Below are 56,030 nucleotides of genomic sequence, written 5' to 3'. Positions count from 1 at the left end.
GAAATCAGCCGCATGATGCGGCTCGCGGTTGCGATGGGCGAGGAGGGCCATAGCGCCGAGAGCCTCGCAAGCGCCGACCTGAAGTTCCACCTGGCTGTCGCCGAGGCCTCCGGCAACCCATTCATGCGCACGGTCGGCGGGCTGATCGAAGCGGCGCTGGTCGGTGTCTTCAAGCTGAGCTCTCCGGTCGCCGAAAAGGGCGGCATAGACGAGGTTGCCCGCAACCACATCCGTATCGTTGAGGAGATCGGCAGGCGTGACGAGGTCGGCGCACGGCTTGCCATGGAAAACGTGATCAAGATCGGGCGCGAGCGCGTTCGCAGCGCGCTGCAAAGTCGCAGTTGAGGCTGCCGCCGGTCGAGATTGTTCAACAAAACAGCGCTCGGTCCTTCCAATGTTCAGAAGATTGCAGCGATTTCATTGCTTGTGCTTGCTCGGATCGCGCGCTGGCCTTATTTGGTGAGGGCTCGCTCCTTGCGGAGCGGCTTTCGTCAACGGTGATCTGGAGACCATGTCCGAGTTTTTTGTCATTTTCGTCCTGCTTTTGATCAATGCATTTTTTGCTCTCTCGGAAATGGCAATCGTCTCGGCAAGCAAGCCAATGCTTCGCCAGATGGCAAAACAGGGAAATGCCCGCGCCGAAGTGGCGCTGAGGCTCGCTGAAGACCCCGGCAAGTTTCTTTCCACCGTACAGGTCGGCATCACGCTCGTCGGCACCTTAGCCGGCGCCTACGGTGGCGCGACAATCGCGGCGAAATTTGCGCCGCTGTTCGATGAGGTCGCTTGGATCAATCCTTACGGCAACACGGTTGCCCTCGTACTCGTCGTTACCCTCATCACCTTCCTGTCCGTGGTTATCGGCGAGCTCATTCCGAAGCAGCTGGCGCTGAAAAATTCCGAGGCGCTGGCCATGTTCGTCGCGCGCCCGATGCACTTCTTGTCGCGGATCACCGCGCCGGTCGTCTATCTCTTCGAGACCGCGGCGTCGCTTGCCATGCGTCTCCTCGGCATCCGTCCTGACGATCCTGATCATGTGACGGAAGAGGAAGTCCACGCGATCATGGCCGAAGGCGTCGAAAGCGGCGCCATCGAAAAGTCCGAGCACGAGATGCTTCGGCGAATCATCCGCCTCGGCGACCGCAACGTGAAGTCGATCATGACCCACCGGACCGAGGTGAGCTTCATCGACGTCAACGACAGCCTGGAAACGGTCGGTCGTAAGATCGATCAGTTCGGCCATTCCCGCTATCCGGTGGTCGATGGCCCGAGCAGCGACGTTCTCGGCGCGGTTCTCGCCAAGGAAATCCTGAACGCGCCGACCTCCGGTCCGTTCGACGTGCGTAGATACATCAAGGAAATCCACACCTTGCCGGAGACGGCGTCGTGCCTAAAGGCACTGGAAGCCTTCAAGTCGTCAAGCATCAACATGGCGATGATCGTCGACGAATATGGAAGCACTGAGGGCATCATCACCATCGCCGACATTCTCGAGGCGATCGTCGGCGTGCTGCCGTCGAACTACGACGACATCGAGCATGCGTTGATCCGCCAGCGCGAAGACGGAAGCTATCTTGTCGACGGCCGCACGCCGATCGACGAAATCCACCTGACGATCGGCATCGAGGGAATCGACGCCGACGGCAACTTCGAGACCATCGCCGGCTTCTTGGTGCAGCAGTTGCGCAAGACGCCGGAGGAGGGCGATGTCGCGATTGCCCATGGCTACCGCTTCGAAGTGGTCGACATGGATGCACGTCGCATAGACAAGATCCTGGTCAGCCGCTCGGACGAGACGGGCAACTGATCCATGCGCGGCCGGGGGCACCCCCGGCCTGATGCGGCAAGAGCGGTGACTGCCCCATGCGGCCGCTTACATCGTCACAAAGTGCTTCGTCACAAAACGTGAGGGTCCGTGTCACGGCGCCGAATTGGTGGCACTCTATGACGAGGCCACGTGATCATCGCTGAGGTCGCCCGACTACGGATGATCGAGAGGACCCGCCACGAACGGGAAAAGGTCGGGTTCTGCCCGGTCTTTTGTTTTTGCGCTCCCAGAGGTGGCTCGCGCTTGGTTTGCTCAGCGAAGCCTGAGAATGTCGCAGGTTGTGCCCGCAGGCGCTTCGGAGGCGTGCGGCGGGCGCACGATCAGGCAATCCGATTGCGCGAAAACCTTCATCATCGACGAGTCCTGCCGCGAGAAGGGATGGGCGACCAATGTGCCGTCGCTGTCCCGCGTAAGGCGCGCACGCACATAGTCCTGCCTGACGTCGTTGCCCGGAAGCGGGCCTGCAAGCCGCGCGGTCGTTATGCGGTCGCGCGATGGTAAGCGGGCGAGCTTACGGGTCAGCGGCTCGAGGAAGAGCAGGGCGCAGACGAGGCTGGAGACCGGATTGCCCGGCAGGCCCAGCACCGTGGCCGTTGCGAGCTGGCCCACCATGAGCGGCTTTCCCGGCCGCATGGCGATGCGCCAGAAGTCGAGCGTCATGCCGCAGGCAATGAGCGTCGACTGCACCAGGTCATGGTCACCGACCGAAGCGCCGCCGAGCGTGACGATCACGTCGACATCGGCGCCCTGCGCCCGTCTGACCTCGGCACTGATGGCGTCCCGATCGTCGCGGACGATGCCGAGATCGATGACCTCGGCGCCGTTGTCGCGCGCGATCGCCGCGACGCCGAAGCTGTTCGAGGCGATGATCTGATCGTCGCCCGGCTTGTTGCCCGGAGCCACCAGCTCGTCGCCCGTGGCGAGGATTGCGATCCGCGGGCGCTTGAAGACCGGCAGGCTCGCATGGTTCATCCCCGCAGCGAGCGTCAAACGTCCGGCGTCGAGCACGTCGCCCGCCGAAAGTGCCGCTTCGCCGGCGATAAAATCCTGGCCGGCCGTTCGAATATGCCGCCCCTTGCCGGGCACGAATTTGGTGCGGATCCGGTTGCCCGGCAACCGCTCGGTATCCTCCTGGATGATCACCGTATCGGCGCCCAATGGCACCGGCGCACCGGTGAAGATGCGCACGGCTTCGCCCGCTTTCATCTCCCCCTTGAAGCCGTGGCCCGCAGCCGATTGGCCGATCACGGTCAGTTCGGCGCCGATGGTCTCAATGTCTCGGTGGCGCACGGCGTAGCCATCCATCGCCGAATTGTCGAAGGCCGGATGGGTGACGCGCGCCGGAATATCCTGAGACAGCACGCGGCCGGGCCCGTCATGGAGACCGACGAGCTCTGTCAGTTGCGGTGGCGTGGCGCCGTGTAGGATCCGCTCGAGCGCGTCTTCGACGGACAGCAACGCCATGGCCTCAGTTCCCTTCGCGTCGATAGTCGCCGGATCGCCCGCCGGACTTGCTGACCAGCTGGATGCCGCCGATTTCCATCTCGCGATCGGCCGCCTTCGCCATGTCGTAGATCGTAAGGCAGGCGACGCTCACGGCCGTCAGCGCCTCCATCTCGACGCCGGTGCGTCCTGTCAGCTTGGCAAGCGCCTCGACCCGGAGGCCAGGAAGCGCCGGGTCCGGCGTGATATCGACGGTTACCTTGGTCAGCATCAACGGGTGGCAGAGTGGAATGAGGTTGGCCGTCTGCTTGGCGGCCATGATGCCGGCAAGCCGCGCCGTACCGATGACATCGCCCTTCTTGGCGTCGCCTTCGAGAATGAGTGTCAGCGTTTCAGCCTTCATGCGCACATGGCCCTCGGCGACGGCGATGCGTACCGTCTCGGCCTTGTCGCCGACATCCACCATGTTCGCTTCGCCGCTGCCACCGATATGCGTGAGCGTCGGCTTGCTCATCACTCGGCCGCCAGCGTGGTCGTAGCGCCGGTCAGGAGCGTGCGCGTTGCCGATTCGACGTCGCTCTTGCGCATCAGGCTCTCGCCGACGAGGAAGGTGGTGATGCCGCTCTTTTCCAGCCGCTGGCAATCCGCATGCGTGAAGATGCCGCTTTCGCCGACGAGCAGACGGTCGGCAGGCACCATTCCCGCAAGCTGCTCGGAAACCGCGAGATCAACCTCGAAGGTCCTGAGGTTGCGGTTGTTGATGCCGACGAGCGGCGAGGTGAGCTTCAGTGCCCGTTCCATCTCTTCGGCGTCGTGCACCTCGATCAGCACGTCCATGCCAAGCTCGAGGGATGCGTCTTCGAGGCGGCGGGCGTCGTCGTCGCTGAGCGAAGCCATGATGAGAAGGATGCAGTCGGCGCCCCAGGCGCGCGCCTCGAACACCTGGTAGGTGTCGAACATGAAGTCCTTGCGCAGCGCCGGCAGGGCGCAGGCCGCACGCGCCGCTTCGAGAAAGGCAGGCGCACCCTGAAAGCTCGGGGCGTCCGTCAGCACCGACAGACAGGCCGCTCCACCGGCTTCATAGGCCTTGGCGAGCGCCGGCGGATCGAAATCCGGGCGGATCAGTCCCTTCGACGGGCTTGCCTTCTTGATTTCGGCGATCAGTCCGAACGCGCCGGCGGCCTTGCGTGCGGCGAGCGCCGCATGAAAGCCGCGCGGGGTGGCCTGATCAGCGATACGCGCCTTGAGTTCGTCGAGCGAAACGTTCGACTTGGCAGCCGCGATCTCGTCGCGCTTGTAGGCTTCGATCTTGCGCAGGATATCCGTCATGTGCTGATCCTTCCTCAGGCCGCGTTCGATACGCTGATCAGGCGCTGCAGCGCGGTCTTCGCGCCGCCGCTTGAAAGCGACTGGCGCCCAAGCGCCATGCCTTCGGTGAGGTCCTTTGCCCGTCCGGCTATCATCAGCGATGCGGCCGCATTGGCAAGGGAAATGTCCCGGTAGGGGTTCTCGGCACCATCGAGCACTGCCTGGAGCGCGACCGCATTGTACGCGCCGTCGCCGCCCTTGAGCGCATCGATCGTCACCGTCTGAAGGCCGAAATCGGCGGGCGTCAGGGTGAAGGTGGAAATCTTGCCGTCCTTGAGTGCTGCGACCTCGGTCGTGCCGGTCGTCGTGATCTCGTCGAGGCCATCGCCGTGAACGACCCAGACATTGTCCGAGCCGAGATCACGCAGTACTTCGGCCAGCGGCTGCACCCATTGCGGCGCGTAGACGCCGACGAGCTGGCGCTTGACGCCTGCGGGGTTGGAAAGCGGGCCGAGCAGGTTGAAGATCGTGCGCGTTCCGAGCTCCACCCGCGTCGGGCCGACATGGCGCATGGCGGAATGGTGCTGCTGGGCGAACATGAAGCCGACACCGGCCTCGCGGATGCATTTCGATATGGCGTCCGGACCGATGTCGAGCTTGACGCCGAGGCAGGAGAGCGCGTCGGCCGTGCCTGACTTCGAGCTCAGCGCGCGGTTGCCGTGCTTGGCAACAGGCACGCCCGCGCCGGCGACGATCAGCGAGGCAAGAGTCGAGATGTTGTAGGTGCCGGCGCCGTCGCCACCGGTTCCAACGATATCGACGGCATCCGCTGGCGCATCGACCGGCAGCATGCGGGCACGCATCGCGCCCACCGCGCCGACGATTTCATCGACGGTTTCGCCGCGCACCCGCAATGCCATCAGGAAGCCGCCGATCTGCGACGGCGTTGCGGCACCCGACATGATGATTTCGAAGGCGGCACGTGCGTCTTCGCGGTTCAGCGCCTCGCGGGCGGCGACCTTGGCGACGAATGGCTTCAGATCACTCATCGATGGTTTCCTTGGGCCTATCGTTGCGCAATGGCGGTTTCAGCGAGCGTCTGGTTGATCGAAACGCCGTAGGCGGCCTGCAGCGTGGCGACCATCTGGTCCAGGATGTCCTCGCCGCTGACACGGGCGAGGGCCTCGATCTGGCGGCTGTCGTCCTGCAGCACGTCTGCCGGGCCGGCGGTCTCAACCGAGGTGACCTGCAGAAGGATCTGCCCTTCGCCGCCGATTCCGGGAGCGTTGGTGACGTGGCCGTTCGCGCCGGAGAAGGCGGCAGCGACGGCTGCCGGGCTAAGGGCAGCATCGGCGGTCGCGCGCGTCAGGCCGGCCTTGGTTTCGACGACGAGGCCGAGTTCCGTCGCGACATCGGCGAGCTTTGCGCCCTGCTCGACGCGCTGCTTCAGTTCGCCGGCCTTCGTGGCAAGTGCTGCGCGCTGCTGCTCAGCCATCCAGTCGGCGCCGATTTCGTCGCGGGCTTCGTCCAGCGTGCGATCGCGCGCCGGGATGACTTCATCGAGGTCGAACCAGACATAGCCTTCACGGCCGACATTCACCGGCAGGGTTTCAGCACCGACGTCGGCCTTGAAGACTTCCTGGAGAAGGGCTGCCTGTTCCGGCAGGCCGGCGACGTCATCGCCGTTCTTGTCCTTGCCGGTCGCGTCCACCGCATCGACGGTTACGAGCTTCAGCTTGAGCTGGTCGGCGACTTCCTTGATCGGCGCGCCGGAAGCGCGCTCGTCTTCGATCTTGTCGTGCAGGCGCATGACTTCTTCGCCCGCTGTGGAAAGGGCGATGTCCTTGCGCAGTTCTTCCTTCACTTCGTCGAGGCTGCGGACGGTTTCCGGGCGGATGTTCGTCACGCGCAGAATGACCGGCCCGAAGGCACCGTCGACAACCGGCGTCACGCCGTCGGCCTGAAGTGCGAATGCTGCTTCGCCGATCTTGGCGTCGGGAACGCGATCCCTCGTGAACTCGCCGAGAAGTACGTCGGCGGAGGACTTGCCTTCGGCCTTTACGATATCGTCGAAGCTGGTGCCGGCAGCAAGCTTTGCCGACGCAGCGTCAGCCGCTTCACGCGACGTGAAGGAGAGCTGTTCGATTGTCCGCGCGGCAGCGCTACGGAAGCTTTCCTTGCGGCGTTCGTATTCGGCGCGGATCTCGTCGTCGGTGACAACGGTCGGGTCGGCAACGTCAGTCGGCTCGAGCTTCACATAGGTGATCTTGCGATATTCCGGCGCACGGTAGTTCGCCTTGCGGCTGTCGTACCAGGGAGAAAGCACGTCGTCGCCCGGCACCTTTACCGGATCGATATTGGCGTTCGAGAGCAGCAGGTAATCGATCGTGCGCTTCTCGTGCCGGTAGGCGCCGATCGCGTCGGTGAGAACCTTCGGAGCGACATAGCCATCAGACAGCGCGTCGACGATCTGCGAGCGGATCGCCGTCTGGCTCTGGCTGTTGATGTAATCCTGTTCGCGCAGGCCCGCATTGCGCAGCACGCTCGAGAACGTCAGTCGGTCGAACTGGCCGTTGACACTGTGGAATGCCGGATCGTCGGCGATCAGTTTTGCGAGCCGATCCTGCGACAGGCCGAGATTCATGTCGTTGGCGAGCTGGTCGAGAGCCGCGCCGGCGACGATCTGTGAGTAGACCCGCTGCTCGATGCCGAAGGCGCGCGCCTGCTGCGGCGTCAGCCGCGTGCCGAGCTGGCGGGAAGCCTGTGCCAGCATCGTCTCGTAGGCGAGCCGGAATTCCGGTGGCTTGACCTTGACGTCACCGACGACCACCACCGCATCCGACTGGTTCGTCATCGTCAACGATGAGCCGCCCCACACCATGAACGACAGAACGAGAACGATTAGCAGGCCTTTGACGACCCAGGTCTGGGCGGCGCTTCTCAGAAATTCGAGCATGGGGGCAGAAACCTCGTTGCAATGCGGTGGCCATCGGCCAAACGAATTCGTTCCTTAAAACAAACGAAACAGGAAATGAAGGGTTGTTTGCCGCAAATTGCGCCCATGCAACGGGATCGGCCGCCCGGAGCAACCGTCTGGTTTTCAATGGCTGCCGCGACAGCTGCGCGAGCTGCCCGGATGAGGCGGGCGGCGTCCGTCGATCGGACCGGCGCGGGTGATCAACTCGATGTCGGATTCATTAGCCGGCAACCGAAAATTATCTGTCACATTGGCTCGAACATGCCGCGGTTCTGTGGTTCTGTTGCAGGGGCGGAGCGATTCTTTGGAGCTTCCGCGGGAAAGATTCCATGCAGTCGACAATCGTGATGGTAAACCTGTTTGGAGCAGTGGCACTGCTTCTCTTCGGCCTGTCCCTCGTCAAGGACGGGGTGACCCGTGCCTTCGGGGCTCGGCTGCGCGCCGGCCTTGCCCAGGGAACCGACGGCTCTCTCCGCTCCTTCGTGACCGGACTTGTCGCGACGCTTGCGCTGCAAAGTTCCACGGCCACCGCATTGATGACCGCATCCTTCGTGGAAAAGGGGCTCATCCGCTCGCGCATGGCGCAGATCGTGCTGCTTGGCGCCAATCTCGGCACGGCGATGACGGCCTGGATCGTGGCGACCGGAATAGAATGGCTGTCGCCGCTCGTCATTCTCATCGGCGTGGTCTTGCACCGCGCAAGCCGGTCGAACGCGCGCCAGGGTCTGGGTGCTGCTTTCGTTGGCATCGGCCTCATGCTCCTGTCGTTATATCTTTTGGGCGCGGCGACGGAGCCGATGCGTGACAGTCCGGCCCTTGGGGCCTTCCTCTCGATGCTCGACAGCGCTTGGCCCGTAGCGCTTCTCATTGCCGCGGGACTTGCCTTTGCGTCGTCGTCCAGTCTGGCTGTGGTGATGCTGGTGCTGTCACTCTCGACGACGGGCATCCTCAGCGTCGGGTTGACGGTGGCACTCGTGCTTGGCGCCAATCTCGGTGGGGCCGTTCCGCCTGTCATGGCAACGCTCGGTTCCGCCCCGTCGGCGCGCCGCGTCACCATAGGCAACCTTGTCGTTCGCGCCATTGGCTGCCTGATCGCGCTTCCGCTGACAGGCATGAGCGTGGAGTTTCTGCAGAGCCTGCCGCTGCCGCGCCAGAACCTGCCGGTCGACATTCATCTGGCCTTCAACCTCGCGGTCGCCATTCTTGCCTGGCCCTTTGCCGGTTTGCTGTCGCAGCTCATGGCCCGGTTCATTCCGGATGGAGAGGCCGAGGAGACCGGCCCGCGTTATCTCGATGAGACGACGCTGAATACGCCGGTCATGGCGCTTTCGGGAGCCACCCGGGAGGTCTTGCGCGTCGGCGATCTGGTCGAGGCGATGCTGATGCGTGCCGCGAACGCCTTCAACAACAACGACCTCTCGGATGTTCGCGATATCGGCAAGTTCGAAAAACAGGTCGATCAGCTGCAGCAGGAGGTCAAGATCTTCCTGTCGCGCTTGGGCCGCGATGGCCTGAGCGCCGAAGACGGCCGCCGCTCGATCGTCATCATCGACTACGCCATCAATCTCGAGCATATGGGCGACATCATCGAGAAGGGGCTGTGCGAGCAGATCACCAAGAAGGTCAGTAACGGCCTGAAGTTCTCGGAGGAGGGCTATCAGGAGCTCAAGAGCCTCTTCAACCTGACGATCGACAATCTGCGAGTCGCCCAGACCATCTTCGTCACCCGCAATGCCGATCTCGCCAAGCAGCTCATCGAGGTGAAGGTCAACGTGCGTCACATGGAGAAACGCTCGGCGGAGCGCCATATCGAGCGGCTGCGCGACGGGCTGGTCCAGAGCCTGCAGACGAGCTCCCTGCATCTCGACATGCTCCGGGATCTGAAGCGCGTCAACGCGCATATCGCTTCCGTCGCCTATCCCATCCTTGAGGAAAATGGGCTGTTGAGCGAGAGCCGCTTGCGGCCGGGCGCCTAGCGTCGCGTCGATCAGCCGCCGGTGTTGGCAGCGGGCTTCAGGCTGTTTCGGATAAAGGCGTCGTAGCAGCTTGTCAGCGTGATCCGGCTGTGAGCCGTTTCGAGGCTCGGCAGATAAAGCGACAGCAGCGTCTGGTTGACGTTGGTCACCGGGCAGGTCGGCACCAGCGCGACGTCGACCGCATCGAGGGCGGCGCGAACATTTTCATCCGGCGGCGGAATGGCACGGAAGGGATCTGCTCCGATCGCGACATGCAGCGGGGCACTGCGGTGCATCAGCCACGGAAAGGGGTTGGTGAAGTCGACGTTGAAGATCGTCCGGAAGCGTACGCCGTTCGAAGCCTCGTAGGCCGTCAACGCGTCGACCGCTTCGTCGACATTCATCAGCCATCCCGTCTGAAAATCGAAGTCGCTGTAGAGCAGGAACGACGGCAACTCGCCAGTTTTGGCGAAGGCGTCGAATGCGGGACGCTCGGTCGCGTAGAGGATGCGCAGACGCTCGGCGCGCAGTGCCAGGATGGGCCGTACATTGACGGCGCCCATGGTTTTGAGGTTGCGGCTTTCCAACGGCACGTTGTTGACAGCCCCGATCCATGCGCGGGTGCTTTTTTGCACGACGGCTGTAGCCGGCGGCAGGGCTGCCGCGAGGGCGAGAACAGCGACGGCAACTGCGACAGGCCGTGTTTTGGCGGCTGCGACCTCATCGATCGCGAGCTTGAGGAGCAGCGGCAGCAGGAAGATGAACGCCTGACTGCCGGTGTTCTGGCTCTCAAAGACGATACCGGCAAGAACGAAGGCTGCAAGCCAGAAAAACGGCTGGTCGAAACTTCGGCAGAGAGCCGCCATTGACGGGCCTTTTCCAAGCTGGCGCAGCGACTGGGCGAAGGGCGCAAGCTGCGTGCCGAGGAGCACCAGGCACAGCAATCCCGCCGGGATCAGCAAACCGGCATTGAGGGAGGCGGCCTGCAGCAGCCGCGGCAGCAAGCTGCCGTCATTGACGGAAAGCAGCGCCAGGATATCGGCAAGATAGGCAGAGACGCCGCCGAGGGCGAGTTCGACGCTCGCAAGGATGGCGATGACCACGAGCCCCGCCACGATAGCCGAGCGGAACGGCAGGCGCCCCGCAGCAAAGGCCATGAGGCACATGAGCGTGCCGGCAACCGCGCCGGTGATCTTGACGAAGAACAGTGCCGCCATGGCGCCGGCGACCGTCGCGACGAGCAGCCGACGATCGCGCACGTGGACAAGTGCGGCTGCGAGTACATAGAGAAGCTGGCAGACCTGGCGGTTGTAGATGCCGAAACCGTCGGAGCCGGGGTAGGGGTAGAAGTCGCCGGTGTTGAACGGCAGCACCGAAAACACCAGGAACGGCAGCAGGATCGCATAGGCGACTGCCGTCGAACGCTTCTGGACATCGGTGACCACCAGCGCGATCAGCGGCCCACTGACGAGAAGCAGGCACCAGCTCGCCAGGAGCAGCGGCTGGCCATTCGGAAAGATGCCCTGCAGGGCGGCGAAGAGATAGTAGCCGAGGGCGCCGACGGGGGTGAAGAAATCGACCGACGGGATCTGGCCGTCGCGGATACGATTGGCGGCATCGAGATAGAGATAGTGGTCCCAGAACATCGGACCGATCGGCTGCGGGATCGTGAAGCTGAGCAGAACCGCGAGCACACCGAGCACAAGGGCAAGTAACAGAAGCGGAGATCGAGCGAGAGGAATGACCGCGCCGGTAGACTTTGCCGGTGTGTCGATGTCAGTGCGGCTGTGCATTGCGGCTTGATCCCCCGAAGGAGCGATGCACCCGCACGGCTTTGCTGACACAGGCTCCGCGCCTTCTTATGCCATCATCCGGTTTTAAGCCGGTTAATGCGACGTGATTGTGAGAATTATGCTTCTCGCAATATGTTGCTGCTAGCACCGCGCCGAATCGAAAGGCGATTTTGTACTTGAGCCGATTCCGATCTAAGGAATTGTGCAGTGGGCGTGAGCCTGGAAGAGACCAAGGAGAGATATATGGAACGGACGTGCCTGGCCATCGTTTTGGCTGCGGGTGAAAGCACGCGGATGAAATCGTCCATGTCGAAGGTGCTGCATCCGGTGGCGGGCCGGCCGATGATCGCCCACGTCGTCGAGGCGCTCTCAAACGCTTCCATCTCGGATATCGCTCTCGTCGTCGGCCGCGACGCCGACGCGGTCTCGGCTGCCGCCGACATCGGCGGCGTGTCGGTTTCGTCCTATCTGCAGAAGGAACGGCTCGGCACCGGCCATGCGGTGCTTGCTGCCCGCGACGCCATCGCAAAGGGTTTCGACGACATTCTCGTCGTTTTTGGCGATACGCCGCTGATCCAGCCTGAACCACTTCGGGCCGCTCGCGAGGGACTTGCGGCCGGCAACGATGTGGTGGTGATCGGCTTCGAGGCGGCAGACCCGTCGGGCTACGGCCGCCTGATCGTCAAGGACGGCGCGCTGCTCGCCATTCGCGAGCACAAGGACGCAACGGAAGAAGAGCGCCGCATCACCTATTGCAACGGCGGCCTGATGGCGATCGACGGTCGCAAGGCACTCGATCTTCTCGGCCGCATCGGTAACGCCAACGTCAAGGGCGAGTATTACCTGACCGACCTCGTGGAGATCGTCCGCGAGATCGGTGGGCAGGCGATTGCCGTCGAGGCCCCCGAAGAAGAACTGACTGGCTGCAACACGCGCGCCGAGCTCGCCTTCATCGAGCGGCTTTGGCAGCAGCGCCGCCGCCACGAGCTGATGCTGTCGGGCGTATCGATGATCGCGCCGGAAACCGTGTTTCTCGCCTGGGATACCGCGCTGGAGCAGGATGTCCTGGTCGAGCCGAATGTCGTCTTCGGCCCGGGCGTGCGCGTCGAAAGCGGCGCGATCATTCATGCCTTCTCGCATGTCGAGGGTGCGACGGTGCGCGCCGGCGCGACGGTCGGTCCGTACGCACGCCTGCGCCCGGGTGCCGATCTCGGCGAAAACTCCAAGGTCGGCAATTTCTGCGAGGTCAAGAAGGCTGAGATCGGCGCCGGCGCCAAGGTCAATCACCTGACCTATATCGGCGATGCCTTCGTCGGCGCAGGCACCAACATCGGCGCCGGCACGATCACCTGCAATTACGATGGTGTGAACAAGCACGAGACGCGGATCGGCGCAAATGCCTTTATCGGCTCGAACTCGTCTCTGGTTGCGCCGGTGACGATCGGTGACGGCGCCCTGGTCGCCTCCGGCAGCGCCATCACCGAGGATGTGCCGGCCGACGCCGTCGCCTTTGGCCGCGCGCGCCAGGAGATCAAGCCCGGCCGGGCGCGGCTGCTGCGCGAGCGGTACGAGGCGGTGAAGGCGGCCAAGAAGGCGGCGAAGGCTGCCGGTTAGGCCCGTGGTGCCCGCGTGTCCGCGGGTTCGCCTCGGATTTGCTGCATGTCGCTTGATTCCGCTAGGATTCGCGGGAACATGCGGCGGCGTTAAACATTGAAATCGAAAGTGAAATCGGGGCGGATTGCCTCGACCGGCAAATGCTTTACCAAGACAGCGCGCCGGGCGGCATTTCCGCCCTCGTTGAACAGGGGCGCCCATCGCGGCGCGGGGACGAATTCGGAGACGACTATGTGCGGTATTGTAGGCATCGTTGGCAACCAACCGGTATCGGAACGACTGGTCGATGCGCTGAAGCGCTTGGAATACCGCGGCTATGATTCCGCCGGTGTCGCCACCGTCATTGGCGGCAAGCTGGAGCGCCGGCGCGCCGAGGGCAAGCTCGTCAATCTGGAGATCAGGCTGCGCGAAGAGCCGCTCGCCGGCACGATCGGCATTGCCCACACGCGCTGGGCAACCCATGGCGCGCCGACCGAACGCAACGCCCACCCGCATTTCACCGACGGGGTCGCCGTCGTCCACAACGGCATCATTGAGAACTTCGCCGAGCTGAAGGACGAACTGATCGCCAGTGGCGCAAAGTTCGAGACGGACACGGACACCGAGGTCGTGGCCCATCTGCTCTCCAAGTTCCGCCGCGAGGGCCTCGGCCGGCGCGAAGCCATGCACGCGATGCTGAAGCGCGTCACCGGTGCCTATGCGCTGGCGGTGCTCTTCCAGGACGATCCTTCGACGATCATGGCGGCGCGTAACGGCCCGCCGCTTGCGATCGGTCACGGCCGCGGCGAAATGTTCCTCGGCTCCGACGCGATCGCGCTTGCGCCCTTCACCAACGAGATCACCTATCTGATCGATGGCGACTGGGCGGTGATCGGGGCGAACGGCGTGCATATCTTCGATCTCGACGGCAACGTCGTCGACCGGCCGAAGCAGCTGTCTACGGCCGCCGCCTACATGATCGACAAGGGCAACCACCGGCACTTCATGGAGAAGGAGATCTATGAGCAGCCGGAGGTGATCGCGCACGCGCTCAGCCACTACATCGATTTTGCCGGCAACCGCATCAAGGCGCTCTCAGGCACGATCGATTTCGCCAAGGTTCCGAGCCTTGCGATTTCCGCCTGCGGCACCGCCTATCTCGCTGGCCTCGTCGGCAAGTACTGGTTTGAGCGTTACGGCCGCCTGCCGGTGGAAATCGATGTCGCGTCCGAGTTCCGCTACCGCGAGATCCCGCTGCCTTCCGAGGCGGCCGCGTTGTTCATCTCTCAATCCGGCGAAACCGCTGATACGCTGGCCTCGCTGCGCTACTGCAAGGATCTCGGCCTGAAGATCGGCGCCGTCGTCAACACGCGCGAATCGACCATCGCGCGTGAATCCGACGCGGTCTTCCCGATCCTTGCCGGTCCGGAAATCGGTGTCGCCTCGACCAAGGCCTTCACCTGCCAGCTCGCAGTGCTGGCGTCGCTCGCGATCGGCGCCGGTCGCGCCCGCGGCACGGTGAGTGCTGAGGAAGAGCAGGTCTTGGTTCGCTATCTCGCGGAAATGCCGCGTATCATGGGGCAGGTGCTGAACGCCGTTCAGCCGAAGATCGAGCTTCTTTCGCGCGAGCTGTCGAAGTGCCGCGATGTTCTCTACCTCGGCCGCGGCACCAGCTTCCCGCTGGCGATGGAGGGGGCGCTCAAGCTCAAGGAGATCTCCTATATCCATGCGGAAGGTTATGCCGCCGGCGAACTGAAGCATGGACCGATCGCGCTGATTGACGAGAACATGCCGGTTATCGTCATCGCGCCGCACGACCGCTTCTACGAGAAGACCGTTTCCAACATGCAGGAAGTCGCGGCCCGCGGCGGCCGGATCATTCTCATCACCGACGAGAAGGGCGCCGCCGCCTCGAAGCTCGAGACCATGGCGACGATCGTGCTGCCTGATGTCGATGAGGTCATCGCGCCGATGATCTTCTCGCTGCCGATCCAGCTCCTTGCCTATCACACGGCGGTGTTCATGGGCACCGACGTCGACCAACCCCGCAACCTCGCCAAATCGGTGACCGTCGAATGATCTATGTCCGGCACGAGCGCCCCGGCGACGAAGCGGCGATACATGCCGTGACCGCGGCCGCCTTCGAAGGGCATCCGCACAGCGACCAGAGCGAACCCTTCATCATCGAGCGACTGCGTGAGTCCGGTGCGCTGAGTGTGTCGCTGGTCGCCGAGATGAACGAGGAAATCGTCGGGCACATCGGCTTTTCGCCCGTCACTCTGACGCCGGAAGAGCCCGGCTGGTTCGGGCTCGGGCCGGTCTCGGTCAAGCCGGACGTTCAGGCCCAGGGCATCGGCCGACAGCTGATCCTCGAGGGGCTCGAATGGCTGCGGGCGGAAGGGGCCGCCGGCTGCGTCGTGGTCGGCGATCCGGCCTTGTATCAAAAGTTCGGTTTCCGTAACGAATCGGCTCTTGTATTCCCCGGTTGTGCGCCGCAATATTTCATGGCGCTGGCTCTCTCCGGCGCGATGGCGGCCGGCACGGTCGCCTATCATCCGGCCTTCGGCGTCGAGTGAGGTTGAGACGGAAGAAGCATGACGGAACATTCGAAACGCGGCTATATCGGCACCCGGCTGCGCAACTACTTCCTGACGGGTTTGATCATCTGCGCACCGGTCGCGATCACCGTCTGGCTCGTGCGCACCTTCATCGACTGGGCCGACGGTTGGGTGAAGCCCTACCTGCCGAACTTCTATAATCCGGACACCTATTCGCCCGTGGCCATTCCCGGCTTCGGTCTGCTCGTCGCTATTTTCGTGATCACCTTCGTCGGTTTCATGACCGCAAACCTCGTCGGTCGGTCGATCGTGAATTTCGCCGAGTCGCTCCTCAATCGGACGCCTCTCGTCCGCACGATCTACAAGTCCACCAAGCAGATATTCCAGACGGTGCTGCAGGAACAGTCCTCCTCCTTCAAGAAGGCCGGGCTGATCGAGTATCCGAGCCCGGGCATCTGGTCGCTGGTGTTCATCGCAACGGATGTGAAAGGCGAGATCGCCTCGAAATTCAAGGAACGCGGCATGGACATGGTCGCGGTCTTCCTGCCGCCGACTCCAATCCCGACGGCGGGGTTCCTGCTGTTCATCCCGCGCGACAAGATCATCCCGCTTGACATGAGCGCGGAGGACGCGGCGAAGCTCCTGATCTCGGGGGGCCTTGTGACGCCCGACCAGAAGCCGCTCGCCAATGCACCTTTGAAAATCGGTCAGCAGAAGACTGAGATTCCCGTATCTTGATGCCGGGCCGCCGTGATCGTCGGTTTGGCAGGTTGGTCGGTCAGCCGGCGCGCAGGAAGCGGATCGCCTCATCGCGGCGGTAGAGATAGAGCAGTGTGCGGAGCGCTTCGCCGCGCTCCGAAGTGAGGTCCGGATCGCGCTCGATCACGTAGGCGGCGTCCTTCCGCGCGATTTCGAGCAGATCGCCGTGGGCCTCCAGGCTGGCGATGCGAAAACCGGGCGTGCCTGACTGGCGCGTGCCGAGCAACTCGCCTTCGCCGCGCAGCTTCAGGTCCTCCTCGGCGATCAGGAAGCCGTCCTCGCTGTCGCGCAGGATCGAGAGCCGCGCGCGGCCGGTTTCGCCGAGCGGTCCCTTGTAGAGCAGGATGCACGTCGATGCCTCGTCGCCACGGCCGACGCGGCCGCGCAACTGGTGAAGCTGGGCAAGGCCGAAGCGTTCCGCATGCTCGATCACCATGATCGTTGCGTCGGGCACGTCGACGCCGACTTCCACGACTGTTGTCGCAACCAGCAGGCGGATCTCGCCGTTCTTGAAGGCGAGCATGACGGCGTCCTTCTCCGCCCCGTTCATACGGCCGTGTACCAGGCCGACATTGTTGCCGAAGCGCTTGGCGAGGCCTTCGTATCGTTCTTCGGCCGACATGACGTCGACGGCTTCGGACTCTTCCACGAGCGGGCAGATCCAGTAGGCCTTCTTGCCTTCGCGAAGGGCGGCGTCGAGCCGATCGACGATGTCGCCAACGCGCTCCGTCGGGATCGTCACCGTCTGGATCGGCTTGCGTCCGGCGGGCTTTTCCGTGAGCTTCGAAACGTCCATGTCGCCGAAGGCGGCAAGCACCAGCGTGCGGGGGATCGGCGTTGCCGTCATGACCAGCATATGCGGCGAGATGCCCTTGGCGGTCAGGCGCAGGCGCTGGTGAACGCCGAAGCGATGCTGTTCGTCCACCACCGCCAGTGTCAGCTCCTTGTAGCTCACCGTGTCCTGGAAAAGCGCATGCGTGCCGATCACCATGCGCGTTTCTCCGGACGCGATGCGCTCGAGAATGGCGTCGCGCTCCTTGCCCTTGGTGCGGCCGGTCAAAACGTCGATGGCGATGCCGGCGGGTGCGGCCATCCTTGCAAGCGTCGCATGGTGCTGGCGGGCGAGAATTTCGGTCGGCGCCATCAGCACCGCCTGACCGCCGGATTCGACGGCGGCGAGCATCGCCATCAGCGCCACCATCGTCTTGCCGGAGCCGACATCGCCTTGCAGCAGCCGGAGCATGCGCTCGGTGCCGGCCATGTCCTTCAGGATGTCGGCGATCGCCGTCGACTGACTGGCTGTCAGGGAAAAGGGAAGGGCGTCGATGACCGGACGGGAAAGCACACCGGTCGCGTGAACCGGTACTCCCGCGACCTTGCGCAGGCGCTGGCGAACGAGAGCCAGGGACAATTGCCCGGCGAGAAACTCGTCATAGGCGAGGCGGCGGCGGGCAGGTGCCTGCGGATCAAGGTCGGTCGCGTCGCGGGGATCATGCAGCGCGCGGAAACTTTCGGCTGCGGTGCTGAATCCTTGTCGCGTCTGCAGCGCGTCGTCCATCCATTCGGGCATGTCCGGAACACGGGCGACGGCGGCCTCGATCGATTTCCGCAATATCCGGGGTGAAAGTCCCGCTGTCAGCCCGTAGACCGGCTCGACCAGCGGCAGGTTTTCCGCCTCGCTTGCCCGGACCGCATAGTCAGGGTGAACCATGGACGGGCGGCCGTTGAACCAGTCGACCTTGCCGCTGACGATGACAGTCTCATCGACCGGCAGCGATTTTTCCAGCCAGTTGCCCTTGACGCGGAAGTAGGTGAGCGCCAGCTCCCCGGTCTCGTCATGCAGGAAGACGCGATAGGGCAGGTTGGGCTTGCCGCGCGGGGGCGGCTGGTGGCGATCGACCCGACCGGTGATGGTGACGATAACCCCTTGAGGCGCGTGGGCGATGCCCGGCTGTTGGCGCCGGTCGATCAACGAATGCGGTGCGTGAAAAACGAGATCGACCACGCGGCAGTCTTCGATCGTCTCGCGACCGAGCAAACGGGCATAGAGTTCGCCGATCTTCGGGCCGATGCCTGGAAGCGTGTCGAGCGGGGAGAAGAGCGGATCTAGCAGGGCGGGGCGCATGGCGATGAAATTGCGATGATAATTCGGGCTTTGGCAAGGCTGACAATCGGCTATTCAGAGTTTATAGAGCCGTTGACGACAAACCGTACCCCAAAGGCCTCGCGCGTTCGTCCGAGCGTGCAGGCGTCATCGCGGGCGGCAGGAAGGAATTTCCCATGACCGGTATCTCTCGCACCAGCGCCGATCTCGATCCGCGTCGACGGCGGATCCTGTTCCGTGCCTGGCATCGCGGCATTCGCGAGATGGATTTGATCCTCGGGCAGTTTGCGGAGGCTGAGCTCTCGACGCTTTCTGAAGCACAACTCGATGAACTCGAGACGATCATGGGCGAGGAAGACAACGATCTCGTCAAGTGGATCATCGGCGAACAGCCGGTGCCGGCTTGCTATCAGACGCAGATGTTTCAGCGCATCGCTGCCTATCGTCCGGATTTCGACAAGCTTCCCGAAGGGATGAAATAGACCGATGATGCTGGCTGGCCTTGATCCGAAGAAGATTGTCGAAGCACAGCGAGAGATCACGATCGGGCCGGTGCCCTCCGGGGCCGAGGCGCTGATCCTTGCTGAGCTCGCCCGCGCCGGCCAGCCGGTCGCCTACATTCTCTCGGATGGCCAGCGGATCGCCGATCTTGAGCAGGTCCTCTCATTCGTCGCGCCCGACATTCCGGTGCTGACGCTTCCCGGCTGGGACTGCCTTCCCTATGACCGCGTCTCGCCGAGCGCCGACACATCGGCACGGCGGCTGGCGGCGCTGAGCGCCTTGATTGCGCACAAGAAGAAGCCGCATGCGGCGATCGTGCTGGTGACGGTCAACGCCGCCCTCCAGAAGATCTCGCCGCAGGACGTGATCCAAAGCCTGGCGTTTTCGGCCCGTCCGGGCAATCAGGTGCGTATGGACGACATCGCGATGCGGCTGGAGCGCAACGGCTTCGAGCGTGTCGCGACCGTGCGTGAGGTTGGCGAATACGCAGTGCGCGGCGGCATCCTCGATGTCTTCGTGCCGGGGAGCGGCGAGCCGCTGCGCCTTGATTTCTTCGGCGATACGCTCGAAACAATCCGCTCGTTCGATCCGGCAAGCCAGCGCACCACCGGTCAGGTCCGCTCCCTCGATCTCAATCCGATGAGCGAGGTGTCGCTGACGCCCGAAACGATCAGCCACTTCCGCAAGCACTACCTGTCGCTGTTCGGCGCGACGACCCGCGACGACGCGCTTTACCAGGCTGTCTCCGAAGGCCGGCGCTATGCCGGCATGGAGCATTGGCTGCCGCTGTTCTATGACGGGCTGGAGACAGTCTTCGACTATCTCGACGGCTTCCGTATCGTCACCGATCATCTGGCGCGCGAAGCTGCGGCTGAGCGCTCGAAGCTCATTCTCGACTATTACGACGCCCGTTTGGCCTCGGCGTCTCCGGGCAAGGCGCAGGCCACCCAGGGTACGCCCTACAAGCCGGTTCCGCCGGAGCTGCTATATCTGAGCTCGCAGGGCTTCAACGCCGGCCTGAGCTCACGCGACGCCATTCGCCTGTCGCCCTTCAACGAGCACGAGGGCGAAGCCCGCCAGGTCATCTCGGTCGATGCGCGCCAGGGCATGCGTTGGGCGAAGTCGGCGGGTGAGGGCGAAGCCGAAGACGAACGCGTTAACGTCTTCGATCAGGCGGTCAAGTACATCGCCGAGCGGCGCTCGAAGGGCGCCAAGGTGGTGATTTCAGGCTGGAGCGAAGGATCGCTCGATCGCCTGCTCCAGGTTCTCGCCGAACACGGTCTCGGCAACGTCAAGCCCATCAAGGCACTGGCCGAGATCAAGTCGCTGAAGCCGGGCGAGGCGGCCTCGGCCGTGCTCAGCATCGAAGCCGGTTTCGAGACGGGCGATCTCGTCATCATCGGCGAACAGGATATTCTGGGCGACCGCATGGTCCGCCGCTCGAAGCGGCGCAAGCGCGGCGCCGACTTCATCGCCGAGGTGGCTGGTCTCGACGAGGGCAGCTATGTCGTGCACGCCGAACACGGCATCGGCCGTTTCGTCGGCCTGCGCACCATCGAGGCGGTCGGTGCCCCGCATGATTGCCTCGAGCTCGTCTATGCCGACGATGCCAAGCTGTTCCTGCCGGTCGAAAACATCGAGCTTCTGTCGCGCTACGGTTCAGAAGGCACCGATGCGATCCTCGACAAGCTCGGCGGCGTCGCCTGGCAGGCGCGCAAGGCCAAGCTCAAGAAGCGGCTGCTCGATATGGCGGGCGGCCTCATTCGCATCGCCGCCGAACGCCATACGCGCCGGGCGCCGGTGCTCGCCGCACAGGACGGCGTCTATGATGAGTTTGCCGCTCGCTTCCCCTATGACGAGACCGAAGACCAGCTGAACTCGATCGAGGCGGTGCGGGAAGATCTCGGCAGCGGCCGTCCGATGGACCGCCTCGTCTGCGGCGACGTCGGCTTCGGCAAGACGGAAGTGGCGCTTCGTGCCGCCTTCATCGCTGCCATGAACGGCGTACAGGTCGCGGTCGTCGTGCCGACGACGCTGCTTGCCCGCCAGCACTTCAAGACCTTTTCCGAACGGTTCCGTGGGCTGCCGATCCGCATCCAGCAGGCGTCGCGCCTCGTCGGTTCCAAGGAACTGGCGCTGACGAAGAAGGAAGTGGCCGATGGCAAGACCGATGTCGTCGTCGGTACGCATGCGCTGCTCGGCACGTCGGTCAACTTTGCCAATCTCGGCCTCTTGATCATCGACGAAGAGCAGCACTTCGGCGTCAAGCACAAGGAGCGGCTGAAGGAGCTGAAGTCCGACGTGCACGTGTTGACGCTTTCGGCGACGCCGATCCCGCGCACGCTGCAGCTTGCCCTGACCGGGGTGCGTGAACTGTCGCTGATCACGACGCCGCCGGTCGACCGCATGGCGGTGCGCACCTTCATCTCGCCCTTCGATGCGCTGGTGATCCGGGAAACGCTGATGCGCGAGCACTACCGCGGCGGCCAGAGCTTCTATGTCTGCCCGCGTCTGAGCGACTTGTCGGAGATCCATGATTTCCTGAAATCGGACGTTCCGGAGCTGAAGGTAGCCGTCGCCCACGGCCAGATGCCGGCAACCGAGCTCGAAGACATCATGAACGCCTTCTATGACGGCCGTTACGATGTGCTGCTGTCGACGACGATCGTCGAATCCGGTCTCGACGTACCGACGGCCAACACGCTGATCGTGCACCGCGCCGACATGTTCGGTCTCGCCCAGCTCTACCAGCTTCGCGGCCGCGTCGGCCGCTCGAAGGTGCGCGCCTTTGCGCTGTTCACGCTGCCGGTCAACAAGACGCTGACGGGCATGGCCGAACGCCGGCTGAAGGTGCTGCAGTCGCTCGACACGCTCGGCGCCGGTTTCCAGCTCGCAAGTCACGACCTCGATATCCGCGGCGCTGGCAACCTGCTCGGCGAAGAGCAGTCGGGCCATATCAAGGAGGTTGGCTTCGAGCTTTACCAGCAGATGCTCGAGGAAGCGGTCGCCGAACTCAAGGGTGAGGAAGAAATCCACGACACCGGCTGGTCGCCGCAGATTTCGGTCGGAACGCCCGTCATGATCCCGGAACACTACGTTCCGGATCTGCATCTGAGGCTCGGCCTTTATCGTCGTCTCGGCGAACTGACGGACTTGAAGGAGATCGACGGCTTCGGCGCCGAGATGATCGACCGCTTCGGTCCGCTGCCGATCGAGGTCCAGCATCTCTTGAAGATCGTCTACATCAAGTCGCTCTGCCGCACGGCGAATGTCGAGAAGCTCGATGCCGGGCCGAAGGGCGTCGTCGTGCAGTTCCGCAACAAGGAATTCCCGAACCCTGCGGCACTGGTGGGTTACATCGCCAAGCAGGGCACGCTTTCGAAGATCCGGCCCGACCAGAGCATCTTCTTCCAGCGCGAACTGGCGACGCCGGAAAAGCGCCTGTCCGGTGCAGCAATGGTGATGACGCAGCTCGCCGGCCTGGCGAAGTAAGAAAAAACCGTACTGCCGCGTGGTGCGGCAGTACGGTCAAGGTCTGTCGAGCAAGTCTGTTTCAGGTCGTGCCGAGATCAGTTCGGCTTGCCGCTCGCCTTCATCTCGGCGATTTCGCGCAGCGCATTCGTCAATACATCGACCGATTGCGCGCCCATCACGGCATATTGTCCTTCGAGGATGAAGCAGGGAACGCCGGTTACGCCCATCTCGCGGGCCATGCCAACCTCTTCCTTGACCGCATCCTTGTCGGCATCGGAGCCAAGCAGAGCCGCAACGACGGGGCGATCGAGGCCTGCTTGCTCGGCGATATCGAGCAGGACCGCGTGATCACCGACATTGCGGCCTTCTTCAAAATTGGCCTTGAACAGCAAGCCGACGACGGCCGACTGCGCCTGCTCGCCGTTGGTCGCGGCCCAGCGGACAAGCCGATGAGCGTCAAGCGTGTTCGGGCTGATCTTCACCGCATCGAAGTCGAAGGCGATGCCGTCGGCATTGCCGAGTTCGCGCAGCGTGTCGTGGGCGCGATCGACGGCCGCCTGGCCGCCGAGCTTCTCGGCAAGATGCCGCTTGTGATCGATCCCCTCGGGCGGCAGGTCGGGATTGAGCTGGTAGGGGCGCCAATTGACCGTGACGAGCACGTCCGGAAGATTGGCAATCGCCTGGTCGAGCCGCGCCTTGCCGAGATAGCACCAGGGACAAACAACGTCCGAGACAATATCGATGCTGACGGTTTGCATGGTGTGGGCGCCTTTCCTTGTTCGGTTGAAGGCGAGATAAGCCGGTTTCATCCGGCTTTCAATGCGTTACCAAAAGGGAACCAACCCTCTATTGTGCGTTTTGATCCCACCAGGTCGGAAGCTGGTAGCCGTAGAGCGGCATGGTATCGGGCCGGCCGATATGCTTGCGTCGCGCCACCCACTGTGCGTCGAGGTGATAGAGCGGCACCAGATAGGAATTGTTGACGAGCAACCGGTCATGCGCACGCACCGCCGCCGTGAAGTCTTCGCTCGTGCGGGCCTGCAGGATGTTATTGACCATCCGGTCGACGTCCTTGTCGGCGACGCCGGCGAAGTTGTCGCTGCCCTGCCGGTCGCGCGCCTGTGAGGTCCAGCGCCCGGCCTGCTCGATGCCGGGTGACAGCGTCGAGGGGAAGGATTTGATGATCACGTCGTAGTCGAAGGACTGGCTGCGCTGCTGGTACTGCGAATCGTCGACAGTGCGCACGGACGCCTGGATGCCGAGAGGTGCGAGAAATCGCTGGTAGGCGAGGGCGATTTTTTCCTGGCCGGCATTCTGGCTCATGATCTCGAACGCGAGCGGTTTGCCCTGCGGGTCGACCATCTTGCCGTCCTTGATCTGATAGCCGGCCTCGCGCATCAGAGAGACGGCAACACGCAGCACGTTGCGATCGCGCCCGGACGCGTCGGTCACCGGCAGGCGATAGGTGCCGTCGAGGATCGCCGGGTTGATTCGATCGCGGGCGTCGCCGATCAGGCCGAGTTCGCGGTCGTCGGCCGGTGCGCCGAGAAAACTCAGCGCCGAGTTCTGCCAATAGCTCTGCGTGCGCGTATAGGCGCTGTCGAAGAGGTTCTTGTTGACCCACTCGAAGTCGAAGACCAGCGCCAGGCCCTGGCGGAGCTTCAAGTTGTCGAACATCGGCCTGCGGGTATTGAAGACGATGCCGAGCATGCCGGACGGCGTCTTCGGCGTGAAGGTTTCCTTGACGACGTCGCCGGAACGAACCGCCGGGAAATCGTAGCCGCGCGCCCATTTGGTGGCGCTGCCTTCCGGATAGATGTCGATCTCGCCCTTCTTGAAGGCTTCGAACAGCGAGTTCTCCTGGAGGAAATACTCCACGGAGATCTCGTCGTAATTGTCCTGGCCGACCTTCGAGGGCAGGTCCTTGGCCCAATAGTCCGGGTTTCGCTTGTAGACGATGCGCTCGCCCGGTTTGACCTCTGCGACGCGGTAGGGGCCGGAGCCGAGCGGCGGCTTCAGCGTGGTCTGGTCGAAGGTCGCAAGGTCGATGGCATGTTTCGGCAGCACCGGCGACAGGCCGAGCAGGAGCGGCAGCTCGCGGTCGGCATCCTCGGTGAAGGTAAAGCGCACGCTGCGCTCCCCGACCTTTTCGAGCTTCGCCACCTTGGCCATGCGGTTGCTGAAGGGGACACGCCCCTTGTCACGCAGCAGCTCAAAGCTGAAGATCACGTCCTCGGCGGTAACAGGTTGCCCGTCGGCCCAGCGGGCCTTCGGGTTGAGATTGAACTGGATGAAGGTCCGGTCGTCATCCCACTCCACTGTTTCGGCGAGCAGGCCATACATGGTGAAGGCCTCGTCGCGCGAACGCTGCATCAGCGATTCGTAGACGAGGTTGCCGTATTCCGGATCCCACATGCCGCGCGCGGTGGTGCGCATGCTCTTCAGGATGAAGGGATTGAGGCTGTCGAAGCTGCCGACGACGCCATAGGAGATCTTTCCACCCTTTTTTACGTCCGGATTGACGTAGGGAAAGTTCTTGAAATCGGCAGGCAGCGCCGGCTCTCCGTGCATGGCAATCGCATGCACGGGAGCGGCTGCCGCAGCAGTGCCGAATGAAGTGGCGGTCAGGATCAGCGCCAGACCGGAAAGAATTGCACGCAAGGTCACCTCCCGTGAGGGGTATCAACAGGCCGATTCCCCGAACGTTACCAATGCCGACGGATGAATCCAACCGATCCGCGGTCCAAATTCCGCCTAGTATGAAGTCAAAAAATGACAGGAAACACTGGATAATCGAAGCGAGCCAATGTAACAGGTGTTTCCGGAAACGGGGTCATGCATTTGCCTTATTTGGCCAACAGGACAACGGCGGCTGACGATACTCACCTGCGGAACAACTGTTCCGTTACCGGATTTCAGGAGACGGAATCACAATGATCTTCAAGTCGAATATTGCAAAACGTTCGGGCATGGCAGCGCTGGCGCTCACTGTGGCTGCTGCGGGCGTTCCGAGCGTTGCGTCTGCACAGCAGGCTGGCGGCAAGCCGCCGCAGGGCTGGTTCAAGGTTTGCACCAAGCAGGAAGACAACGATGTCTGCATCGTTCAGAACCTGCTGACCGCCAACAACGGCCAGCTCGTGACCGCTGTCGGCCTCATCACCGTCTCCGGCAAGGTCAACCGCAAGATCATGCAGGTTTCCGTACCGTCCGCGCGCCTCATTCCGACCGGCGTTCAGATGCAGATCGACGGCGGCAAGCCGGTCAAGCTCGACTACGCCATCTGCATGCCCGACAAGTGCGTTGCAGAAGCGCCGCTTTCCGACCAGCTGATCGCCAGCCTGAAGAAGGGCAATGAGGTCGTCTTCACCTCGGTCAACTTCCAGCGCGCTCCGAACCCGATCAAGATGGCCCTGACGGGCTTCACCGGTGTGTTCGACGGCGAGCCGATCGAGCAGTCGCAGCTCGAAGAGCGTCAGCGCCTGCTGCAGGAAGAAATGCAGAAGAAGGCCGAGGACGCGCGCAAGAAGCTTGAAGAAGCCCAGAAGGCTGCCAAGCAGAACTAAGCGGTCCTCCGCAAACTCATAAAGAAACGCCCGGACCTCGCGGTCCGGGCGTTTTCATTTGTTCGAGAGCGCAGTGCCTTAGTGCCGGAACGTCGCCTTGGGCCTGTAGTGGCCGACGCCATCCTTGTCGAACAGGGCATCGACTTGCGCGTGGCGCATCGGCCGGTCGCTGTCGTCGAATTCCAGGTTCTGCTCGGAGACGTAGGCGACATACTCGCTGTCGTCGTTCTCGGCGAACAGGTGATAGAAGGGCTGATCCTTGCTCGGGCGGATCTCCTGCGGAATGGCGTTCCACCACTCCTCGGTGTTGGCGTATTCCGGGTCGACGTCGAAAATGACGCCGCGGAACGGGAAAACCCGATGGCGAACCACCTGTCCGATCTCGAATTTGGCGTTTCTCTGTTTCATGACGCAACACATCCTTTCAGGAGATTATCTGGGTTGGCGAACCCAAAACATCAATAGGGAATTCCCTACACCCTCCATTGATCGATCTCGCCGCGCGTGTCCCGCGGACGCGCAAAAGTTGTTGGCAACATAATATCACACAATTCGACGGTTTCGTGCCGCTCCTTGTTCAGGGCGCTCGCAATCGTGCGCGCCAAAGAAAAGGCCGGCGGCTCCGTTTGAGGAGCCGCCGGCCCTTGAGCACGGCTTGAACCGGTTGCCGATGCCGCCGGTTCCAATGGTTTTAGACCGAGTAGTACATGTCGTACTCGACCGGATGCGGGGTCATTTCGAAGCGCATGACTTCCTGCATCTTCAGTTCGATGAAGGAATCGATCTGGTCGTCGTCGAAGACGCCGCCGGCCGTCAGGTACTTGCGGTCCTTGTCGAGGCTTTCCAGCGCTTCGCGCAGCGAGCCGCAAACGGTCGGGATCTTCTTCAGTTCCTTCGGCGGCAGGTCATAAAGGTCCTTGTCCATGGCCTTGCCGGGGTGCAGCTTGTTCTTGATGCCGTCGAGGCCGGCCATCAGCATGGCTGCGAAGGCGAGGTAGGGGTTGGCGGTCGGGTCCGGGAAACGGACTTCGACGCGCTTGGCCTTCGGGTTGGTGCCGAACGGAATGCGGCACGAAGCCGAACGGTTGCGTGCCGAATAGGCGAGCAGAACCGGTGCTTCATAGCCCGGGACGAGACGCTTGTAGGAGTTCGTCGACGGGTTGGTGAAGGCGTTCAGCGACTTGGCATGCTTGATGATGCCGCCGATGAAGTAGAGGCAGGATTCCGACAGGCCGGCATATTCATCGCCGGCGAAGGTCGGCTTGCCGTCCTTCCAGATCGACAGGTGTACGTGCATGCCCGAGCCGTTGTCGCCGAAGATCGGCTTCGGCATGAAGGTTGCCGTCTTGCCATAGGCATTGGCGACCTGGTGCACGACGTACTTGTAGATCTGCATCTTGTCGGCGTTGCGCACCAGCGCGTCGAACTTGACGCCGAGCTCGTGCTGGGCGGCCGCCACTTCGTGGTGATGCTTTTCGACGGTGACGCCCATTTCGGACAGAACCGTCAGCATTTCAGAGCGCATGTCCTGGCAGCTGTCGATCGGCGGAACCGGGAAGTAGCCGCCCTTGACGCGTGGGCGGTGGCCGAGGTTGCCGGTCTCATAATCGGTGTCGTCGTTCGACGGCAGTTCCGAGGAGTCGAGCTTGAAGCCGGTGTTGTACGGGTCGGCCTTGTACTTGACGTCGTCGAAGACGAAGAATTCTGCTTCCGGGCCAACGAAGACGGTGTCGCCGATGCCGGATGCCTTGAGGTAGGCTTCAGCCTTCTTGGCCGTGCCGCGCGGGTCGCGGTTGTAGGATTCGCCCGAAACCGGATCGAGAATGTCGCAGATGATGACCATCGTCGACTGCGCGAAGAACGGGTCCATATGCGCTGTTTCCGGATCGGGCATCAGCACCATGTCGGACTCGTTGATGGCCTTCCAGCCGCCAATCGAGGAACCGTCGAACATGACGCCATCGGCGAACATGTCTTCGTCGACGCAGACCACATCCATCGTTACGTGCTGCAGCTTGCCCTTGGGATCGGTAAAGCGCAGGTCGACGAACTTGACGTCGTTGTCCTTGATTTGCTTCAGAATATCGCTTGCAGTCGTCATTTGCCGTTATTCCCTGTGTGAGATGACGAGGATTTGAAAAGAACCGGGCCGAACGGCCCGTGATGTCAGATGGCGTCGAGGCCGGTTTCGCCCGTGCGAATTCGGATGACTTCTTCCACATTGGAAACGAAAATCTTTCCGTCACCAATGCGGCCGGTTTGCGCGGCGTTGCGGATCGCCTCGATGACGGCCTCCGCGTTTTCATCCGCCAGCACGACTTCGACCTTTACCTTCGGCAGGAAGTCCACCACGTATTCGGCGCCGCGATACAGCTCCGTGTGACCCTTCTGCCGCCCGAAGCCCTTGGCTTCCGTGACGGTGATACCCTGCAGACCGACTTCCTGAAGGGCTTCCTTCACTTCGTCGAGCTTGAAGGGCTTAATGATCGCTTCGATCTTTTTCATGAGAAAATGTCTCTCCGCTTCTCCCTTGAAAGCAGGATCATGCCCGCTCGCCCTGAATATGCACGTTGCATGCCAGTTTTTCTGCGAAAATCTGTCAGAACGACAAAAAATCTGCTGTCGGCGCGCCGATTGCGGGATTTCCATACCTTCGGCGGGGCCGATCTGCCTATTTTTTATGATTTCCGATCTAGAGATGCCCGCTTTTTGCGGCGTCTCCACGTCATTGCTGGCGCAAAGCTTGTTATTTGAGCAACAATTATGTGCAAATGCATGATTTTAAGGCAATCGTGGCGGCGGAGCTGAGACCTTGCTTCACGCGCGCGGGCATGGATAAGTCTGGCGCATGCGCTCCGACCTTCAGCACCTGTTGATCACGCCCGCCGAAATGACGGCAATCGACCGGGCGGCAGCCCAATCCGGCATCGATAGCTTTACGCTGATGCGCAACGCCGGACTGGCGGTGACGGCGGCGGCCCTGCGACATTTTCCGGATGCCTGCCGCTTCGTCGTTCTCTGCGGTCCAGGCAACAATGGCGGCGATGGTTACGTTGCGGCCCGCGGCCTTGCCGAAAGTGGGGCGGATGTCGCGGTGTTCGTCCTCGGCGATCCCGCCAGGCTTCAAGGCGATGCAGCGCGGGCCTGGTCCGACTGGAGTGGTCCTGCTGCGCCAATCTCTGCATTCGAACCACAGGCTGGCGATGTCGTCATCGATGCGCTCTTTGGGGCGGGCTTGTCACGCGACCTCCCGGACGACGTCGTTCACCTTATAGAACGGGTCAATGCCAGCGGCGTTCCGGTCTTTGCCATCGATCTGCCGAGCGGCATCGACGGCCGAACGGGCGAGATCCGGGGCGCCGCCTTTGCCGCTCGCCACACCGTCACGTTCATGGCGCCCAAGCCCGGTCATTGGCTTCTGCCCGGGCGATCCCTCTGCGGCACACTCGAGGTGTTCGATATCGGCATTCCCGCGCGGATTGTGCGTGCCGGTGCAGGTTCGCTGCGCCTCAACGCGCCGTTCCTCTGGGCGGGCTGGGGAGGTGACCTGGCGGCCTCGACGCACAAGTTCAAGCGCGGGCATCTGGTCGTTTTCTCAGGCGACCGCCAGGCAACGGGCGCGGCGCGACTTTCGGCGGCAGCGGGCCTTGCGGCTGGCGCTGGCCTGGTTACCGTCGCCACCGGCAAGGCCGCGCTCGGCATCAATGCGTCTCATCTGACGGCGGTGATGGTGAAGGAGATAGACGGAAGGCGGGAGCTTACCAAATGGCTACAGGACCAGCGCCTGGGAAGCTTCGTGCTTGGGCCGGGTTTTGGCATCGGCAAGACGGCGAGGGACTTTGCGCTTGCGCTCTGCGATCGCTCTCTGGTGCTCGACGCCGATGGCATCACCTCGTTCCAGACGAACCCCGGCGAACTGTTCGCGGCGCTGGCGAAAGGCGGCGGGCAAATGGTGATGACGCCGCATGACGGCGAGTTCGCTCGCCTCTTTGCGGAGATCGCCGGAGACCATGGGCTTTCGAAGATCGAGAAGGCGCAGGCCGCCGCGCGGGCGAGCCATGCCGTGATCGTCTACAAGGGCGCCGACACCGTCGTTGCCGCGCCGGACGGACGGGCCGTCGTCAACAACAATGCGCCGCCGTGGCTGGCAACCGCCGGATCAGGGGACGTACTTGCCGGCATCGTCGGCGCACATCTGGCGAAAGGAATGCCGGCCTTCGAAGCGGCGGCCGCAGCGGTCTGGCGCCATGGCGCAGCGGGCGCCAAGGCAGGGCCAAGCTTGACCGCTGAAACGCTGATCGGCGCGATACCGCCGATCAGCTGATCGAAAACGCGCGGCCCGACAAGTCACCGTTTGGAAAGGCGACGTACGCCGCATCCGGAACGTATGGGCAGTTAGCCGCGCGTGCCCTTGGCGATCGGCTCCTGGTAGGTGAAGCCCAAGTCCCAGGGGAAATAGATCCAGGTGTCCTGGCTGACTTCGGTCACGAAGGTGTCGACGAGCGGCCGGCCCTTCGGCTTTGCGTAGACGGCAGCGAAATGCGCCTTCGGCAGCATTGCCCGTACTTCGGCCGCGGTCTTGCCGGTGTCCGTCAGGTCGTCGACGATCAGCACGCCTTCACCGCCGTCCTTGGTGATTTCAGGCGTGATGCCCTTCAGCACTTTCATCTGCCCCTGCGTGTCGTAGTCATGGTAGGAGGCGACGCAGACGGTTTCGATCATCCGGATATTGAGTTCGCGCGAAATGATCGCAGCCGGAACCAGGCCGCCACGGGTGATGCAAACCATGGCACGCCATTCCTGGCCGTTGTCGGCCAGCCGCCAGGCAAGCGCCCGGGCATCGCGGTGGAACTGGTCCCAGGAAACGGGAAAGGCTTTATCGGGCAGCGACATGGGTGGGCTCCGGCTTGTCTGAACGAGGGTAAGGCGAAGCGTCCGGCAGATCGGGCAGGCGGGAACGCGTCATCCTGATTTGCCGACATGCAATAACGGCATTGAGGCCTTGAGTGCAAGGGCTTCGCGCTATCCCTTTGCCCGCGCGTCGGCGATTGCCTGGATCATGGCCTGGACATCAGCCTCCGCTGCAGCAAGCGCTTCCGGATCGCGGGCCCGCACGACGATATCCGTCGAGAAGGTCTTGCCGTCAAATTTCGGGTAGGAGCCGATGCTCGTCTCCGGATGGTTCTTCTGCACTTCGGTTAGCGGGCTGCCGATATCGCCCTCGCCGAACGGCGAGCGTACGGTGCGGGAGAGGAGGGGCGAGCCGACGTTCAGGCCGGGCAGCAGCGCGTCGAGCATGGCCTGGAAGACCTGCGGCACGCCCGCCATGACATGCACGTTGCCGATGGCGAAGCCCGGCGCTGTCGATACCGGGTTCGGGATATGGCGTGCACCGAGTGGCATGCGCGCCATGCGCTTGCGCGCGTCGGTAAACTCCATGTTGCGGCGTTCGTACATGGCGCCGAGCAGCGCCATCGCTTCGGGCTCGTAGATGCATTCGACGCCGAAGGCGCGAGACACGGCATCGGCCGTGATGTCGTCATGCGTCGGACCGATGCCGCCGGATGTGAAGACGTAATCGTAGCGGCTGCGCACCGCATTGATCGCCTCGACGATCGCCGCCTCGTCGTCGGCGACGATGCGCACTTCCTTCAGGTCGATGCCGACCATGGTCATCATGTCGGCGAGGTGACCGATGTTCTTGTCCTTGGTTCGCCCCGACAGAAGTTCGTCGCCGATGGCGACCATGGCGGCAGTGACGACTTTTATGCTGCTCATCGGGTGATCCTGTTTGTTTAGTCAGTCATTTAACAGTGAATTATTATTGTTCACATTGCGAGAACAGTCTGTTTCCCGGACGGCTCCTGGCATGCGGCTGCATTTTGATAAATCTTCCGCGCAGCAGTGATCAAGTGGGATCGCTTGTATCCAAAGGAGCAATTATGGCCAAGGTTCTCGTTCTCTACTATTCGGCATACGGACACGTCGAAACCATGGCTTACGCCGTGGCCGAAGGCGCCAAGTCTGCCGGCGCCGAAGTCGACGTCAAGCGCGTTCCGGAACTGGTGCCGGACGAGATCGCCAAGGCCTCTCATTTCAAGCTCGACCAGGCCGCGCCGATCGCCCATGTCGAGGAGCTTGCCCAATACGACGCGATCATCTTCGGCGCCGGCACGCGCTTCGGCACCGTTGCTTCGCAGATGCGCAACTTCATCGATCAGACGGGCAGCCTGTGGGCGTCTGGCAAGCTGGTCGGCAAGGTCGGCTCGGTCTTCACGTCCTCGGCCACCCAGCATGGCGGTCAGGAATCCACGATCCTCGGCTTCATTCCGACGCTGATGCATCACGGCATGGTCGTCGCTGGTCTTCCCTATGCCTTCCAGGGCCAGATGGGCCTCGACGAAATCAAGGGCGGCTCGCCCTATGGCGCCTCGACGATCACCGATGCCGACGGCTCACGCCAGCCGTCCGAGGTCGAACTCCAGGCGGCCCGCTTCCAGGGCGCACACGTCGCCAAGATCGCTGCGAAGCTTTCGGCCTGATCATTTCGACGCAATCGTTTCAAGAGCTTAGGCGGCGCCGCAAGGGGCCGCCTTTTTGTTTTGCGGCTAGCCTTTCCGGGTGATTCGCTAATGTGGCAATTCCTACCACACTTGTGCTAATATCCGCGGCGTTCGGCATTGAGTATGCCTTTGACGAGGAGGAATGCAGGGCCGTGCGGCAACGGCCCGCCGAAGACGGAAACGTCTTTCGGATTATCGGGAGGGAAGTATGGCGCGAATTACGTACACCATCGTTCCTCATGACGGCGGATGGGCCTATAAGGCCGCCGACGCCTTTTCGGAACCCTTTCCCAACCGCGAAACGGCGCTTGCCGCCGCCAAGGCCGCCGCCGCCGAACAGCAAGTCGGCGGCGACGACGAGGAGATCAGCTTCCAGGACGAAGAGGGCCACTGGCACTTCGAACACACGGATGGCGGCGATCGGCCTGAAGCGACCGTCGAAGACGGCTGAAACGGTCAAGGCGACCGGCTCATTGCGAACACATAGCGTTTAGTATTGCGTGCACACCATCTCTCCACGGAGGATATTCGATGCACTACAGCGTTCAGATCTTCACCTGGACCCCGCGGCAGGGTGTCCACCAGGTCGGATCGGCAATCGAGGTGGACGCCCCCAATTCCAAGGCGGCAGCGGTCTCGCTTCTCGGCCTCAGGCTGGAAAACCAGGGATGCGCAACGAAACTCGCCGTCCGCGTCTGGCACGACGACGCCTACCAGGCGGAATGCGATTGTTATTACTACAACAACTGAGCGGCCAGTCTCGCCGGCGCAACGTCTCGCTCTCCTGAGAGCGTCGGACGCGCCTATCCTGTTGATCCTTGAAAACCGATTGCCTGGTGCGGGCGGCGGGGATCGAACCCGCACAGCCGAGGCCGAGGGATTTTAAGTCCCTTGCGTCTACCAGTTTCGCCACGCCCGCATACAGCCTAGATCAAACACTCAGGTCAAACAGTCAAGGGTGATCAGGGGTTTCGGGGTGGACAACGCGCTTAGGCGCGCTGTTCTCTCGTCTTCATGAAGTAGAAGACGGCCGCGGCAATCAGTGCCCCAAGGCCGTAGACGATAAACGCGTCGACAAACGGCCAGCCCGAATTGAACGAGTGGATGGCGGGTGCGGGAAACAACAGAACCGCCAAACCCGCGAGGCGCGACGAAAAGACGCTCAAAGCCGAAACCTTCCGCAGCAACCAATGAGCATGCCCACCACCACCATCGATATCGCTGCACCGAAAACAAGCGCCAACATTGGTTCCCCTCATCTAAGCCACCATGGGGACGATAAGCTGATGCGTGTATCATCGATACGCATCAGCTTATAGTTTCAATCGACTTGGCGCTTGCGGACGACAGTCAAGCCTTCAGTGTCAAGCGCTCAAGGACCGTGGCCAACCCGCCGAGATCCGCAATCTCGCGAAAACGCGGATGGTCCTCCGGCTTATCGTGGTGTTCGAACGACCAGGTGAGCGCGTGCGGGACATAGACACCCCAGCTTCCGGCACCGAGTGCAGGCACGATATCCGACTTCAGCGAATTGCCGACCATCATGCTTTTCAGCGCTCCGTCGCCGTGGCGTTTGAAGATGCGCTCGTAGGTGGCGACGGTCTTGTCGCTGACGATCTCGACGGCGTTGAAGTAGTCGCCAAGGCCGGAGGCGGCGAGCTTGCGCTCCTGGTCGAAGAGATCGCCCTTGGTGATCATGACAAGGCGAAAATGGCCGTGAAGCGCCTCGAGGGTTTCCTTGACATGCGGCAGCGGTTCGACCGGGTGCACGAGCATGTCGCGCCCAGCGGCGAGGATCTCGGCAATGACGGAGGAGGGCACCTTGCCATCGGTGACGTCGACGGCGGTTTCGACCATGGAGAGCACGAAGCCCTTGATGCCGAAGCCATAGAGCCCAAGGTTGCGCTTCTCTGCGGCAAGCAGCCGGTCGGAGAGATGTTCGGTGTCGGTGTGCGGCCTCAGAAGCTCGGCGAAGCGCGCTTCCGTCAGCCGGAAGAACTGCTCGTTCTGCCAGAGTGTATCGTCGGCATCGAAGCCGACGGTCGTTACAGTATGGGGCATAATATTACGGTCCGGCAATCTTGAAGGGTTGGTCGACGCTGGCGCTTTTGCCGCTGTTGACGTCATTGAAGTGGAAGCGCAGCACATAGTCGCCGGCGGGCGCGCCGGAAACGTCGATGGTCAGCGTCGAATAGATTTCCTGGTTTCTGAGGTGGCCTGTGAAGGTGAAATCGCCGAACGCCTTCTGGCCGGCGAGCACGTCGCCCTTCGGATTGAGAATATCGAAATCCACGGTGAAGTGGCTTTCGAGTTGGCCTTTCGTTGCCGAATCCTTCCAGGTGAGGCCGATCGGCTCGATATAGGAGATCAGCGACTCTCCCTCCTTGAAGACTGCGCCGTCGCGCGGATCGTACATGGCGTAGCCAGTCGGCGCCTTGGTTACGAAAACCGCCTTGCCGATCGCCAGCGGCAACGTTTGCGAAAAGTCGCTCATCGCCTGGCGGAGCAGGTCATGGGCTTTCGCCGCGTCGCCGGAAGCCGCGAGCTTTTCGGCCTGCACCGCCGCGTCGGCAAGCGGGCCGGCATGGGCCGCGAGACCAGCCGAAAGCGTCACGGCGGCGGTCAGCATCGCCAGACGACGTATATGTTTCACCATGACGTTCCCCCATCGCCGGTTTCGACCGACTTTCGGCATCTGCTGCACCGAGTCAAGACGATAGGGCCGCCAGGCGAATGGTCAATGCTTCCAGAAGACCGGCGTCAGGATTACCAGCACGGTCAGCACTTCGAGACGACCGAGCAGCATCATCAGCGACAGCAGATAGAGTTCGGGATCGCGGAGCGTCGAGAAGTTGCCGGCCGGCCCGATGATCGGACCAAGGCCCGGGCCGACATTGGAAAGGCAGGTAATGACGGCCGAGGTGGCGGTGACCAGATCGTAGCCGAGCGCGCCCATAGCGAGACTGCCGAGCACCCAGAGCAGCATATAGGTGATGAAGAACAGGAAGATGGAACGTTGCGTGTCCGCGTCGACGGTGTTGCCGCCATAGCGCACCGCATAGATCGCATTGGGGTAGACGATCTTGTTCAAACCCGACCGGATCGCATTGAAGAGCACGATGAAGCGATAGGCCTTGATGCCACCGGCGGTCGAGCCGGAGCAACCGCCCATGAAGGTGGCGATGAAGGCTGCGATGACGACGAAGGGCCCCCAGAGGCTGTAGTCCTGGCTGGCATAGCCGCTGGTCGAGAGGATAGAGGTGATGTTGAAGAAGGAGTGTGCCAGAGCCAGATGGAATTCCACGCCATTGGCGAGCCGATGATAGACGGCAACGGCAATCGAGAAGGCCGAGAGATAGCCGAGGAACACGATGATCTGCGGGTCGCGCAGCGCATCCAGCCTGCCACGGGCGACCAGCACGCTCAGGATCGAGAAGGGTAGGCTGCAAAGCGCCATGAAGAAGGTGGCGGTCCAGAGCAGCGGAATGCTGCCGAAATAGGCGAAGGATGCGTCATGGGTGGAAAAGCCACCCGTCGCCACCGTCGACATCGCGTGGTTGATCGCATCGAAGCGGTTCATGCCCGTCAGGAAATAGCCGATCGTGCAGAGAAGCGTGATGACGACATAGATCGCGAGGAAAGCGCGGCTGAAGCTCGCGAGCCGGGCAAATGGTTTGTCGCCGGTGTCGGAGGATTCCATCTTGAAGAACGACATGCCGCCGACCCTGAGATAGGGGATGATGAACAGGCCGAGCACGACGATGCCGATGCCGCCGAGCCAGCACAAAAGTGACCGCCAGAGGAGGAGCCCGGGCGGCGCATCGTCCAGACCGACGATCACTGTCGCACCGGTCGTCGTGATGGCCGAGACGGATTCGAACAGTGCCTGGGCAAAATCGAGCTTCATCGATGACAGCCAGAGCGGGATCGCGCCGACAACCGAGAACACGGCCCACAGCATATTGACGAGAACAAAGCCGAACTTCTTGGAGAAGGGCGGCGGGCCCATGCGCGTCGCCATGAAGGTCGCAAGCGAAAGGCCGCCGACCATGAACGCCGAAGCGGCAAAGATCTGCCAATCCGAATGGCCGTAATAGAGATCGACCATCGCCGGCACCAACATGGCGCAGGCAAGATATATGCCGAGGATCGCCGAAATGTGCACGGCATGCCGGATCAGGGTTGCGTTCAAGCGTTTATTTCCCGGAAGAACAGTGTGGCCGTGCCGGTGGAACGGTCAGTGCGTCATTTTCAACGCCGGCCCGATTCGAGTCAAAGCCATGGCTTCGGGCGTTGCGATGTGCAATAGCGACGGCCAGCGACCAACTCAACGGAAGACCGCACGTGATGAAGCAGGATGTCGAAACCGCAACCGAAGCCTTGCGGGAGATCTTCCCGCCGACGCCGCTGCAGCTCAACGAGCATTTGAGCGCACGCTACGGTGCGAATATTTATCTGAAGCGCGAGGATCTTTCGCCGGTTCGCTCCTATAAGATCAGGGGCGCCTTCAACTTCTTCCGCAAGGCGATCGGTGCCGGCGCCTCGGGTAAGACCTTCGTCTGCGCCTCGGCCGGCAACCATGCCCAGGGCTTCGCCTTCGTCTGCCGCCATTTCGGCGTGCCGGGTGTCGTGTTCATGCCGGTGACGACGCCGCAGCAGAAGATCGACAAGACCAGGATGTTCGGTGGCGAGTTCATCACCATCAAGCTGGTCGGCGATATCTTCGACCAGTGCTACAAGGCTGCCCGCGACCACGTGGAGGCGATCGGTGGCGTCATGGTGCCGCCTTTCGACCACGCCGACATCATCGAGGGACAGGCAAGCGTCGCGGCGGAAATTGCCTGGCAACTGCCGGAAGAGGTTGTTCCGGATCTCGTCGTGCTGCCGGTCGGCGGTGGCGGTCTTGCCGCCGGCGTCACCGGCTACCTCAAGGATAAGGTTGCAGCCGATCACTTCATCTTCTGCGAGCCGTCGGGTGCGCCGAGCCTGCGCGAAAGCCTGGAAACCGGCAGCGTCGTGACCCTCGATCAGGTCGACAACTTCGTCGACGGTGCCGCGGTTGGGCGCATCGGCGACCTCAATTTTGCGGCACTTCGGCGTTTCTCGCCTGACCAGGTCATGTTGCTATCGGAGAACGCGATTTGCCAGACGATCATCGACATGCTGAATGTCGAAGGCGTCGTGCTCGAGCCGGCTGGCGCTCTTTCGATCTCGGCGCTGGAAGCGCTGGGACCTGAGACGCTTGCAGGCAAGACGGTGGTCGCGGTCGTTTCCGGCGGCAACTTTGATTTCGAGCGCCTGCCTGACGTCAAGGAGCGGGCGATGCGCCACGCCGGCCTCAAGAAGTACTTCATCCTGCGGATGGCGCAGCGGCCGGGCGCGCTCCGCGACTTCCTCAACCTGCTCGGCGACGAGGACGATATCTCGCGCTTCGAATATCTGAAGAAGTCAGCGCGCAACTTCGGTTCCATCCTGATCGGCATCGAGACGAAACATGCCGAGAATTTCCCGGTGCTGAAGGCTCGCTTCGACGCCGCGGGACTGCGCTACCAGGACATTACCGAGAACGAGATCCTTTCCAACCTCATCATCTGACGGGAGTGGGCGTCGCGGTCAATTATCGGCACTTAGGCTTTGACAGGGTCGGCCGCGGCGTCTAAGTCTTGGGCATGGCATCGTTTTTCTCGAAATTGTTCGGCCGATCCGGCAACTCCGAAGACCAGGCGCAGGCAGCAGCGGGGAAATCCGAGGCCTATGCGGATTGCACCATCCGTGCGACGCCGATGCGCGAGGGCTCGCAGTTCCGTCTGGCGGGTAATATCGAGAAGGTCTCGGCCGAAGGCAGCGCCAGGGTTCGCAGCTTCATCCGTGCCGATCTCTTCACGTCCGAGCAGGACGCGATCGACGCGGCGCTGCGCAAGGGGCGCCAGATCATCGACCAGACCGGCCCGTCGCTGTTTTCCGACGACGCCCCGTCGCGCCAGGTCTGAGCCGGCTTGTCTCTTCAAGATAATCTAATGTAAACATAAGCTTGCCTGTCGAAGCTCATGTCTTGCGGCAGGAATGCCGTGGACTTGTGTCGGCGGTTCAGCTGGCTGGTCAACTGCGCGCCAAGCGTGTGGGCGGCCGCAAGCGGCAGCCCACACTTATCGGTTGGGGGCTCAGAGCTTGATGCGGAAGCGCGCAAAACCGTCGGCGGCGTCGCCAGCGTCCTCGATCGTCACGCCCTTCACCTGTGCCAGGAACTGCCGTGCCTTCGGTCCACTGTCGAATGTCACGCTCGTCCCGGCGAGCGGAACGAAGGTCCAGTTGGCGTCGGCCGACGGATTGATCGTGCCCTGGTCGATGATGTAGCGCACCACCACATCGCGGTTGGTGTCGGGAGCCACGAACACTACCTTGTCGGCGGTGATGTCGGGGAAGTTGCCGCCGCCGCCGGCCCGGTAGTTGTTGGTGGCGACGACGAATTTCTGCGCCGGATCAATCGCTTGTCCATTGAACTGCAGGTTCTTGATGCGGTTCGATGCGGCGTTGATCGTGTTGCCGTCCTTGTCGAACTTCGGCGGTACGGAAAGGTCGATTTGATAGGTGACCCCGTCGATGACGTCGAAATTGTAGGACGGGAAGCCGCCGTTGATCAGCGGCGCGTCGGAAGCCCCCGGCTTGACCTCGTTGAAGATGCCGGCCGACATTTCCAGCCAGTTGCGCACCTGTTCGCCTGTTATGACCACGGCCTGCACCGTGTTCGGATAAAGGTAGAGATCGGCGACGTTCTTGATCGCGATGTCGCCCGCCGGAACGTCGGTGTAGTAATCGGCGCCGCCGCGTCCGCCGGCCTTGAAGGGGGCCGCCGCCGAAAGCACCGGCAGGTCGCGGTGCTCGTTGTCCTTCAGCATGTCCTTGATGTACCAGGTCTGCGCCTGGCTGACGATCTGGACCGACGGGTCGTCGGCAACCAGGGCGAAGTAGGAATAGAGCGGCGCGCTGGTCTTGCCGACGGGCGTGCGCACATAGGCAAGCGTTGCCTCGTGGTCCTTTTGTGCGGCGGCCAGAACGTCTTTTCGATCGGCGACTTCAGCCACGACTTTCTTTTCAACGCGCCGATAGATCGGCCGCGCTTCGCTTGTCGAGCTGACGACGCGCCAGGCGCCACCCTCACGCTCGATCAAGAGGTCGATCAGGCCGAGATGCGAACCCCAGAAGCCGCCCATGACGCCGGGCTTGCCGGAGATCAGGCCCTTCTTGTTGTCGACGCCGCCAACGCCATCGAACTTCGGCCCAGGAAAATCGAGATGGCTGTGTCCGGTGACGATCGCATCGATACCTTCGATCGCGGCGAGCGGAACGGATGCGTTCTCGAGGTTCTCCGCATAGGCTTCCTGGCCAATGCCGGAGTGGGAGAGCGCCACGACGATGTCGGCGCCTTCCTCGCGCATCTGCGGCACCCAGGCTTCCGCCGCCTTGACGATGTCGCGGGCATCGGCCTTGCCCTCCAGGTGCTTGGCGTCCCAGGTCATGATCTGCGGCGGTACGAAGCCGATGAGACCGATGCGGATCTGATGCTCCTGGCCGGAACCGTCCTTCACCTTGCGGTCGAGGATGACATAGGGCTTCAGGAACAGCTCATCCTCCCGCGCATTGGCGGCAAGCGCTCCCTTCGTCAGGTTGGCGCAGACGAGCGGGAAGTTCGCCCCGTTCAGCACCTTGAACATGAAGTCCAGGCCATAGTTGAATTCGTGGTTGCCGAGCGTGCCACAGTCATAGCCGAGCACGTTCATGGCCGCGACGATCGGGTGGAGATCGCCGTCCTTCATGCCACGCTGATAGGCGATGTAGTCGCCCATCGGGTTACCCTGCAGGAAGTCGCCGTTATCCACGAGGATGGAGTTGGTCGCTTCGGCGCGGATGGCGTCGATGATGGAAGCGGTGCGCGCAAGGCCGACCGTGTCGTTCGGCTTGTCGCCGTAATAGTCGTAGGGGAAGACGTGGACGTGCAGGTCCGTCGTTTCCATGATCCTGAGATGCGCCTGGTTAGCGGCAGCGCGAACCGAGAATGGATGCAACATGACGAGTGCCGAGGACGCTGCGGCCCCCGCAAGAAGCGAGCGGCGCGTGAGGTTAAGCGGGGAAGTCATCGATGTCATGCGGTCCTCCATTGATCAAGAATGCGGGTCTTCATGGAAACGGGATGCAATCGGGAGTTTTGTTCGTCGGAAGGCGAACGACGGTGGGTGGGCGCCGACTATGCCGGAAAGCCGACGTTTCCGAAAGCGGCAGATTTTCGCACTGAAAGGTCGAGCGACAGCAGACATCCGGTAAAGTTTTCTTCAAGTTTCCTGGTTAACGGTGCTTGAGGAAACGGAACTTTCTCAAGCACATGCCAAACGCCAACCTTCTTCTCTTCGTCGGCGAGGCGCTGGTCTACGTCACGGCGATGATCGGGCTTTTGCACCTTCGTGCCCGGTTGGGTCTCGGGGTCTTTGTCGCGGCCCTCGGCGTCATGCACTTCATCGAGACCTATCTTGCCGCGGTCTTTTATGTGCAACTGCCGTTCGGCGTGATTTCGCCCGGATCGGCCGTGCTGTTCTCCGGCAAGCTGATGATGATCCTCCTCCTCTATGTGAAGGAGGACGCAGCAACGGTGCGCCAGCCGATCTATGGTCTGCTCGCCGGCAATTTCCTGACGGTGGCGCTCAGCCTTCTGCTGCGGCAGCACGATACGGTGTCGATCGTGGCGGAGCGCTCCGCCGACCTCGCCTTCATCGACGAGATGGGGTGGCTGATGGTCTGGGGAACGACGATCCTCTACTTCGATGCGCTGATGATCATCCTGCTCTACGAGCGCCTCGGGCGGTGGTTGCGTCACTTCGTGACCGTCCGTTTCCTCATCTGCGGTTTCGTGGTGCTCACCTTCGATCAGGCCGCCTTCTATGCGGCGCTGCGCTGGTGGAACGGCGCGCCGGCCGAGGTCTTCTGGGGCGGCTGGATGGCGAAAATGCTGGCAGCACCCTTCTATGCCATTGCCGTCGGCCTTTATCTCAACCTCTCGCGCCACCCGTCGCTTGCCATGTCGGACCGACCGCTTGGCGACATCTTCAACACGCTGACCTTCCGTGAGCGCTACGAGGACCTCTTGTCGCGCTCCGGGCAGGACACGCTGACGGGCTCGCTCGACCGCAGCCGGTTCGAGGCCGAGGCACCGGCAATGCTGCGCGCCGCGAGCGCCGAGAACGCAGCCGTGACGCTGATGATCATCGACGTCGACCACTTCAAGGGTGTGAACGATCGATTTGGCCACCTGGAAGGGGACCGTGTGTTGCAGCGTCTGGTGGAAACGGTGAAGTCGAAATTGCGCCCGGTCGACCGGCTGTTTCGCTATGGCGGCGAGGAATTCGTTATCCTGTGTCCGGCAATGATGCATGCCGATGCGCTGCGCCGCGCCGAGGAGATCCGGATTGCGATCTCAGATCAGATTGCGACGCCGGACGGTCGCTCGGTTACGGCGAGTATCGGGCTTTCTTCGACGCCTGCCGATGGGGTCTCTGTCGAGGATTTACTGGCGCAGGCCGATCTGAGGCTCTACGCCGCCAAGGGACGCGGCCGCAATTGCGTCGTCGGCCGATAGGTTTTCGGCCGCTTTCAGATGCCGACATTCGGCCGATCGATGATTTCGCGCAGCGAGAAGCTGGAATTGATCTTCACCACATGGGGCAAGGCCGAAAGCCAGTCACGGTGAATGCGTTCGTAGTCTTGCAGATCCTTGGCCGCGACCCGCAGGATGTAGTCATATTCTCCCGACATCAGGTAGCAGACAAGCACGTTCGGACAGAGCTTTACCGCTGCCTCGAATTCGGCGAGCGTCTTTGCGAACTGCCCCGAGAGCGAAATATGCACGATGACCATGATCTGGTAGTCGAGCGCCTTGTGGGCGATCCGCGCATGGTATCCGGCGATCGTTCCCGATTTTTCCAGGATGTCGACGCGCCGAGAACAGGCGGACGGAGAGAGTCCGACCTTCGCTGCGAGGTCGGCATTCGAGATCCGGCCGTTCTGCTGAAGAATGCGCAGAATCGCATGATCGATGGCATCAAGTTCGCTCATTCGTGATTTCCCTCAATCCTGCGCCCATTGTCGCAACATTCTTCGAAATCAATGCGCGCTGGCTTTCGTCTTTGCAAGGACATTCGATTGTCGGCGTGTTTTGCTGATTGCCTCGTCAAAAGCGGCGCAAAGCCCAACAGGAGAGGAACGCAAGGATGCGTGTCGGTTGCCCGAAGGAAATCAAAAACCATGAATATCGTGTCGGCCTGACGCCCGGCTCGGTGCGTGAATATGTTGCCCATGGCCACGAGGTAATCGTGGAGACCAAGGCCGGGGCAGGGATCGGCGCGGACGACGATGCGTACCGTGCCGCTGGCGCGAAAATCGTCGCGACGGCGAAGGACGTGTTCGAAAAGTCGGACATGATCGTCAAGGTCAAGGAGCCGCAGCCCTCCGAATGGGCGCAGCTGCGCGAAGGCCAAATTCTCTATACCTATCTGCATCTTGCGCCCGATCCGGAACAGACCAAGGGCCTGTTGAATTCCGGCGTCACGGCGATTGCCTATGAAACCGTCACCGACGATCGCGGCGGCCTTCCGCTGCTTGCGCCGATGTCGGAAGTTGCCGGGCGCTTGGCGATCCAGGCCGGTGCGACTTCGCTGCAAAAGGCCAATGGTGGCCGCGGCATCCTGCTCGGTGGCGTGCCGGGCGTGCTGCCGGCCAAGGTGACCGTCATCGGCGGCGGTGTCGTCGGCCTGCATGCCGCCCGCATGGCGGCGGGTCTTGGCGCTGACGTCAGCATCATCGATCGCTCGATCCCGCGTCTGCGCCAGCTCGACGATCTCTTTGCCGGTCGCGTGCACACGCGCTATTCGACCATCGACGCGCTGGAAGAGGAAGTGTTTTCAGCCGATCTTGTCATCGGCGCCGTGCTCATCCCGGGGGCAGCAGCACCAAAGCTTGTGACCCGCGAAATGCTGACCGGCATGAAGAAGGGGGCCGTCATCGTCGATGTCGCCATCGACCAGGGCGGCTGCTTCGAAACCTCGCATGCCACGACCCATTCCGATCCGACGTATGAAGTCGACGGCATCGTGCATTACTGCGTTGCGAACATGCCGGGTGCCGTGCCGGTGACCTCGGCGCATGCGCTCAACAACGCGACACTGCATTATGGTCTGCAGCTCGCCGACAAGGGCCTGAAAGCGATTGCCGAAGACCGGCATCTGCGCGCCGGCCTCAACGTGCACCGCGGTCGCGTCACCAACGCGCCTGTCGCCGAAGCGCTCGGCTATGATGCCTATGCGCCGGAGGCGGCGCTGAACGTCGCCTGACGGAATTGATCCAGCGGCCCGGCAAGCGATGCCGGGCCGATTGCCACGAAGGCGTCAGGCGGTGACGATCCGGCACTGGTAGCAGTTGTACTTGGTCGAGCGCACATGGACGGCTGAAATGTCGGATCGTGCCAGCAGTTCATTCGCTCGAGTTTCAAGCTGTTCCCTGGCGATGACATCACCGGTCCCATAGACGATCCGTTCGTCGGGGCCGTAGCCGCGCAGGAGATAGCTGTCACGCGAGCTCAGGATCGGCGGCAGGGTTTCGCCATCATGCGCCGGGCACGCCTCGGCGTGCATGAACACCGGGCCGGTTTCCGCGTAAGGCTGCAATGAGGAAAACGGTCGAAGCGCGAAAACCAAATAGGGCGCGCCGGCTTCGACATAATCCAGGCAATGACGGCACGGTACGCCGTCGCCATCGGAGATCTGTCGCTCCGGCGCATTGCCATAGGCGTCCAGCCCGCCCTCTCTCATCCGACGGGCTTCCGCTTCAGACATCGGAATATAGCGCAGCGACATCGTGTATCTCCTTGATCGGCTTGAATTGTTCGATCAGGAGAGTGCACCGGCCGCAGCCATCGGGACACCCGGAACTTGCCGGATGGTGTTCGTCAGAGGTTTTTCACCAGGCTCAGAAGCTCGGCATCGGTCAAAGGCTCGACCGTGGCCTCGCGGGTCGCGACTGGCGAGAAGCCGAATTGCTGATAGAGCTGCAGTGCGCGGGGATGGTCGAGGTTGTTGGTGGTCACCTTCAGCTTGCTCGGATTCAGCGCCCAGGCGGCAAACAGCGTCTGCAGCAGGAACCATTTGCCGAGCCCGAGGCCGAGTGCGTGTTCCATCAGCCCGAAATGCACAAGCTCGACCACATCGTCGTCGCCCTGATGCAGTTCGAAGAATCCGGCCGGCGCGCCGTTGACGTAAAGAACCGTCACGCTCCTCCGCTTGTCGCCAAGCAGTGCTGCCAGATCCTCGTCGCTCATCCGCAGCCGTTCGGTCCAGTGCCAGCGACGTCCGACGCGCAGATAGAGAAACCGATAGTAGCCGAGCGGAATGTCGGAGACGCGCAGGATCGCCGTCTGGATATTGACCGGCATCGGCAGGCTCTGCTTCGGCGGAGCGGTCATTTCGAGTTCGGTGACGTGCGCCGTCAGTGAGGCGAGCTTCGGAGGGCGCATGGCGTCACTCGCGACCTGTGACGACGGCGGTGTCGGTGCGGCCACCCCATTCCGACCAGGATCCGTCATAGAGCGTGTTGTCGGTGTGGCCGAGCGACTGTAGCGCCAGGGTGATGATGGCGGCAGTTACGCCCGATCCGCAGGTCGTGACCACGGGCTTCGAAAGATCGACGCCGGCCGCTGCGAAGGTCTGGCGGAGGCTCTCAAGATCCTTGAGCTTCCCGTTTTCCGAAAAGACGCCGGAAGGAAGGCTGTGGGCGCCGGGCATGTGACCGGAACGAAGGCCGGCACGCGGCTCGGCTTCCTCGCCATAAAAACGCGGGGCGCCACGGGCATCGGCGACCTGGATCGCGCCGTCGGCGACGATCTGCTTCATTCCGGCCAAGGAGGTAACGGCGGTGGGCGTAAAGCTCGGCTTGAACGTGGCCGGCTTGGGCGAGGGGACATCCGTGCTGACGGGTCGGCCTTCCCGGTTCCAGCCGTCCATGCCGCCATCGAGCACATAGACATTCTTGGCACCCATGATGCGCAGTTCCCACCAGACGCGCGGCGCCGTCATGATGCCCGGGCCGTCATAGACGACGATCGTATCCGTCTCGCTGACGCCAAGCGTGCCGACGGCTTCAGCAAAGGCTTCCGGCGAAGGCAGCGTATGCGGCAGGCCGCTCGTATGGTCGGCAATGGCATCCTGGTCGAAGAAGACAGCACCGGGAATGTGGCCGGCGTCGTATTCCGCCTTCGGGTTGCGCTTCTGTGCCGGCAGGTACCACGACGCGTCGAGGATCCGGATCGACGGATCGCCGAGGCGCTCCTGCAGCCAATCGGCGGAAACGACAAAGGCGCTCTTGTTGTTGGTCACGGTCGCAACTCCTTACTCAAACTGATGCGCGGTCTTCGGCGGTGCCGAAGCGGATACGGAACCGGCGGTTCTCCTTACCCTTCTTCTCGATCTTGGCGATGTGGATGGCGCCGACTTCCTGCGTCTCCGACACATGCGTACCGCCGCAGGGCTGGCTGTCGACCGCCGAGTTCTCGCCGATGCAGACAAGGCTGACGCGCCCAAGGCCGATCGGCGGGCGAACATTCTTCGACTTGACGATGCCGGGGTTGGCGGCCAACTCGTCGTCGGTAATCCACTGGACGTAAACGGGGTGGTTTTCGTCGACGAGCTTCATCAGCGCTGTTGTGACCTCGTCCCGGTCGATCGTCTCGTTCATGTCGAAATCGACACGGCTCTCGTCCTCGCCGACCGACGCTCCGGTGATCGGGAAGGGGCAGACGACCGAAAGCAGATGGCAGGCCGTGTGCATGCGCATCAGCCGGTAGCGGCGCGGCCAGTCGATGTGCAGAACCAGCTTCTCGCCGATCTCGGGCGCCGGCTGGCCCTCGGCCGGCACATGGATGATGATATCCTTGGTCTCCCCATGGCGGGCGACCGCGATGTCGATGCGGCTGCCATCGGCGCGCTCCAGAAAACCCGTGTCGCCAGGCTGGCCGCCGGAGGTGGCATAGAAGCAGGTCTGATCAAGCTCGATCCCGCCACCTTCGAGGATTCCGGTGACGCTGGCCTCACATGTCGAGAGGTAGAAGTCGTCACGGAAGAGGGCAGTCACGGTCCTGGTCATCGCATTCCTATCCAACTGATTCGTATGGCACTGCAATGTTGGAAGCCGTCTTCAACCACGTCGGCACCGGCAGCCCCTTGGAGGCGAGGAAGTCCGGGTTGAAGAGCTTCGACTGATAGCGGTTACCATAGTCGCACAGGATCGTCACGATCGTATGTCCCGGCCCGAGGTCCTTGGCGAGCCGCACGGCCCCGGCGATGTTGATGCCCGTCGAGCCACCCACGCAAATGCCTTCCCGTTCGATCAGGTCGAAGACGTAAGGCACGGCTTCCGAATCGGGAATCTGGTACGAGAAGTCGGGTGTGAAGCCTTCCAGATTGGCGGTGATTCGGCCCTGGCCGATGCCCTCGGTGATCGAGCTTCCTTCGGATTTCAGTTCGCCATTGGCGTAGAAATTGTAGAGGGCCGCACCTTGCGGGTCCGCCAGGCCGATCTTGACCGCGGGGTTCTTGGCTCTGAGGCCCTGGGCGACGCCGGCCAGCGTGCCGCCGGAGCCGACGGCGCAGATGAAGCCGTCGACCTTGCCGTCCGTGTCGCGCCAGATCTCGGGCGCCGTGGACTCCACATGGGCGTCACGGTTGGCGACGTTGTCGAACTGGTTGGCCCAGATCGCCCCGTTTGGCTCGGTCTTGGCCAGTTGCTCGGCGAGGCGGCCGGAGATCTTCACGTAGTTGTTGGGGTTCTTGTAGGGAACGGCCGGCACTTCGACCAGCTCGGCGCCGAGCAGCCGCAGGGCGTCCTTCTTTTCCTGGCTCTGGGTTTCCGGAATGACGATGACGGTGCGGTAGCCGAGCGCCTGGCCGACCAGCGCCAGGCCGATGCCGGTATTGCCGGCCGTACCTTCGACGATGACACCGCCCGGCCGCAACTGGCCGGTGCGCTCCGCATGGCGAATGATCCAGAGCGCCGCGCGGTCCTTCACCGATTGTCCGGGGTTCAGAAACTCGGCCTTGCCGAGGATCGTGCAGCCTGTCGCGTCGGATACGGATTTCAGCCGGATCAGAGGCGTGTTTCCGATTGCTTCGAGCACGGACGGGAGAATGGCCATTTTCAGAACCTCGTGTTTGAGGACAGGCACCGCGGTAAGGCGGCACGTACCAGGTAAAAGCGAACGGCGGCCAGCGAATATCGACAACGTTCCGGGACCGCCGAAATGTTGGCGTGTTTTCGGCTCAGCCTGCACTTCAGGCAAGAAATAGCGTTTCGCCGTCGCTCTGTCCCGAACAAAAATCGTCTCCAGGGACTGCGAGAGCCGGCGGCAAGGAGCGCTGCCGCGAAGAAGGGCCGGGCAAGTCATTTTTCGCCCACAGAAGGAGATGCGTCCGTGTTTCCCGGCGCGTGCCGAGGAGTGAGTGATGAGTATTCAATCTACGAAATCGGAACAGAAACTGGCTTGGGTGACGGGCGCAAGCTCGGGAACCGGGCGGGCACTGGCGCTCGCGCTGGTGCGGGAAGGCTATTCCGTCGTCGTGACGGCGAGAAACCACGACAGGCTCGTGGACCTGCAGCATGAAGCAGCAAGCGAAGGGCGGATCACCGTGCTCGACGGCGATGTCACTGACCCTGCCGACATGGAGCGGGTGATGGCGGCGATCGAATATGATCACGGGCACCTTTCGCTCGTGGTGCTGAACGCCGGGGTCGCGCTGCCGGTGCGCGGAGACGAGCTTCACCGCGAGGCCTTCGAGAAGAGCTTTGCCGTCAACCTCAACGGCGTCGTCAACTGTCTCTTGCCGGCGGTGGACCACATGAAGACGCAGGGGTACGGACACATCGCCATCGTCTCGTCGGTGGCCGGCTACGGCGGACTGCCGACCAGTGCCGCCTATGGCGCCACCAAGGCCGCGCTGATCAATATGGCGGAAAGCCTGAAGTTCGATCTCGACCGGCTCGGCGTCCGGCTGCAGATCATCAGCCCCGGCTTCGTCGATACGCCCGGGACCGCGCGCATTCGCTTTCTGCGACCGGCGCCGGTGAACAGTGAAGAGGCGGCAAGGCGCATCGTTGCCGGCCTGAAGTCGCGAAGGTTCGAAATTGCCTTCCCACGCCGGTTTGCCTACGCGGTGAAGCTCATGGACCTGCTGCCCTACAGCCTCTATTTCCGCCTGCTGAACTGGCTGACCCGCGGTAAGGCGGAGGCCATGGAAGGACAGAAGCGTGCCGGACCCGGCGGGCGCCCGCGTCAGGCGGTGTGAAGCACCAGCACCGCGCCGAAGATGAGCGCCAGTCCGACCCAGCCGATCGGCTTCAGCTTCTGACCGAACAGCAAGCGGCCGCAGATGGCTGTCCCGAAGATCCCGGTTGCGCCAAGTACGGCATAGGCGATGGCGAGCTCCATGCCCTTGATGGCTTCCGCCAGGAAGGCAAAGGCGGCGAGCACCAGCAGAATCGAAAGGATGCCCCAGCCGCGGCGGGCGAACCCTTCCGATTTCGTCGAGGCGAGGTTGGCCGCAATATCGAGGATGCCGGCCACGACCGCGAGAACGAAGTAGATGCTAGGCGCGCTCATCGGCGGCTCCTTCACGCGCTGCCTCGTCCTCGTCATGATACTCGCCGGCATTGACGAGCAGGATGCCGACGATCGCCATCGAAAGCCCGAGCATTTCGCGTCCGGTCAGCACATGGCCGAAGACGAAAACCGAAACCAGGGTGATGATGGCGACGCCCGAACCTTCCCAGATCGCATAGGCGACGCCGACCGATATCGTCTTCACCGCCTTTGCCAGGAAGACGTAGGAGAGTGCGATCGAGACATACATGACGATGTGGCCGAGATAGGAGCCGCTTTCGGAAGCGGCCTTCATCACCGTCAGGCCCACCACTTCGGTCGCGATGGCGAGCGCGAGGAAAAACCATGCAAGACGCATGCTGTACCTTTGAACAGAAACTTGGATCGACCGCCTCTTAAGCGCTACGGGTGACGCGGTAAAGACGCGCCGTGCGCTTCACTCGAAGACGATCTGCCGGACGTCGATGTTGCGGGCACGGAACCCGGCCTCGCAGTAGTAGAAGTAGAACTCCCACAGCCGCTTGAAGCGCAGGTCGAAGCCGAGCGGCTCGATCCTGTTCCAGACCGCCCAGAACCGCTCCCGCCATTCGCCGAGTGTGCGGGCATAGTCGACGCCAAAGCCGAAGTCGTTGATCATCCGCAGGCCGACATTGCGGCCAAGCTCGACCAGATGCTCGCGCGTTGGCAGCATGCCGCCCGGGAAGACGTATTTCTGGATGAAATCCGGATTGGAACGATACTCCTCGTAGGATTCGGGCTTGATCGTGATGATCTGCAGTCCGGCCTTGCCCCCGGGTTTCAGGCACCGCTTCAGCTGCGAGAAATAGGTTGCCCAGAATTTTTCGCCGACGGCCTCGAACATCTCGATCGAGACGATGCGGTCATAGGTACCCTTTTCTTCACGATAGTCCTGGAACTTCAATTCGACCCGGTCGGCAAGGCCCGCACGCTGCATGCGTTCGCGTGCGAAGGCCAGTTGCTCGCGGCTGATCGTCAGCCCCGTGACCTTGCAGCCGATTTCCGCTGCCGCAAATTCGGCAAAGCCGCCCCAGCCGCAGCCGATCTCAAGCACATGATCGCCGGTGCGCAGGTTCGTCGCTTCCGCGAGCGCGCGGTATTTGGCTTTCTGCGCTGAGCGAAGATCATTGGCGCCCGTTGCATAAAGCGCAGACGAATAGGTCATGCTCGGATCCAGCCATTCGCTGTAGAAGGCGTTGCCGAGGTCGTAATGGGCCGAGATGTTGCGGCGCGCGCCGGAGTGGGTGTTGGCATTGCGCCAGTGCAGGAACTTGTCGAAAAGGCGCAGGAGCCCGCGCGCACGGTTCGGAAAATTCCTGCCGATTTCGGCATTGACGAGGAACAGTTCGAGAAAGGCGCCGACATCGGGACTGTCCCAGTCGCCGTCGATGTAGCTTTCCGCAGCCCCGATGGTGCCGCCCGAGATAGCACGCTGCGGCAGGTTCCAGTTGTTGAGGTTGAGGATGGCGCTGGGGCCGGCCCTGGCGCCTTTGATCACCAGCCTGCGGCCGTCTGGCGTGGCGAGCATCAACGTTCCCACCTGAAGGTGCACCAGGGCGCCAAGCACCATGCGCGCCTTGAGCGGAAATTCCCGCACGGCCGTCGCCAGATTTTCGGAAGATAGCTCCACCGCACCGGCAAATGCAGCAAAATCGGCTTCCAGGTTACGCATACACCACCCCCTCAGCTGTTGCATCCGTAACGTGAGCCTAGCCGCAATCGGGCGGGACGCCAACTGAGGAATTCTACCGGAGGCTCTACGTCTCTTCAGAAACTCCCGGTGCGCTTGTGATCTGCCGGAAGGCTGCCAGTGCCCGATCGCGGGCAAGGGCATGGTCGACGATCGGTTTCGGGTAGGTCGTGCCGAGTTCGATGCCGGCTTCGGCAAGGGTCGTGGCGGGCGCTGCAAAGGGGCGATGGACATAGCGCGGGTGGAGGCGCTCCAGCTCCGGCACGAAGCGTTTCACATAGAGACCGTCGGGATCGAATTTCTCCCCTTGCAGGAGCGGGTTGAAGATGCGGAAGAACGGTGCGGCGTCCGCGCCCGATCCGGCGACCCATTGCCAGCTTGCGGCATTGTTGGCCGGATCCGCGTCGACCAGCGTGTCACGGAACCAGGCTTCTCCCTTGCGCCAGTCGACGAGCAGGTCCTTGATGAGAAAGGAGGCGACAATCATGCGAACGCGATTGTGCATGTAGCCGTGGCGCCATAGCTGGCGCATGCCGGCATCGACGATCGGATATCCGGTGAGCCCGCTGGTCCATCGAGTAAAATCGTCCTCGTCGTTCAGCCAATGGAAGCGGTCGAATCGACGGTCGAGGTTGCGGCGGCCAAGCTCAGGATAATGAAACAGCAGATGATAGGAGAATTCGCGCCAGGCGAGTTCCTTGCGGAAGGTGGCCGCCCCTTCGCCGCTATCGGCCTGGGGCCCAGCTGCCGCATGCCAGGCCTGCGCCGGCGAAATTTCGCCAAAGGCGAGATGAGGCGAGAGCAGGGATGTGCCATCCGCGTCGGGAATGTCGCGGCAGCGTTTGTAGGCGTCGAGCTTCTCATCGACGAATTCTTCGAGACGGGTGGCCGCACCGTCTTCGCCCGGCGTCCAGACCTCGCTGAATGTCGCCGCCCAGTCCGGTTTCGTCGGCAGCAGCGACCAGTCGTCAAGGCGTTCCGATCGCGGCCATGCTCCCGGGGCTGCGATATGGCGCGGCCGGTCGATCGGCGGTGCCAGCTCGTTTTTCAGTTCGAGCGCGCGCCAGAACGGCGTGAACACGCGGTAGGGGCCGCCCGTCGTCGTCAGCAGCCGCATGGGCTCATGCAGCAATTGTCCTGCAAAGCTCTCCGCGATGATTCCCCGCTCGGCCAGCGCCTTCTTGAGCGCGGTATCCGTGGCGATGCCGTTCGGGTCGTAGCGCCGGTTCCAGTAGATGCGCTCCGCACCGCTTGCGTGCGCAATCTCGACAATCACGTCAAGCGGCGCGGCTGATCGAAGAACGAGGCGAGAAGCGTGCCGCGCGAGACTTGCGCCCAAGGCCTCGAGCGAATGGTGCAGCCACCACGCCTGCGCCGCCCCGAGCGGACCGTTGCCGCTGTCGGCGGGTTCGCGAATATAGAGGGGAATGACGGCTGCCTCGCCGGCGGCAGCCGAGAGGGCGCGATTGTCGGCCAGGCGGAGATCCTTGCGGAACCAGACGATGATGGGCGGCGCCGCGGCCTTTGTCATGAAGAACCATCGGGAGGTTGGGGATTGATCACCTGGAGAACATAGGTGCAAAATGAAAAAGAGCCATTCGCATCGCTGCAAATGGCTCTTTTAGAAAGTGGCTCCCCGGGCCGGATTCGAACCGGCGACCTGTCGATTAACAGTCGAATGCTCTACCGCTGAGCTACCAGGGATCATCCGCGCCGCTGTTGTGCTGTGCGCTTCAGAAGTGAGGCTGCTAATACGCATGCTTTTCTGATTTGCCAAGCGCTTTTTTCAAAAAAAATGACAAGTTCCGTTGCGAGGCTGTGGAGAAGTCCCCAATTGTGGGAAAACACGCCGGATAGGGAATGATGAATAAAAACAGGAAGCAGACGCATTTCGGCATTGATCCGCAAACACGACAGATCGTGCTGGGCAAATGGCGTATCGCGCTGCCCGACTCTCCGCTGCTGCGCATCCTGCTGGGTTCGCTGCTGGTGTTCTGCGGTTTTCTCGGTTTCCTGCCCGTGCTGGGCTTCTGGATGATACCGTTGGGCCTGATCGTGCTTTCCCACGACATTCCCTCGGTTCGCCGCCGCCGTCGTCGTCTGGCCGTCTGGTGGGCGCGCTGGCGCGGGAAGGCCAACTCCTCGAACGGCTCCTGAGCCGGACGCCGATTTAACGATCTTGTTGTCGAGGCAGGGCGGTCGGCAGTTTTCGGTTCCTCGCGGCCGTCCCGTACCAATTCCGAATCTCTCAACAAGGGCCGTGGCCGCGCAGGCGAATGACCGGTTCCTCGCGGTCTTCCCCTCTGTTGGGGTGCCCTCGAAAACTTTTCGGCAACCCATCAAACGCATAATGCGGTCTCGAATCAGGATGGGGACCGATGGCCAAAGCCACTACGAAACGTCGACGCCGCAGTTCGGGCCGAAGCACCAGCAAACAGGGCGGCATGGCGCCGTGGTATCTGGCCGCAGCGCTCACCCTTGGCGGCGTCATGGCCTACGACCATCGCGCCGAGTTGCGGCACTGGCCGGTGGTTTCGGATGTCATGGCCCTTGCATCGCGATCGGAAACGAAGCCGAAGCCTCAGCGCGCGGTTCCTGAAGCGCAGGAGCGCGTTGCGCAGCAGGCGGATAGGCACAAACCAAATCCGAAGCCCAACCCGGCGACGAAGGTTGTCCTGGCCGCCCCGGTGCCGTCGGTGAATGTCGGCGTCACGCCGCCAACCCCTCTCGTGCGGCCCAATGAAGAGGTGAAGACGGCATCCATCCGTACCGATCAGTTCTATTTTTGCGGCATTCGCAACGACAACTGCGTGATCGATGGCGCGACCTTCGTCTTCCATGGCGAGACGATCCGCGTCGCCGATGTCGATGCACCGCGAATCCGCCAGGCAAGCTGCGACAAGGAGCGTTCGCGCGGCTTCTACGCCAAGCAGCGCCTGCGCGAATTGCTGAATGCAGGCGACTTCAGGCTGATCTCGGCGGGAGGGCGATCAGATGCCAAGGCCGGCGAGAAACTGCGCCTGGTCACCCGCGGTGACCAATCTCTTGGACGTGTACTCGTTTCCGAGGGGCTCGTGCGGCCGTGGGAAGGGCGCCCGACGCCCTGGTGCTGAGATCAGCTGGGAGACGATCGGCGGACATCGTCGATCGTTCTGTGGAAAGTATCCGTCCTGCAATTCGACGGCGCGTTTTTCAGAAAATGCCTCTTGCGGTTTTTCTGCAATCATTCTAAATCCGCGCCAACGCTTGGTTATCCGAGCTGTGAGGCCTCGTGGCGGAGTGGTGACGCAGAGGACTGCAAATCCTTGTACCCCGGTTCAATTCCGGGCGAGGCCTCCAATAATCTCACCTCGTTAAATTTGGTTTGGCGTTCTGCCTTAGGGCAGCGCGGTAAAATTCGCGACACGTCCGCGCAAGCCACGTCTCCTATGCCTCCGTCGGATCTTATCGCTTCGGTGAATTCGGTAGAGGGGGAACGATGACTCCGCTGAGATCAACCGCATCGGTAGCGTCCGTCAACATTAAGAACGGAGGCAATGGCATCAATGAAAAAGAGACTGATCCTGACGGCGTTGGCGTGTTTTGCGGCGACCGCTATGGAGGCGCGCGCGGACGACCTGGTTTTCCAGCTGAAGAACAACACCGGCGCGGTACTGACGAATTTCTATACGTCGCCGGTCGGCGTCAATGAATGGGAAGACGATGTTTTCGGTCGGCAGGTCCTGAACCCCGGCGAGAGCATGGAGATCACCATTGCCGACGGGCGGGACGTCTGCAAATACGACATGCGATTCGAATTCGAGGAAGGCTCGGCCCTCGATACGACCGAGGACACGCAGGATCTCTGCGAACTCGGCGAATACACGATCCACGAATAAGCGATCTGGATTTCAGGTCGCCTTAAATGGAAAGAGCCTCGCCACTTTCAGTGGCGAGGCTCTTTTGATTCGGCGTTCTGCCTGGAATTCAATGGTAGCGGCGGATCAGCCCGACGAGCTTGCCCTGGATTTTCACGCGATCCGGTCCGAAAATGCGCGTCTCGTAGGCGGGGTTGGCCGCTTCGAGCGCAATCGACGCGCCCTTGCGACGGAAGCGCTTCAGCGTCGCTTCCTCGTCGTCCACGAGCGCCACGATGATGTCGCCGGGATTGGCCGAGTTGCCGTTGCGGATGATCACCGTGTCGCCATCGAAGATGCCGGCCTCGATCATCGAATCGCCCTTTACTTCGAGGGCGTAATGCTCGCCGCTGCCGATCATGTCGAGCGGAACGGTAATGTCATGGGTGTTGTTCTGGATCGCCGAGATCGGCACGCCGGCAGCGATGCGGCCCATCACCGGGACGGAAACAGACGTGCTTTCGGCGACCGGCGCCGGCTTCGGCGTGGCAGGAGCGGCGGCCGGCGGCTTTCCGAGGCTGCCCTCGATCACGCTCGGCGAGAAGCCTCTGCGCGGCTGTTGCTGGCCGGCGGCGTAGGCTTCCGGAAGCTTGATGACTTCGAGCGCGCGCGCCCGGTTCGGCAACCGGCGAATGAACCCGCGTTCTTCGAGCGCCGTGATCAAACGGTGAATGCCGGACTTCGACGCCAGGTCGAGCGCATCCTTCATTTCATCGAAAGACGGCGGTACGCCCGACTCCTTCATGCGTTCGTGGATGAACAGAAGCAATTCCTGTTGCTTGCGGGTCAGCATGGCACGTCGCTCCAGAGGCGTGAAACAAATCAAGAACAGACACTATCTGTTCCATATGTGTTCCGCAAGTGCCTAAAATTCCGTGAATTCAGGCAATTGGCTGCTTCTGTGGGGGTCGATTGGTCACTTTTGCGGGAGCGGGGCGGTTTTCGGCGACGGTTGCGTCCCAAAACAGCGCCGGGCAGGCCGGTCGCGCGCGTGATTCGAACGAATCGCGGCTCTCTTCGCGGAGAGACTTAAGTCGCTTGCGAGGCCGAGCAGGCGTCTTCGAACTCCTTCACCGTCTCGGCGCTGTTGTCTTCCGGAAGCACTGCGTCGGCCGCATCGGTCGCAACGGGCGTATCGCCGTCATAAACGAAGGACTGGATGTAGAACGCGAGCGCGCCCTTCCAAACATTGCGTCCATCGATCTGATGGCACGGTACGGCCCGTTCGAAATCGGTCTGGAGTTCATCCACCGTCGCGGCACTGAGCTTGACGTCAGGCATATTGGGCGATGCGACTATCGAAGCGAGAAGCAGGGCGGCAAG

The 56,030-nt window shown here is 62.3% G+C and carries 53 protein-coding genes and 3 tRNA genes (2 of these 56 running past the window's edge); 23 read left to right on the top strand and 33 right to left on the bottom strand.

Annotated elements, in window-relative coordinates:
- Nucleotides 1–345: the final stretch of a FadR/GntR family transcriptional regulator gene (locus ASE71_RS07830; protein ID WP_051659212.1), read on the top strand. 435 nt of this gene lie to the left of the window's left edge; the window shows 345 of its 780 coding nt (coding positions 436–780); its start codon lies off the left edge, out of view; the stop codon is at nt 343–345.
- Nucleotides 346–511: 166 nt separating this feature from the next.
- A complete protein-coding gene (locus ASE71_RS07825; protein ID WP_060517056.1) occupies nt 512–1,804 on the top strand; it encodes a hemolysin family protein in 1,293 nt (430 codons plus the stop codon).
- A 273-nt stretch (nt 1,805–2,077) separates the two neighbouring features.
- On the opposite strand, the gene glp is transcribed toward ASE71_RS07825, so the two are convergent.
- From glp to ASE71_RS07800, 5 genes are read right to left on the bottom strand one after another with little or no spacing between them, the layout of a single operon-like run.
- The gene (gene glp, locus ASE71_RS07820) at nt 2,078–3,289 is read right to left on the bottom strand and encodes a gephyrin-like molybdotransferase Glp (protein WP_060517058.1); all 1,212 of its coding nucleotides are present in this window, start codon (nt 3,287–3,289) and stop codon (nt 2,078–2,080) included.
- 4 nt (nt 3,290–3,293) lie between these two features.
- Nucleotides 3,294–3,782 carry a cyclic pyranopterin monophosphate synthase MoaC gene (gene moaC, locus ASE71_RS07815; RefSeq protein ID WP_060517060.1) on the bottom strand — a complete coding sequence of 163 codons (489 nt, stop codon included), beginning with the start codon at nt 3,780–3,782 and terminating at the stop codon, nt 3,294–3,296.
- Nucleotides 3,782–4,597 (bottom strand): indole-3-glycerol phosphate synthase TrpC, encoded by an 816-nt coding sequence (gene trpC / locus ASE71_RS07810; protein ID WP_060517062.1) that lies wholly within the window; start codon nt 4,595–4,597, stop codon nt 3,782–3,784. The genes moaC and trpC overlap by 1 nt, the downstream gene beginning before the upstream one ends.
- 14 nt (nt 4,598–4,611) lie before the next feature.
- The gene (gene trpD, locus ASE71_RS07805; protein ID WP_060517064.1) at nt 4,612–5,625 is read right to left on the bottom strand and encodes an anthranilate phosphoribosyltransferase; all 1,014 of its coding nucleotides are present in this window, start codon (nt 5,623–5,625) and stop codon (nt 4,612–4,614) included.
- A 17-nt stretch (nt 5,626–5,642) separates the two neighbouring features.
- Nucleotides 5,643–7,532, bottom strand: coding sequence for a SurA N-terminal domain-containing protein (locus ASE71_RS07800; RefSeq protein WP_060517066.1), 1,890 nt, complete (start codon nt 7,530–7,532; stop codon nt 5,643–5,645).
- Nucleotides 7,533–7,882: 350 nt separating this feature from the next.
- On the opposite strand from ASE71_RS07800, the gene ASE71_RS07795 reads away from it, so the two are divergent.
- A complete protein-coding gene (locus ASE71_RS07795) occupies nt 7,883–9,529 on the top strand; it encodes a Na/Pi cotransporter family protein (protein WP_060517068.1) in 1,647 nt (548 codons plus the stop codon).
- An 11-nt stretch (nt 9,530–9,540) separates the two neighbouring features.
- On the opposite strand, the gene ASE71_RS07790 is transcribed toward ASE71_RS07795, so the two are convergent.
- Entirely contained in the window at nt 9,541–11,301 is a 1,761-nt protein-coding gene (locus ASE71_RS07790) for a hypothetical protein (protein ID WP_060517070.1), read from the bottom strand.
- Between the two features lie 243 nt (nt 11,302–11,544).
- Between ASE71_RS07790 and glmU the strand changes: the two genes are divergently transcribed.
- The 4 genes from glmU (at nt 11,545) to ASE71_RS07770 (ending at nt 16,190) form a co-directional block, all read left to right on the top strand.
- Nucleotides 11,545–12,915 carry a bifunctional UDP-N-acetylglucosamine diphosphorylase/glucosamine-1-phosphate N-acetyltransferase GlmU gene (gene glmU / locus ASE71_RS07785; RefSeq protein WP_060517406.1) on the top strand — a complete coding sequence of 457 codons (1,371 nt, stop codon included), beginning with the start codon at nt 11,545–11,547 and terminating at the stop codon, nt 12,913–12,915.
- A 231-nt stretch (nt 12,916–13,146) separates the two neighbouring features.
- Entirely contained in the window at nt 13,147–14,973 is a 1,827-nt protein-coding gene (gene glmS / locus ASE71_RS07780; RefSeq protein ID WP_060517071.1) for a glutamine--fructose-6-phosphate transaminase (isomerizing), read from the top strand.
- Complete coding sequence (locus ASE71_RS07775; RefSeq protein WP_060517408.1) at nt 14,973–15,470, top strand: GNAT family N-acetyltransferase; 498 nt, start codon at nt 14,973–14,975, stop codon at nt 15,468–15,470. The genes glmS and ASE71_RS07775 overlap by 1 nt, the downstream gene beginning before the upstream one ends.
- A gap of 18 nt (nt 15,471–15,488) precedes the next feature.
- A complete protein-coding gene (locus ASE71_RS07770; RefSeq protein WP_034791018.1) occupies nt 15,489–16,190 on the top strand; it encodes a DUF502 domain-containing protein in 702 nt (233 codons plus the stop codon).
- Between the two features lie 40 nt (nt 16,191–16,230).
- Here ASE71_RS07770 and recG read toward each other — a convergent pair whose 3' ends face one another.
- On the bottom strand, nt 16,231–18,336 hold the full coding sequence (recG, locus tag ASE71_RS07765) for an ATP-dependent DNA helicase RecG (RefSeq protein WP_060517073.1): 2,106 nt from the start codon (nt 18,334–18,336) through the stop codon (nt 16,231–16,233).
- Between the two features lie 155 nt (nt 18,337–18,491).
- On the opposite strand from recG, the gene ASE71_RS07760 reads away from it, so the two are divergent.
- Together ASE71_RS07760 and mfd are read left to right on the top strand one after the other, a co-directional pair.
- Complete coding sequence (locus ASE71_RS07760) at nt 18,492–18,797, top strand: succinate dehydrogenase assembly factor 2 (RefSeq protein ID WP_034791024.1); 306 nt, start codon at nt 18,492–18,494, stop codon at nt 18,795–18,797.
- 7 nt (nt 18,798–18,804) lie between these two features.
- Nucleotides 18,805–22,308: a transcription-repair coupling factor gene (mfd, locus tag ASE71_RS07755; RefSeq protein ID WP_060517410.1), complete on the top strand. Its 3,504-nt coding sequence runs from the start codon at nt 18,805–18,807 to the stop codon at nt 22,306–22,308.
- A gap of 77 nt (nt 22,309–22,385) precedes the next feature.
- On the opposite strand, the gene ASE71_RS07750 is transcribed toward mfd, so the two are convergent.
- Nucleotides 22,386–23,048, bottom strand: a complete 663-nt coding sequence (locus tag ASE71_RS07750) for a DsbA family oxidoreductase (protein WP_060517076.1) — start codon at nt 23,046–23,048, stop codon at nt 22,386–22,388.
- Nucleotides 23,049–23,136: 88 nt separating this feature from the next.
- Nucleotides 23,137–24,951, bottom strand: coding sequence for an extracellular solute-binding protein (locus ASE71_RS07745; protein WP_082566348.1), 1,815 nt, complete (start codon nt 24,949–24,951; stop codon nt 23,137–23,139).
- Nucleotides 24,952–25,223: 272 nt separating this feature from the next.
- On the opposite strand from ASE71_RS07745, the gene ASE71_RS07740 reads away from it, so the two are divergent.
- Complete coding sequence (locus tag ASE71_RS07740) at nt 25,224–25,853, top strand: invasion associated locus B family protein (protein ID WP_034791027.1); 630 nt, start codon at nt 25,224–25,226, stop codon at nt 25,851–25,853.
- Nucleotides 25,854–25,931: 78 nt separating this feature from the next.
- Here ASE71_RS07740 and hspQ read toward each other — a convergent pair whose 3' ends face one another.
- From hspQ to ASE71_RS07725, 3 genes are all read right to left on the bottom strand, one after another.
- On the bottom strand, nt 25,932–26,261 hold the full coding sequence (gene hspQ / locus ASE71_RS07735; RefSeq protein WP_034791060.1) for a heat shock protein HspQ: 330 nt from the start codon (nt 26,259–26,261) through the stop codon (nt 25,932–25,934).
- A gap of 283 nt (nt 26,262–26,544) precedes the next feature.
- Nucleotides 26,545–27,954, bottom strand: coding sequence for a type I glutamate--ammonia ligase (gene glnA, locus ASE71_RS07730; protein WP_034791062.1), 1,410 nt, complete (start codon nt 27,952–27,954; stop codon nt 26,545–26,547).
- 65 nt (nt 27,955–28,019) lie between these two features.
- The gene (locus tag ASE71_RS07725; RefSeq protein ID WP_003528058.1) at nt 28,020–28,358 is read right to left on the bottom strand and encodes a P-II family nitrogen regulator; all 339 of its coding nucleotides are present in this window, start codon (nt 28,356–28,358) and stop codon (nt 28,020–28,022) included.
- Nucleotides 28,359–28,701: 343 nt separating this feature from the next.
- Here ASE71_RS07725 and ASE71_RS07720 point away from each other — a divergent pair, with 343 nt between their 5' ends.
- Complete coding sequence (locus ASE71_RS07720) at nt 28,702–30,177, top strand: bifunctional ADP-dependent NAD(P)H-hydrate dehydratase/NAD(P)H-hydrate epimerase (RefSeq protein WP_060517078.1); 1,476 nt, start codon at nt 28,702–28,704, stop codon at nt 30,175–30,177.
- A 71-nt stretch (nt 30,178–30,248) separates the two neighbouring features.
- On the opposite strand, the gene gpt is transcribed toward ASE71_RS07720, so the two are convergent.
- Entirely contained in the window at nt 30,249–30,746 is a 498-nt protein-coding gene (gene gpt / locus ASE71_RS07715; RefSeq protein WP_034791068.1) for a xanthine phosphoribosyltransferase, read from the bottom strand.
- A gap of 129 nt (nt 30,747–30,875) precedes the next feature.
- Nucleotides 30,876–31,631 (bottom strand): competence/damage-inducible protein A, encoded by a 756-nt coding sequence (locus tag ASE71_RS07710; protein WP_060517080.1) that lies wholly within the window; start codon nt 31,629–31,631, stop codon nt 30,876–30,878.
- Nucleotides 31,632–31,795: 164 nt separating this feature from the next.
- Between ASE71_RS07710 and wrbA the strand changes: the two genes are divergently transcribed.
- From wrbA to ASE71_RS07695, 3 genes are all read left to right on the top strand, one after another.
- Complete coding sequence (wrbA, locus tag ASE71_RS07705) at nt 31,796–32,395, top strand: NAD(P)H:quinone oxidoreductase (RefSeq protein WP_034791083.1); 600 nt, start codon at nt 31,796–31,798, stop codon at nt 32,393–32,395.
- Between the two features lie 229 nt (nt 32,396–32,624).
- Nucleotides 32,625–32,867 carry a DUF2188 domain-containing protein gene (locus ASE71_RS07700; protein WP_034791085.1) on the top strand — a complete coding sequence of 81 codons (243 nt, stop codon included), beginning with the start codon at nt 32,625–32,627 and terminating at the stop codon, nt 32,865–32,867.
- A gap of 80 nt (nt 32,868–32,947) precedes the next feature.
- Nucleotides 32,948–33,166: a hypothetical protein gene (locus ASE71_RS07695; protein ID WP_034791089.1), complete on the top strand. Its 219-nt coding sequence runs from the start codon at nt 32,948–32,950 to the stop codon at nt 33,164–33,166.
- A gap of 84 nt (nt 33,167–33,250) precedes the next feature.
- On the opposite strand, the gene ASE71_RS07690 is transcribed toward ASE71_RS07695, so the two are convergent.
- From ASE71_RS07690 to ASE71_RS07675, 5 genes are all read right to left on the bottom strand, one after another.
- Nucleotides 33,251–33,335 (bottom strand) — tRNA-Leu (locus tag ASE71_RS07690).
- A gap of 70 nt (nt 33,336–33,405) precedes the next feature.
- Entirely contained in the window at nt 33,406–33,582 is a 177-nt protein-coding gene (locus ASE71_RS35655; protein ID WP_156400709.1) for a hypothetical protein, read from the bottom strand.
- Nucleotides 33,583–33,766: 184 nt separating this feature from the next.
- Nucleotides 33,767–34,477, bottom strand: a complete 711-nt coding sequence (locus ASE71_RS07685) for an HAD family hydrolase (RefSeq protein ID WP_060517082.1) — start codon at nt 34,475–34,477, stop codon at nt 33,767–33,769.
- A gap of 4 nt (nt 34,478–34,481) precedes the next feature.
- Nucleotides 34,482–35,072 (bottom strand): hypothetical protein, encoded by a 591-nt coding sequence (locus ASE71_RS07680; RefSeq protein WP_060517085.1) that lies wholly within the window; start codon nt 35,070–35,072, stop codon nt 34,482–34,484.
- Between the two features lie 81 nt (nt 35,073–35,153).
- Complete coding sequence (locus tag ASE71_RS07675) at nt 35,154–36,608, bottom strand: TrkH family potassium uptake protein (RefSeq protein ID WP_060517087.1); 1,455 nt, start codon at nt 36,606–36,608, stop codon at nt 35,154–35,156.
- Between the two features lie 155 nt (nt 36,609–36,763).
- Here ASE71_RS07675 and ilvA point away from each other — a divergent pair, with 155 nt between their 5' ends.
- Both ilvA and ASE71_RS07665 read left to right on the top strand, forming a co-directional pair.
- Nucleotides 36,764–38,011, top strand: coding sequence for a threonine ammonia-lyase (ilvA, locus tag ASE71_RS07670; RefSeq protein WP_034791101.1), 1,248 nt, complete (start codon nt 36,764–36,766; stop codon nt 38,009–38,011).
- A 74-nt stretch (nt 38,012–38,085) separates the two neighbouring features.
- Nucleotides 38,086–38,406, top strand: a complete 321-nt coding sequence (locus tag ASE71_RS07665; protein WP_060517088.1) for an HlyU family transcriptional regulator — start codon at nt 38,086–38,088, stop codon at nt 38,404–38,406.
- Nucleotides 38,407–38,577: 171 nt separating this feature from the next.
- Here the strand turns inward: ASE71_RS07665 and ASE71_RS07660 are convergent, their stop codons facing one another.
- The gene (locus ASE71_RS07660) at nt 38,578–40,551 is read right to left on the bottom strand and encodes a bifunctional 2',3'-cyclic-nucleotide 2'-phosphodiesterase/3'-nucleotidase (protein WP_060517414.1); all 1,974 of its coding nucleotides are present in this window, start codon (nt 40,549–40,551) and stop codon (nt 38,578–38,580) included.
- Nucleotides 40,552–40,793: 242 nt separating this feature from the next.
- Here ASE71_RS07660 and ASE71_RS07655 point away from each other — a divergent pair, with 242 nt between their 5' ends.
- Entirely contained in the window at nt 40,794–42,041 is a 1,248-nt protein-coding gene (locus tag ASE71_RS07655; RefSeq protein WP_060517090.1) for a sensor domain-containing diguanylate cyclase, read from the top strand.
- Nucleotides 42,042–42,055: 14 nt separating this feature from the next.
- Here ASE71_RS07655 and ASE71_RS07650 read toward each other — a convergent pair whose 3' ends face one another.
- Entirely contained in the window at nt 42,056–42,517 is a 462-nt protein-coding gene (locus ASE71_RS07650; protein WP_034791115.1) for an Lrp/AsnC family transcriptional regulator, read from the bottom strand.
- A 155-nt stretch (nt 42,518–42,672) separates the two neighbouring features.
- Here ASE71_RS07650 and ald point away from each other — a divergent pair, with 155 nt between their 5' ends.
- A complete protein-coding gene (gene ald / locus ASE71_RS07645; RefSeq protein WP_060517092.1) occupies nt 42,673–43,791 on the top strand; it encodes an alanine dehydrogenase in 1,119 nt (372 codons plus the stop codon).
- A gap of 54 nt (nt 43,792–43,845) precedes the next feature.
- On the opposite strand, the gene ASE71_RS07640 is transcribed toward ald, so the two are convergent.
- From ASE71_RS07640 to ASE71_RS07620, 5 genes are all read right to left on the bottom strand, one after another.
- Nucleotides 43,846–44,313, bottom strand: a complete 468-nt coding sequence (locus ASE71_RS07640) for a DUF1203 domain-containing protein (RefSeq protein WP_060517094.1) — start codon at nt 44,311–44,313, stop codon at nt 43,846–43,848.
- 92 nt (nt 44,314–44,405) lie between these two features.
- Nucleotides 44,406–44,969 (bottom strand): GNAT family N-acetyltransferase, encoded by a 564-nt coding sequence (locus ASE71_RS36865; RefSeq protein ID WP_034791121.1) that lies wholly within the window; start codon nt 44,967–44,969, stop codon nt 44,406–44,408.
- A gap of 4 nt (nt 44,970–44,973) precedes the next feature.
- Nucleotides 44,974–45,828, bottom strand: coding sequence for a 3-mercaptopyruvate sulfurtransferase (gene sseA, locus ASE71_RS36860; RefSeq protein ID WP_060517096.1), 855 nt, complete (start codon nt 45,826–45,828; stop codon nt 44,974–44,976).
- Nucleotides 45,829–45,844: 16 nt separating this feature from the next.
- Nucleotides 45,845–46,594, bottom strand: a complete 750-nt coding sequence (locus tag ASE71_RS07625) for an alanyl-tRNA editing protein (RefSeq protein WP_060517098.1) — start codon at nt 46,592–46,594, stop codon at nt 45,845–45,847.
- Nucleotides 46,595–46,601: 7 nt separating this feature from the next.
- Entirely contained in the window at nt 46,602–47,642 is a 1,041-nt protein-coding gene (locus ASE71_RS07620; protein ID WP_060517101.1) for a cysteine synthase A, read from the bottom strand.
- 304 nt (nt 47,643–47,946) lie between these two features.
- Between ASE71_RS07620 and ASE71_RS07615 the strand changes: the two genes are divergently transcribed.
- The gene (locus tag ASE71_RS07615) at nt 47,947–48,789 is read left to right on the top strand and encodes an SDR family NAD(P)-dependent oxidoreductase (protein ID WP_051659213.1); all 843 of its coding nucleotides are present in this window, start codon (nt 47,947–47,949) and stop codon (nt 48,787–48,789) included.
- Here ASE71_RS07615 and ASE71_RS07610 read toward each other — a convergent pair.
- The 5 genes from ASE71_RS07610 to ASE71_RS07590 form a co-directional block, all read right to left on the bottom strand.
- Nucleotides 48,777–49,103, bottom strand: coding sequence for an SMR family transporter (locus ASE71_RS07610; protein WP_060517103.1), 327 nt, complete (start codon nt 49,101–49,103; stop codon nt 48,777–48,779). The two genes, ASE71_RS07615 and ASE71_RS07610, sit on opposite strands and share 13 nt — an antisense overlap.
- Nucleotides 49,090–49,461, bottom strand: coding sequence for an SMR family transporter (locus ASE71_RS07605; RefSeq protein ID WP_060517105.1), 372 nt, complete (start codon nt 49,459–49,461; stop codon nt 49,090–49,092). The genes ASE71_RS07610 and ASE71_RS07605 overlap by 14 nt, the downstream gene beginning before the upstream one ends.
- A gap of 78 nt (nt 49,462–49,539) precedes the next feature.
- Complete coding sequence (locus tag ASE71_RS07600) at nt 49,540–50,793, bottom strand: SAM-dependent methyltransferase (protein ID WP_113544639.1); 1,254 nt, start codon at nt 50,791–50,793, stop codon at nt 49,540–49,542.
- Nucleotides 50,794–50,878: 85 nt separating this feature from the next.
- Complete coding sequence (locus tag ASE71_RS07595; RefSeq protein ID WP_060517109.1) at nt 50,879–52,342, bottom strand: cryptochrome/photolyase family protein; 1,464 nt, start codon at nt 52,340–52,342, stop codon at nt 50,879–50,881.
- A gap of 98 nt (nt 52,343–52,440) precedes the next feature.
- A tRNA-Asn gene (locus tag ASE71_RS07590) sits at nt 52,441–52,515 on the bottom strand.
- A gap of 159 nt (nt 52,516–52,674) precedes the next feature.
- Between ASE71_RS07590 and ASE71_RS07585 the strand changes: the two genes are divergently transcribed.
- The 4 genes from ASE71_RS07585 to ASE71_RS07570 all read left to right on the top strand — a co-directional run bounded on the left by ASE71_RS07585 (nt 52,675) and on the right by ASE71_RS07570 (nt 54,689).
- On the top strand, nt 52,675–52,968 hold the full coding sequence (locus ASE71_RS07585; protein ID WP_034791391.1) for a hypothetical protein: 294 nt from the start codon (nt 52,675–52,677) through the stop codon (nt 52,966–52,968).
- Nucleotides 52,969–53,189: 221 nt separating this feature from the next.
- Complete coding sequence (locus ASE71_RS07580) at nt 53,190–53,924, top strand: thermonuclease family protein (RefSeq protein ID WP_063891168.1); 735 nt, start codon at nt 53,190–53,192, stop codon at nt 53,922–53,924.
- 152 nt (nt 53,925–54,076) lie between these two features.
- Nucleotides 54,077–54,150 (top strand) — tRNA-Cys (locus ASE71_RS07575).
- Between the two features lie 197 nt (nt 54,151–54,347).
- Nucleotides 54,348–54,689, top strand: coding sequence for a hypothetical protein (locus tag ASE71_RS07570; protein WP_034791197.1), 342 nt, complete (start codon nt 54,348–54,350; stop codon nt 54,687–54,689).
- A gap of 88 nt (nt 54,690–54,777) precedes the next feature.
- Here the strand turns inward: ASE71_RS07570 and lexA are convergent, their stop codons facing one another.
- Entirely contained in the window at nt 54,778–55,500 is a 723-nt protein-coding gene (gene lexA / locus ASE71_RS07565; protein ID WP_034791199.1) for a transcriptional repressor LexA, read from the bottom strand.
- Between the two features lie 236 nt (nt 55,501–55,736).
- Nucleotides 55,737–56,030, bottom strand: the 3' portion of a protein-coding gene (locus tag ASE71_RS07560; protein ID WP_034791202.1) for a hypothetical protein. Its footprint extends 3 nt past the window's final position; only the last 294 of its 297 coding nucleotides appear in the window; the start codon falls outside the window, past its right edge — the gene reads right to left on this strand; the stop codon is at nt 55,737–55,739.

The organism is Ensifer sp. Root954 (assembly GCF_001429005.1).
GTDB classification, from domain to species: Bacteria; Pseudomonadota; Alphaproteobacteria; order Rhizobiales; family Rhizobiaceae; genus Ensifer; species Ensifer adhaerens.
The sequence above is the reverse complement of the archived record's forward strand: the minus strand, read 5'-3'. Positions and strand labels throughout refer to the sequence as shown.

Coding starts and splice junctions, on each gene's coding strand:
- ASE71_RS07825 (WP_060517056.1), top strand. CDS start 512: ATGTCCGAGTTTTTTGTCATTTTCGTCCTGCTTTTGATCAATGCATTT.
- glp (WP_060517058.1), bottom strand. CDS start 3,289: ATGGCGTTGCTGTCCGTCGAAGACGCGCTCGAGCGGATCCTACACGGC.
- moaC (WP_060517060.1), bottom strand. CDS start 3,782: ATGAGCAAGCCGACGCTCACGCATATCGGTGGCAGCGGCGAAGCGAAC.
- trpC (WP_060517062.1), bottom strand. CDS start 4,597: ATGACGGATATCCTGCGCAAGATCGAAGCCTACAAGCGCGACGAGATC.
- trpD (WP_060517064.1), bottom strand. CDS start 5,625: ATGAGTGATCTGAAGCCATTCGTCGCCAAGGTCGCCGCCCGCGAGGCG.
- ASE71_RS07800 (WP_060517066.1), bottom strand. CDS start 7,532: ATGCTCGAATTTCTGAGAAGCGCCGCCCAGACCTGGGTCGTCAAAGGC.
- ASE71_RS07795 (WP_060517068.1), top strand. CDS start 7,883: ATGCAGTCGACAATCGTGATGGTAAACCTGTTTGGAGCAGTGGCACTG.
- ASE71_RS07790 (WP_060517070.1), bottom strand. CDS start 11,301: ATGCACAGCCGCACTGACATCGACACACCGGCAAAGTCTACCGGCGCG.
- glmU (WP_060517406.1), top strand. CDS start 11,545: ATGGAACGGACGTGCCTGGCCATCGTTTTGGCTGCGGGTGAAAGCACG.
- glmS (WP_060517071.1), top strand. CDS start 13,147: ATGTGCGGTATTGTAGGCATCGTTGGCAACCAACCGGTATCGGAACGA.
- ASE71_RS07770 (WP_034791018.1), top strand. CDS start 15,489: ATGACGGAACATTCGAAACGCGGCTATATCGGCACCCGGCTGCGCAAC.
- recG (WP_060517073.1), bottom strand. CDS start 18,336: ATGCGCCCCGCCCTGCTAGATCCGCTCTTCTCCCCGCTCGACACGCTT.
- ASE71_RS07760 (WP_034791024.1), top strand. CDS start 18,492: ATGACCGGTATCTCTCGCACCAGCGCCGATCTCGATCCGCGTCGACGG.
- mfd (WP_060517410.1), top strand. CDS start 18,805: ATGCTGGCTGGCCTTGATCCGAAGAAGATTGTCGAAGCACAGCGAGAG.
- ASE71_RS07750 (WP_060517076.1), bottom strand. CDS start 23,048: ATGCAAACCGTCAGCATCGATATTGTCTCGGACGTTGTTTGTCCCTGG.
- ASE71_RS07740 (WP_034791027.1), top strand. CDS start 25,224: ATGATCTTCAAGTCGAATATTGCAAAACGTTCGGGCATGGCAGCGCTG.
- hspQ (WP_034791060.1), bottom strand. CDS start 26,261: ATGAAACAGAGAAACGCCAAATTCGAGATCGGACAGGTGGTTCGCCAT.
- glnA (WP_034791062.1), bottom strand. CDS start 27,954: ATGACGACTGCAAGCGATATTCTGAAGCAAATCAAGGACAACGACGTC.
- ASE71_RS07725 (WP_003528058.1), bottom strand. CDS start 28,358: ATGAAAAAGATCGAAGCGATCATTAAGCCCTTCAAGCTCGACGAAGTG.
- ASE71_RS07720 (WP_060517078.1), top strand. CDS start 28,702: ATGCGCTCCGACCTTCAGCACCTGTTGATCACGCCCGCCGAAATGACG.
- gpt (WP_034791068.1), bottom strand. CDS start 30,746: ATGTCGCTGCCCGATAAAGCCTTTCCCGTTTCCTGGGACCAGTTCCAC.
- ASE71_RS07710 (WP_060517080.1), bottom strand. CDS start 31,631: ATGAGCAGCATAAAAGTCGTCACTGCCGCCATGGTCGCCATCGGCGAC.
- wrbA (WP_034791083.1), top strand. CDS start 31,796: ATGGCCAAGGTTCTCGTTCTCTACTATTCGGCATACGGACACGTCGAA.
- ASE71_RS07700 (WP_034791085.1), top strand. CDS start 32,625: ATGGCGCGAATTACGTACACCATCGTTCCTCATGACGGCGGATGGGCC.
- ASE71_RS07695 (WP_034791089.1), top strand. CDS start 32,948: ATGCACTACAGCGTTCAGATCTTCACCTGGACCCCGCGGCAGGGTGTC.
- ASE71_RS07685 (WP_060517082.1), bottom strand. CDS start 34,477: ATGCCCCATACTGTAACGACCGTCGGCTTCGATGCCGACGATACACTC.
- ASE71_RS07680 (WP_060517085.1), bottom strand. CDS start 35,072: ATGGTGAAACATATACGTCGTCTGGCGATGCTGACCGCCGCCGTGACG.
- ilvA (WP_034791101.1), top strand. CDS start 36,764: ATGAAGCAGGATGTCGAAACCGCAACCGAAGCCTTGCGGGAGATCTTC.
- ASE71_RS07665 (WP_060517088.1), top strand. CDS start 38,086: ATGGCATCGTTTTTCTCGAAATTGTTCGGCCGATCCGGCAACTCCGAA.
- ASE71_RS07660 (WP_060517414.1), bottom strand. CDS start 40,551: ATGACTTCCCCGCTTAACCTCACGCGCCGCTCGCTTCTTGCGGGGGCC.
- ASE71_RS07655 (WP_060517090.1), top strand. CDS start 40,794: ATGCCAAACGCCAACCTTCTTCTCTTCGTCGGCGAGGCGCTGGTCTAC.
- ASE71_RS07650 (WP_034791115.1), bottom strand. CDS start 42,517: ATGAGCGAACTTGATGCCATCGATCATGCGATTCTGCGCATTCTTCAG.
- ald (WP_060517092.1), top strand. CDS start 42,673: ATGCGTGTCGGTTGCCCGAAGGAAATCAAAAACCATGAATATCGTGTC.
- ASE71_RS07640 (WP_060517094.1), bottom strand. CDS start 44,313: ATGTCGCTGCGCTATATTCCGATGTCTGAAGCGGAAGCCCGTCGGATG.
- ASE71_RS36865 (WP_034791121.1), bottom strand. CDS start 44,969: ATGCGCCCTCCGAAGCTCGCCTCACTGACGGCGCACGTCACCGAACTC.
- ASE71_RS07625 (WP_060517098.1), bottom strand. CDS start 46,594: ATGACCAGGACCGTGACTGCCCTCTTCCGTGACGACTTCTACCTCTCG.
- ASE71_RS07620 (WP_060517101.1), bottom strand. CDS start 47,642: ATGGCCATTCTCCCGTCCGTGCTCGAAGCAATCGGAAACACGCCTCTG.
- ASE71_RS07610 (WP_060517103.1), bottom strand. CDS start 49,103: ATGAGCGCGCCTAGCATCTACTTCGTTCTCGCGGTCGTGGCCGGCATC.
- ASE71_RS07605 (WP_060517105.1), bottom strand. CDS start 49,461: ATGCGTCTTGCATGGTTTTTCCTCGCGCTCGCCATCGCGACCGAAGTG.
- ASE71_RS07600 (WP_113544639.1), bottom strand. CDS start 50,793: ATGCGTAACCTGGAAGCCGATTTTGCTGCATTTGCCGGTGCGGTGGAG.
- ASE71_RS07595 (WP_060517109.1), bottom strand. CDS start 52,342: ATGACAAAGGCCGCGGCGCCGCCCATCATCGTCTGGTTCCGCAAGGAT.
- ASE71_RS07585 (WP_034791391.1), top strand. CDS start 52,675: ATGAATAAAAACAGGAAGCAGACGCATTTCGGCATTGATCCGCAAACA.
- ASE71_RS07580 (WP_063891168.1), top strand. CDS start 53,190: ATGGCCAAAGCCACTACGAAACGTCGACGCCGCAGTTCGGGCCGAAGC.
- ASE71_RS07570 (WP_034791197.1), top strand. CDS start 54,348: ATGGCATCAATGAAAAAGAGACTGATCCTGACGGCGTTGGCGTGTTTT.
- lexA (WP_034791199.1), bottom strand. CDS start 55,500: ATGCTGACCCGCAAGCAACAGGAATTGCTTCTGTTCATCCACGAACGC.